The organism is Pseudomonas sp. FH1 (assembly GCF_000510895.2).
GTDB classification, from domain to species: domain Bacteria; phylum Pseudomonadota; class Gammaproteobacteria; order Pseudomonadales; family Pseudomonadaceae; genus Aquipseudomonas; species Aquipseudomonas azotoformans_A.
On sequence record NZ_AOHM01000007.1, the window covers coordinates 1 to 54,857 of the forward strand.

General features: G+C 60.6%; 51 protein-coding genes and 2 tRNA genes. 28 read left to right on the forward strand and 25 right to left on the reverse strand.

Going from position 1 to position 54,857, the window contains the following annotated elements; all coding sequences use genetic code 11:
* Nucleotides 1-87 precede the first annotated feature (87 nt).
* The 3 genes from H096_RS03805 to H096_RS03815 all read right to left on the reverse strand — a co-directional run bounded on the left by H096_RS03805 (nucleotide 88) and on the right by H096_RS03815 (nucleotide 3,536).
* Complete coding sequence (locus H096_RS03805) at nucleotides 88-1,065, reverse strand: integrase domain-containing protein (RefSeq protein ID WP_033896879.1); 978 nt, start codon at nucleotides 1,063-1,065, stop codon at nucleotides 88-90.
* A gap of 902 nt (nucleotides 1,066-1,967) precedes the next feature.
* Nucleotides 1,968-3,296, reverse strand: coding sequence for an integrase arm-type DNA-binding domain-containing protein (locus tag H096_RS03810; RefSeq protein ID WP_033896880.1), 1,329 nt, complete (start codon nucleotides 3,294-3,296; stop codon nucleotides 1,968-1,970).
* 164 nt (nucleotides 3,297-3,460) lie between these two features.
* Nucleotides 3,461-3,536: transfer RNA gene (locus tag H096_RS03815), tRNA-Thr, on the reverse strand.
* 183 nt (nucleotides 3,537-3,719) lie between these two features.
* Between H096_RS03815 and H096_RS03820 the strand changes: the two genes are divergently transcribed.
* Nucleotides 3,720-4,130, forward strand: a complete 411-nt coding sequence (locus tag H096_RS03820; RefSeq protein ID WP_033896881.1) for a lipoprotein — start codon at nucleotides 3,720-3,722, stop codon at nucleotides 4,128-4,130.
* A 181-nt stretch (nucleotides 4,131-4,311) separates the two neighbouring features.
* On the opposite strand, the gene H096_RS33825 is transcribed toward H096_RS03820, so the two are convergent.
* Nucleotides 4,312-4,593 (reverse strand): hypothetical protein, encoded by a 282-nt coding sequence (locus H096_RS33825; protein WP_156487788.1) that lies wholly within the window; start codon nucleotides 4,591-4,593, stop codon nucleotides 4,312-4,314.
* A 368-nt stretch (nucleotides 4,594-4,961) separates the two neighbouring features.
* Here H096_RS33825 and bcsQ (H096_RS03825) point away from each other — a divergent pair, with 368 nt between their 5' ends.
* The 10 genes from bcsQ (H096_RS03825) to bcsQ (H096_RS03870) all read left to right on the forward strand — a co-directional run bounded on the left by bcsQ (H096_RS03825) (nucleotide 4,962) and on the right by bcsQ (H096_RS03870) (nucleotide 20,372).
* Nucleotides 4,962-5,885, forward strand: coding sequence for a cellulose biosynthesis protein BcsQ (gene bcsQ, locus H096_RS03825; RefSeq protein ID WP_051421943.1), 924 nt, complete (start codon nucleotides 4,962-4,964; stop codon nucleotides 5,883-5,885).
* Nucleotides 5,882-8,101 carry a UDP-forming cellulose synthase catalytic subunit gene (gene bcsA / locus H096_RS03830; RefSeq protein ID WP_033896884.1) on the forward strand — a complete coding sequence of 740 codons (2,220 nt, stop codon included), beginning with the start codon at nucleotides 5,882-5,884 and terminating at the stop codon, nucleotides 8,099-8,101. The genes bcsQ (H096_RS03825) and bcsA overlap by 4 nt, the downstream gene beginning before the upstream one ends.
* Nucleotides 8,098-10,365 carry a cellulose biosynthesis cyclic di-GMP-binding regulatory protein BcsB gene (bcsB, locus tag H096_RS03835; RefSeq protein ID WP_033896885.1) on the forward strand — a complete coding sequence of 756 codons (2,268 nt, stop codon included), beginning with the start codon at nucleotides 8,098-8,100 and terminating at the stop codon, nucleotides 10,363-10,365. The genes bcsA and bcsB overlap by 4 nt, the downstream gene beginning before the upstream one ends.
* A complete protein-coding gene (gene bcsZ, locus H096_RS03840; RefSeq protein ID WP_033896886.1) occupies nucleotides 10,362-11,558 on the forward strand; it encodes a cellulose synthase complex periplasmic endoglucanase BcsZ in 1,197 nt (398 codons plus the stop codon). Before bcsB ends, bcsZ begins: the two co-directional genes overlap by 4 nt.
* Nucleotides 11,540-15,367, forward strand: a complete 3,828-nt coding sequence (locus H096_RS03845) for a cellulose biosynthesis protein BcsC (RefSeq protein ID WP_033896887.1) — start codon at nucleotides 11,540-11,542, stop codon at nucleotides 15,365-15,367. Before bcsZ ends, H096_RS03845 begins: the two co-directional genes overlap by 19 nt.
* Nucleotides 15,368-15,383: 16 nt before the next feature.
* The gene (locus tag H096_RS03850) at nucleotides 15,384-16,049 is read left to right on the forward strand and encodes an SGNH/GDSL hydrolase family protein (RefSeq protein WP_028615346.1); all 666 of its coding nucleotides are present in this window, start codon (nucleotides 15,384-15,386) and stop codon (nucleotides 16,047-16,049) included.
* Nucleotides 16,049-16,714: a cell division protein FtsQ gene (locus H096_RS03855; protein ID WP_033896888.1), complete on the forward strand. Its 666-nt coding sequence runs from the start codon at nucleotides 16,049-16,051 to the stop codon at nucleotides 16,712-16,714. The genes H096_RS03850 and H096_RS03855 overlap by 1 nt, the downstream gene beginning before the upstream one ends.
* A 17-nt stretch (nucleotides 16,715-16,731) precedes the next feature.
* On the forward strand, nucleotides 16,732-18,147 hold the full coding sequence (locus tag H096_RS03860; protein ID WP_033896889.1) for an MBOAT family O-acyltransferase: 1,416 nt from the start codon (nucleotides 16,732-16,734) through the stop codon (nucleotides 18,145-18,147).
* Nucleotides 18,148-18,159: 12 nt separating this feature from the next.
* A complete protein-coding gene (locus H096_RS03865) occupies nucleotides 18,160-19,284 on the forward strand; it encodes a cell division protein FtsQ (protein WP_033896891.1) in 1,125 nt (374 codons plus the stop codon).
* A gap of 176 nt (nucleotides 19,285-19,460) precedes the next feature.
* Complete coding sequence (bcsQ, locus tag H096_RS03870) at nucleotides 19,461-20,372, forward strand: cellulose biosynthesis protein BcsQ (protein WP_033896892.1); 912 nt, start codon at nucleotides 19,461-19,463, stop codon at nucleotides 20,370-20,372.
* A gap of 241 nt (nucleotides 20,373-20,613) precedes the next feature.
* Here the strand turns inward: bcsQ (H096_RS03870) and H096_RS03875 are convergent, their stop codons facing one another.
* The 5 genes from H096_RS03875 to H096_RS03895 form a co-directional block, all read right to left on the reverse strand.
* The gene (locus tag H096_RS03875) at nucleotides 20,614-21,801 is read right to left on the reverse strand and encodes a methyltransferase (protein WP_033896893.1); all 1,188 of its coding nucleotides are present in this window, start codon (nucleotides 21,799-21,801) and stop codon (nucleotides 20,614-20,616) included.
* A complete protein-coding gene (locus H096_RS03880) occupies nucleotides 21,782-22,471 on the reverse strand; it encodes an ABC transporter permease (protein WP_033896924.1) in 690 nt (229 codons plus the stop codon). The genes H096_RS03875 and H096_RS03880 overlap by 20 nt, the downstream gene beginning before the upstream one ends.
* A gap of 38 nt (nucleotides 22,472-22,509) precedes the next feature.
* Nucleotides 22,510-23,205: an ABC transporter permease gene (locus H096_RS03885; protein ID WP_033896894.1), complete on the reverse strand. Its 696-nt coding sequence runs from the start codon at nucleotides 23,203-23,205 to the stop codon at nucleotides 22,510-22,512.
* 74 nt (nucleotides 23,206-23,279) lie between these two features.
* Nucleotides 23,280-24,032 carry an ABC transporter substrate-binding protein gene (locus tag H096_RS03890; protein WP_016979104.1) on the reverse strand — a complete coding sequence of 251 codons (753 nt, stop codon included), beginning with the start codon at nucleotides 24,030-24,032 and terminating at the stop codon, nucleotides 23,280-23,282.
* 13 nt (nucleotides 24,033-24,045) lie between these two features.
* Nucleotides 24,046-24,819 carry an ABC transporter ATP-binding protein gene (locus H096_RS03895; protein WP_010213906.1) on the reverse strand — a complete coding sequence of 258 codons (774 nt, stop codon included), beginning with the start codon at nucleotides 24,817-24,819 and terminating at the stop codon, nucleotides 24,046-24,048.
* Between the two features lie 554 nt (nucleotides 24,820-25,373).
* Between H096_RS03895 and gabP the strand changes: the two genes are divergently transcribed.
* On the forward strand, nucleotides 25,374-26,765 hold the full coding sequence (gene gabP, locus H096_RS03900; RefSeq protein WP_033896896.1) for a GABA permease: 1,392 nt from the start codon (nucleotides 25,374-25,376) through the stop codon (nucleotides 26,763-26,765).
* Between the two features lie 54 nt (nucleotides 26,766-26,819).
* Here the strand turns inward: gabP and H096_RS03905 are convergent, their stop codons facing one another.
* Entirely contained in the window at nucleotides 26,820-27,233 is a 414-nt protein-coding gene (locus H096_RS03905; protein WP_033896897.1) for a hypothetical protein, read from the reverse strand.
* A gap of 4 nt (nucleotides 27,234-27,237) precedes the next feature.
* Entirely contained in the window at nucleotides 27,238-28,224 is a 987-nt protein-coding gene (locus tag H096_RS03910) for an alpha/beta fold hydrolase (protein WP_033896898.1), read from the reverse strand.
* Between the two features lie 183 nt (nucleotides 28,225-28,407).
* Here H096_RS03910 and H096_RS03915 point away from each other — a divergent pair, with 183 nt between their 5' ends.
* From H096_RS03915 to H096_RS03930, 5 genes are all read left to right on the forward strand, one after another.
* Nucleotides 28,408-28,602 carry a hypothetical protein gene (locus H096_RS03915; protein ID WP_033896900.1) on the forward strand — a complete coding sequence of 65 codons (195 nt, stop codon included), beginning with the start codon at nucleotides 28,408-28,410 and terminating at the stop codon, nucleotides 28,600-28,602.
* Nucleotides 28,592-28,900: a type II toxin-antitoxin system RelE/ParE family toxin gene (locus tag H096_RS32890; RefSeq protein WP_082461401.1), complete on the forward strand. Its 309-nt coding sequence runs from the start codon at nucleotides 28,592-28,594 to the stop codon at nucleotides 28,898-28,900. Before H096_RS03915 ends, H096_RS32890 begins: the two co-directional genes overlap by 11 nt.
* A 41-nt stretch (nucleotides 28,901-28,941) precedes the next feature.
* Complete coding sequence (locus H096_RS03920) at nucleotides 28,942-29,907, forward strand: arsenic resistance protein (RefSeq protein WP_033896901.1); 966 nt, start codon at nucleotides 28,942-28,944, stop codon at nucleotides 29,905-29,907.
* Nucleotides 29,908-29,994: 87 nt separating this feature from the next.
* Nucleotides 29,995-31,587, forward strand: a complete 1,593-nt coding sequence (locus tag H096_RS03925; RefSeq protein WP_033896902.1) for a membrane protein — start codon at nucleotides 29,995-29,997, stop codon at nucleotides 31,585-31,587.
* An 88-nt stretch (nucleotides 31,588-31,675) separates the two neighbouring features.
* Complete coding sequence (locus H096_RS03930; RefSeq protein ID WP_028615360.1) at nucleotides 31,676-31,951, forward strand: hypothetical protein; 276 nt, start codon at nucleotides 31,676-31,678, stop codon at nucleotides 31,949-31,951.
* A 125-nt stretch (nucleotides 31,952-32,076) separates the two neighbouring features.
* Here the strand turns inward: H096_RS03930 and H096_RS03935 are convergent.
* The 4 genes from H096_RS03935 to H096_RS03950 all read right to left on the reverse strand — a co-directional run bounded on the left by H096_RS03935 (nucleotide 32,077) and on the right by H096_RS03950 (nucleotide 35,799).
* Nucleotides 32,077-32,152 (reverse strand) — tRNA-Phe (locus H096_RS03935).
* A 103-nt stretch (nucleotides 32,153-32,255) separates the two neighbouring features.
* Nucleotides 32,256-32,528, reverse strand: a complete 273-nt coding sequence (locus H096_RS03940; protein ID WP_010213895.1) for an oxidative damage protection protein — start codon at nucleotides 32,526-32,528, stop codon at nucleotides 32,256-32,258.
* Entirely contained in the window at nucleotides 32,525-33,592 is a 1,068-nt protein-coding gene (mutY, locus tag H096_RS03945; RefSeq protein WP_033896903.1) for an A/G-specific adenine glycosylase, read from the reverse strand. The genes H096_RS03940 and mutY overlap by 4 nt, the downstream gene beginning before the upstream one ends.
* On the reverse strand, nucleotides 33,589-35,799 hold the full coding sequence (locus H096_RS03950) for an AsmA family protein (RefSeq protein WP_033896904.1): 2,211 nt from the start codon (nucleotides 35,797-35,799) through the stop codon (nucleotides 33,589-33,591). The genes mutY and H096_RS03950 overlap by 4 nt, the downstream gene beginning before the upstream one ends.
* 326 nt (nucleotides 35,800-36,125) lie before the next feature.
* On the opposite strand from H096_RS03950, the gene H096_RS03955 reads away from it, so the two are divergent.
* The 7 genes from H096_RS03955 to H096_RS03985 all read left to right on the forward strand — a co-directional run bounded on the left by H096_RS03955 (nucleotide 36,126) and on the right by H096_RS03985 (nucleotide 41,871).
* Nucleotides 36,126-37,787, forward strand: coding sequence for an OFA family MFS transporter (locus tag H096_RS03955; protein ID WP_033896905.1), 1,662 nt, complete (start codon nucleotides 36,126-36,128; stop codon nucleotides 37,785-37,787).
* A gap of 214 nt (nucleotides 37,788-38,001) precedes the next feature.
* Complete coding sequence (gene hisB / locus H096_RS03960; RefSeq protein WP_003218037.1) at nucleotides 38,002-38,595, forward strand: imidazoleglycerol-phosphate dehydratase HisB; 594 nt, start codon at nucleotides 38,002-38,004, stop codon at nucleotides 38,593-38,595.
* Nucleotides 38,595-39,233 carry an imidazole glycerol phosphate synthase subunit HisH gene (gene hisH / locus H096_RS03965; RefSeq protein WP_033896906.1) on the forward strand — a complete coding sequence of 213 codons (639 nt, stop codon included), beginning with the start codon at nucleotides 38,595-38,597 and terminating at the stop codon, nucleotides 39,231-39,233. Before hisB ends, hisH begins: the two co-directional genes overlap by 1 nt.
* On the forward strand, nucleotides 39,234-39,491 hold the full coding sequence (locus tag H096_RS03970; RefSeq protein ID WP_033896907.1) for a DUF2164 domain-containing protein: 258 nt from the start codon (nucleotides 39,234-39,236) through the stop codon (nucleotides 39,489-39,491).
* 39 nt (nucleotides 39,492-39,530) lie between these two features.
* Entirely contained in the window at nucleotides 39,531-40,268 is a 738-nt protein-coding gene (hisA, locus tag H096_RS03975; protein ID WP_003187784.1) for a 1-(5-phosphoribosyl)-5-[(5-phosphoribosylamino)methylideneamino]imidazole-4-carboxamide isomerase, read from the forward strand.
* A 9-nt stretch (nucleotides 40,269-40,277) separates the two neighbouring features.
* Nucleotides 40,278-41,048, forward strand: coding sequence for an imidazole glycerol phosphate synthase subunit HisF (hisF, locus tag H096_RS03980; protein WP_003171107.1), 771 nt, complete (start codon nucleotides 40,278-40,280; stop codon nucleotides 41,046-41,048).
* A 67-nt stretch (nucleotides 41,049-41,115) separates the two neighbouring features.
* Nucleotides 41,116-41,871, forward strand: coding sequence for an ABC transporter substrate-binding protein (locus H096_RS03985; protein WP_033896910.1), 756 nt, complete (start codon nucleotides 41,116-41,118; stop codon nucleotides 41,869-41,871).
* Here H096_RS03985 and H096_RS03990 read toward each other — a convergent pair.
* From H096_RS03990 to gpmI, 5 genes are all read right to left on the reverse strand, one after another.
* The gene (locus H096_RS03990) at nucleotides 41,824-43,116 is read right to left on the reverse strand and encodes a Vps62-related protein (RefSeq protein ID WP_033896912.1); all 1,293 of its coding nucleotides are present in this window, start codon (nucleotides 43,114-43,116) and stop codon (nucleotides 41,824-41,826) included. The two genes, H096_RS03985 and H096_RS03990, sit on opposite strands and share 48 nt — an antisense overlap.
* A 64-nt stretch (nucleotides 43,117-43,180) precedes the next feature.
* Nucleotides 43,181-43,966, reverse strand: coding sequence for a divergent polysaccharide deacetylase family protein (locus tag H096_RS03995; protein WP_033896913.1), 786 nt, complete (start codon nucleotides 43,964-43,966; stop codon nucleotides 43,181-43,183).
* A gap of 1 nt (nucleotide 43,967) precedes the next feature.
* Nucleotides 43,968-45,284: a S41 family peptidase gene (locus H096_RS04000; protein ID WP_033896914.1), complete on the reverse strand. Its 1,317-nt coding sequence runs from the start codon at nucleotides 45,282-45,284 to the stop codon at nucleotides 43,968-43,970.
* A gap of 30 nt (nucleotides 45,285-45,314) precedes the next feature.
* Nucleotides 45,315-46,610 carry a murein hydrolase activator EnvC gene (locus H096_RS04005; RefSeq protein ID WP_033896915.1) on the reverse strand — a complete coding sequence of 432 codons (1,296 nt, stop codon included), beginning with the start codon at nucleotides 46,608-46,610 and terminating at the stop codon, nucleotides 45,315-45,317.
* Nucleotides 46,611-46,748: 138 nt separating this feature from the next.
* Nucleotides 46,749-48,275 (reverse strand): 2,3-bisphosphoglycerate-independent phosphoglycerate mutase, encoded by a 1,527-nt coding sequence (gpmI, locus tag H096_RS04010; protein ID WP_033896916.1) that lies wholly within the window; start codon nucleotides 48,273-48,275, stop codon nucleotides 46,749-46,751.
* A 151-nt stretch (nucleotides 48,276-48,426) separates the two neighbouring features.
* Between gpmI and H096_RS04015 the strand changes: the two genes are divergently transcribed.
* The 3 genes from H096_RS04015 to secB are packed head-to-tail and all read left to right on the forward strand — an operon-like array spanning nucleotide 48,427 to nucleotide 49,617.
* Nucleotides 48,427-48,840: a rhodanese-like domain-containing protein gene (locus tag H096_RS04015; protein WP_010213877.1), complete on the forward strand. Its 414-nt coding sequence runs from the start codon at nucleotides 48,427-48,429 to the stop codon at nucleotides 48,838-48,840.
* A 1-nt stretch (nucleotide 48,841) separates the two neighbouring features.
* On the forward strand, nucleotides 48,842-49,096 hold the full coding sequence (grxC, locus tag H096_RS04020) for a glutaredoxin 3 (protein ID WP_033896917.1): 255 nt from the start codon (nucleotides 48,842-48,844) through the stop codon (nucleotides 49,094-49,096).
* A gap of 41 nt (nucleotides 49,097-49,137) precedes the next feature.
* Nucleotides 49,138-49,617, forward strand: a complete 480-nt coding sequence (gene secB, locus H096_RS04025) for a protein-export chaperone SecB (protein ID WP_010213875.1) — start codon at nucleotides 49,138-49,140, stop codon at nucleotides 49,615-49,617.
* Nucleotides 49,618-49,662: 45 nt separating this feature from the next.
* On the opposite strand, the gene H096_RS04030 is transcribed toward secB, so the two are convergent.
* On the reverse strand, nucleotides 49,663-50,118 hold the full coding sequence (locus tag H096_RS04030; protein ID WP_016979127.1) for a tRNA (cytidine(34)-2'-O)-methyltransferase: 456 nt from the start codon (nucleotides 50,116-50,118) through the stop codon (nucleotides 49,663-49,665).
* Between H096_RS04030 and H096_RS04035 the strand changes: the two genes are divergently transcribed.
* Nucleotides 50,117-50,557 (forward strand): hypothetical protein, encoded by a 441-nt coding sequence (locus tag H096_RS04035; RefSeq protein ID WP_033896918.1) that lies wholly within the window; start codon nucleotides 50,117-50,119, stop codon nucleotides 50,555-50,557. The genes H096_RS04030 and H096_RS04035 overlap by 2 nt on opposite strands.
* Nucleotides 50,558-50,952: 395 nt before the next feature.
* Here H096_RS04035 and ntrC read toward each other — a convergent pair whose 3' ends face one another.
* The 4 genes from ntrC to H096_RS04055 all read right to left on the reverse strand — a co-directional run bounded on the left by ntrC (nucleotide 50,953) and on the right by H096_RS04055 (nucleotide 54,798).
* Complete coding sequence (gene ntrC / locus H096_RS04040) at nucleotides 50,953-52,389, reverse strand: nitrogen regulation protein NR(I) (RefSeq protein WP_016979129.1); 1,437 nt, start codon at nucleotides 52,387-52,389, stop codon at nucleotides 50,953-50,955.
* Nucleotides 52,386-53,471 carry a nitrogen regulation protein NR(II) gene (gene glnL, locus H096_RS04045; RefSeq protein WP_016979130.1) on the reverse strand — a complete coding sequence of 362 codons (1,086 nt, stop codon included), beginning with the start codon at nucleotides 53,469-53,471 and terminating at the stop codon, nucleotides 52,386-52,388. Before glnL ends, ntrC begins: the two co-directional genes overlap by 4 nt.
* 287 nt (nucleotides 53,472-53,758) lie before the next feature.
* Entirely contained in the window at nucleotides 53,759-54,184 is a 426-nt protein-coding gene (locus tag H096_RS04050; RefSeq protein WP_033896920.1) for a cupin domain-containing protein, read from the reverse strand.
* Nucleotides 54,185-54,261: 77 nt separating this feature from the next.
* A complete protein-coding gene (locus H096_RS04055) occupies nucleotides 54,262-54,798 on the reverse strand; it encodes a chorismate mutase (RefSeq protein ID WP_033896923.1) in 537 nt (178 codons plus the stop codon).
* Between the last annotated feature and the right edge of the window lie 59 nt (nucleotides 54,799-54,857).

Consider the following 54,857-nt stretch of genomic DNA (forward strand, 5'->3'; position numbering starts at 1 on the left):
CCTCATTTTAAGGCTTGGAGGTGTCTACGAAACTAGGGGCGATTCAGAGTATGCCCGCCAGGAACAGCTCCATATCGAGTGGCTTGCTCATGCTCGACCACCAATGTAAGCCGATAGCACGTCGATGCGACCGTGCCCGAGTTCATAGCTGATTTGAACTCGTGCCTCCTGATCGAGGTGCTGGTCGAGCTGGTAACACCTGCCACCGTTGATGGGCGCGGGATGATGGGTGATTTGTTCATAGCGTTCGCATGCATAGGCCGCCCGCAACTCGTGGAAGCCTTTGAGGCTGTGCTGATGGAGCATGTTCCGTGCAGGGCGGACGATTCCCCGTTGGAAATCGAGGTAGCTTTCGTTCGGTGCAAGTAGGTTGCGGCTACCGTCGGGCGAGACATGTTGGGCGAATGCCAGTGCACCGCGGATGTGATCGTTCACCGTGATCCAGCGAGGTGCTGACGCACCTGAGCGGCCACCTTTGGTGCCATCCTGGATATTGATCTTGCCGTAGTGTTCAGCATCACGCTTCAGGCGGGGTAGGTCGGCCAAAATGGTTTCGCGTAAGCGCATGCCGGTGGCGCGCGCCAACAGCACGATAGCGGCGGCACGTGGATGCTGTTCACGGAGGAGCTCGACGATCCGCTTCACGTGTTCGCGGTCTTGGCCTTGTGGCACCGAGCGACGAATACTGCTGCGCTGCATCCCCAGCGCCTTACTCGGACTCGGCACTTTCACATACTGATCACCACGAAGCGCCGCCATGGTTCGGTTCACGCTGGACAACCGATTTTGTGCGGTGGCGATGCAGATAGCTCCTTGCTCAACCTGCTGACGTAGATGTCCCGCGTAATCCAGTAAGGTCTGCCGATCAATCTGCCGCGAATCGTTAAAGCCCGGCCCATCATCCGAACGACACCAGCGCACGAACGCCTGCCAGCGGTCACCGTGCGCCTTGACCGTGCCGTAGTGTCCGCCACCGAACACGTCTTTCAATGCCTGAGGTCCGGCATAGCTCAATTGCCGACCCCATCCAAAATTGCGCCCGTCCCGTCTACCTACCAATGCCATGATCAAACTCCTCTCGAAGCCAAACCCTTGAAATTTCCCCCACTTCATCCCGCCATGGGTGTTGAGTGTTATCAGGGATCAAGGCCCCTGCGACCTGTGAGGGTTGTCCACTAACGCGGGACTGGCGGCTCTTTACGACCGGGAGCTTGGGCATCTCATGATCTGGCCTCCTGAGCACTTCCGAAGAAGTGGGCGGGTGGAGGCTGCACTGGCTGACGAGACCAATGCCGCGAGAACCTGAGTCGGGTGAAGGCAGTGATGCTATGACCGGGGCATGCCTGACTGTCAGTCAGGTGCAGTCCATTCCGTGGGCTGCGGCACCATCATCTGCATCGCTGTTGCGGGTGGCTTCGGTGTTTGTCACGCCGATTGTCACGAGGGGGAATGCCGCAAAGCCTTGTACGAGTTGGGCTGCAGCAACGGTAGGAGCGCCCGTCTCTTTCCGGGAGAAAGAGACGGGCGCAGGTTGGCGCAATGAAATGGCCAAGCGGATAGGTTGCTGCAAGGCAGCTATGAAAGGGGGAAGTTGCCGCAGTGGGCACACTGGTAGAAGTAGGCATCCATCACATCGCTGTGACCGTGCGAGCTGCCGGACGCTAATCGCACTTTGGGAGAACCACCACGGTGTGGCGTAGCCTTAAAGGTTCTGGCTACCTGGGTTGCTGTCAACGACAGCGCTTGCCGGATCTTTTCTACGCCTGTGGATAATTTGGGTCAAGGCTCGAATTTTCGGGAATTCTGCGGCTGTGGATGAAATTATCCACCGGTGGAAATCCGTGGTTTTCCACAGACAGTTACGTGGGCTTTAGATTTTTTAAGTGAGGTCCATCCAAGCAGGGCGGCTTTGCAGCCCCGCTTGGATGGACCCGCGTTGAAGGGCGGACTGCGGTGATCTCATAGGCTTACCCATGTTTGGATGCGCCACGGCTATTTTGTAGGGCGGTAATGTTGTCACCGACCGGGTGAGCGAATTCGTGGGGCGTCACATGCCCATGGCGGTTGGCGTCGATGTAGTTGCTCCACCACGCCATGATCAGCCTGCGCTGCTCCAGAAATTCAGCTTTGTGGATATACGCGGCGCGCACACGGTTGCGTTCCTTGTGGCTCATTTGTCTTTCGATGGCTGCGTCGGTCCATAACCCGGACTCAAGCAGGGCGCTACAGGCCATGGTCCTGAAGCCATGGCCGCACACGTCCTTGCTGGTGTCATAGCCGACGTTGCGGAGCATGGTGTTCACCGTATTCTCGGACATGGGCTTCCAGTACTTGTGGTCGCCCGGTAGCACCAACTCTGAAAAGCGACTGAGGCTGCGCAGGCGCTCCAGTATTTCGATGACCTGCGGCGATAGCGGAACCATTTGAATGTCGCCGTTCATCTTGGTCCCACGTGTGGAGTTGCGTACCCCTTCAATCGGTGCGCGTGTATCGGGGATTTCCCACATGGCGCGTTGGAGGTCGAACTCACTCCATCGAGCGAAGCGCAGTTCGCTGGAGCGGACGAATACATGCAACGTCAGCAGGACGGCGAGGCGCGTAAGCTCGCGGCCGTTGTAGTTGTCGATACGGTGTAGCAGTTCGGGTAGGCGGTTGAGGGAGAGGGCCGGGCGATGGACTGTGCGCGGCGCGTGAATCGAGCCTGCCAGATCCAGTGCAGGATTCATGGTGATCTGCCGAGCCCTTTTGGCCCCGCGCATGATGGTGGATAAGTAGTTCTGTACCCTTAACGCCACATCCATGGTGCCGCGTTCCTTGATGCGCTGGGTGATCTCTAGCAGGTCATGGGTATCGAGTTCAGCGATGGGGCGTTGGCCGATCAGCGGGAAGACGTGGGTACGCAGTCGGCTCATCACGGTTTTTGCGTGTCCTTCGGTCCAGCGACGGGACATGTCGGCGTGCCACTCCAGAGCAACGGTTTCGAAAAGCAGTGCCGCTCGTTGGGCTACGATCTTGGCCTTCTTCTTTTCTTCCATTGGGTCGAGGTTGTCGAGCAGCAACGCCTTGGCTTCGTCTCGCTTACGCCGTGCGACGGAAAGGGTAACGATGGGGTAATTGCCGATGATGAGCGTGCCTTCCTTGCCGCTGGGCTTGGTGTACTTCAAGCGCCAGGTCTTCACGCCATTGGGTTTGACGAAAAGGTACATGCCTCCGCCGTCGAACAGTTTGTAGGCGCGTTCGCGGGTTTTGGCGTTGCGGCATTGCAGGTCGCTGAGAGGGATCGCTAGACGTGGCATAGGGGTACGCGCTCCTGACCGGGAAATCGCAGTACCCCTAACATACCCTCGGGGAAGGGGGATTTTGTTGGATCCCGACAGAGGGTCCTGGAACGAAAAAACCCGCCAAAGGGCGGGTTTTCGGGGCTTCCAGAGCATTCGGTGGAATGCAATGGAGCCTAATGTGGTGCCGGCACCAGGAGTCGAACCCGGGACCTACTGATTACAAGTCAGTTGCTCTACCAACTGAGCTATACCGGCGTGTTAGGGCGACGATTATAGCGATTGGCAAGGTTCTGTAAACCCCTGAATTCTGACTATTTTTGCAGAACCCAAGGTTTTTTCATCCGCGCCCCTTTTTCCGATCAGCAAGGGTAGGATTCTTCCTTGGTCGCCGAAGGGTCAAACCCGGTGCAATCTCATCCCATCCAAAGGAAGCCCCACGTGAAACGGACTCTCTCCCTGTCCCTCATCCTCCTCACTGCCGCGCTCAGCGCGTGTTCCTCCAATAAGCCCGGTAATGACCCTGCCCTGGTCGGTACTTGGAAAGGCTTGCGTACCGAAACCGGCAAATGCCAGTTCCTGTCGTGGACCAATAATCTCAAGCCTGACGGGCGCTTCGTCATTACCTTCTACCGCGATGCGCAGCAGACCCAGGTGATCCAGACCGAGCAGGGTTCATGGTCAGCGGCCAATGGCAAGAATGAGTTGCGCACGGACGGCGTACGTTCGCCGGATGTGTACACCTACAAGCTGCTCGACGCCGACACCGTTCACTACGTGAGCGTATCGTCGGACCCTACCAGCGATTGCCAGGATGACTACGCGTTCACCGAGCGCCGCGTGCGCCAATAAGGCTGGCGCGCTCCAAAACCGGGCGCTCGGGTGCCCGGTTGTTATAGGTATCAACGCCTCTTCCCATAGTTCTTCCCGAACTTCTTGTAGTCCATTGCCCATTTCTGCCTGCATTTGCAGCAAAAGCCTACAGGCTGATTGCGATCAATTTGGTTTAGTGAATGGACGGTATCCTCCGGGCTTAGCAGATTGAGTGCCCTGGTGGTGTCATGCGGCGCGGGTTTTGCTTCGCTGTCCAGCGGCGGTGCCTGTTACTCACCGACACACGGGCCGTGGCTTCGCGGGCGATTTGGATCAACCGCTCGGCTGGTTTTCCCTTGAATACAGGTGAGGTTTCCGTATTCTGTGGCGCGATATAAACCGTCAGGCTAATCGCGGTTTCATGTAGGCAATTTTTCGAGACAATGTTGGGCAATCGAATATTTGTTGATGGGTGTGTCAGTTTTGCGCCGTTCTTGTCCATCTGGACAACAATTTTCGCGAATTAACCTTGCAAGTTCATGTTCTTACAACGAATGCATTTTTTATCACAATAAAGTCATAAAAATGGCGCCACACCGTTCGTCGGATTAAATTGAACTAAAAGCATCAAAATACTGACACCATCAATGTGATATCACAGAATGCGCCCGACACCACATAACTAGAAAAATACAAGGTCAGCCTATTGCTGACCTTTTTATCGCCTTTAAAGCGCAAACAGGTGGGGAGGGGCAGTGAGTGAGTCGAGCAGATGACATTTCAAAACTATTCAACAAGCTGGGTGCCAACCCGAGTGGCTACCGCGAGATCGACTTTGTCCATGAGTTCATCGAGGACGATGTAGAGGTCTTGGTAGCCCCCGTCGCGACTCCAGCCCTGCCTGAAATTGAAGCGCCGTCAGCTCCCCTGTTGCGTCTGCTGGAAGAGCTGAGCCAAGGCGAAGCCGACCACCTGCAGCCGCCCGAAGTGGTGGAGGGGCGTGACGGCGAAATGTATTCGGAGCAATCGAGCCCCAACGTCGTGGTGGTTGTCTCGGTCAAAGGCGGCGTCGGCCGCAGCACCCTGACCGCTGCGATTGCCAGCGGCTTGCAGCGCCAGGGCCGCCCGGCGCTCGCCCTGGACCTGGACCCGCAGAACGCCTTGCGTCACCACCTGTGCCTGGGCCTCGACATGCCTGGCCTCGGCGCGAACAGTTTGCTCAATGAAAGCTGGGAAACCCTGCCTGAACGCGGCTTTGCCGGTTGCCGCCTGGTGGCGTTTGGTAGCACCGACCACGAGCAGCAGCAGAGTCTGAACCGTTGGCTGGGCCAGGATAGCGAGTGGTTGGGCCAACGCTTGGCCGACCTTAAATTGAATGGCCAGGACACCGTGATCATCGACGTCCCGGCCGGCAATACCGTGTACCTCGGCCAGGCAATGTCGGTGGCCGATGCGGTGCTGGTCGTCGTGCAGCCGGACGTGGCCTCGTTCAGCACCCTCGACCAGATGGACAGTGTGCTTGCGCCGTACTTCAACCGCGAAAAACCGCCACAGCGCTTTTACGTGATCAACCAGTTGGACGCTGCCCACCGCTTCAGCCTGGACATGGTCGAGGTGTTCAAGACCCGTCTGGGTGCTGCCCTGCTGGGCACGGTCCACCGCGATCGCGCGTTCAGTGAAGCCCAAGCCTACGGTCGCGATCCCCTCGACCCCACCGTCAACAGTATCGGCAGCCAGGACGTCCACGCCCTGTGCCGCACCTTGCTCGAACGCATCGACTCGGACCTCCCATGACCGACAATACGTCCTCCACGCCCTTCGTCGAAGGGCGCGCTGAACAGCGCCTAAATGGCGCGATTGCGCGCTTCAATCGGTGGCCTGCGGCGCTGCGTACGGTGCTGGTTGTTGCCAGTTGCGTGCTTGGCGCCCTGCTGTTGCTGGGCATTATCAGTGCACCGCTCGACCTCTACAGCCAATGCCTGTTTGCCGGTGTGTGCTTCCTGGCGGTGCTGGTGCTGCGCAAAATTCCCGGACGCCTGGCGATCCTCGCGCTGGTGGTGTTATCACTGGTGGCGTCGTTGCGCTACATGTTCTGGCGGCTCACCTCCACCCTCGGGTTCGAGACCTGGATCGACATGTTCTTCGGCTACGGCCTGGTCGCGGCCGAGTTCTACGCCTTGATCGTGCTGATCTTCGGCTACGTACAAACCGCCTGGCCATTGCGCCGCACGCCGGTGTGGTTGAAGACCGAGCCCGAAGAGTGGCCGACGGTCGACGTGTTCATCCCCACTTATAACGAAGCGCTGAGCATCGTAAAACTGACCATCTTCGCCGCCCAGGCAATGGACTGGCCCAAGGACAAGCTGCGTGTCCATGTGCTGGACGACGGCCGCCGCGACGACTTCCGCGACTTCTGCCGCAAGGTCGGCGTGAACTACATTCGCCGCGACAACAACTTCCACGCCAAGGCCGGTAACCTCAACGAAGCGTTGAAGGTCACCGACGGTGAATACATCGCCTTGTTCGATGCCGACCACGTGCCGACGCGCTCCTTCCTGCAAGTAAGCCTGGGCTGGTTCCTCAAAGACCCGAAGCTGGCGATGCTGCAAACGCCGCACTTCTTCTTCTCGCCGGATCCATTCGAAAAGAACCTCGATACCTTTCGCGCCGTGCCCAACGAGGGCGAGCTGTTCTACGGCCTGGTGCAGGACGGCAACGACCTGTGGAACGCCACCTTCTTCTGCGGCTCCTGTGCGGTCATCCGCCGTAAGCCGCTGCTGGAAATCGGCGGTGTAGCCGTCGAGACCGTGACCGAAGACGCCCACACCGCGCTCAAGCTCAACCGCCTGGGCTACAACACCGCTTACCTGGCCATCCCGCAAGCTGCGGGCCTGGCCACCGAAAGCCTGTCGCGCCACATCAACCAGCGGATTCGCTGGGCGCGAGGCATGGCGCAGATCTTCCGCACCGACAACCCGCTGCTGGGCAAAGGCCTCAAGTGGGGCCAGCGCATCTGCTACGCCAACGCCATGCTGCACTTCTTCTATGGTTTGCCGCGCCTGGTGTTCCTGACCGCGCCGCTGGCTTATCTGGTGTTCGGGGCGGAGATTTTCCACGCGTCGGCGCTGATGATCGTTGCCTACGTGTTGCCGCACTTGGTGCACTCGAGCCTGACCAACTCGCGGATCCAGGGGCGTTTCCGTCACTCGTTCTGGAACGAGGTGTACGAGACGGTACTGGCCTGGTACATCCTGCCGCCGGTGCTGGTGGCGTTGGTCAACCCCAAGGCCGGTGGCTTCAACGTGACCGACAAGGGCGGCATCATCGACAAGCAGTTCTTCGACTGGAAACTCGCGCGCCCGTACCTGGTGTTGCTGGCGGTGAATCTGGTCGGCCTGGGCTTCGGTATCCATCAGTTGATTTGGGGCGATGCGTCCACTGCCGTGACGGTAGCGATCAACCTGACCTGGACCCTCTACAACCTGATCATCACCAGCGCCGCCGTGGCCGTGGCTTCGGAAGCGCGCCAAGTGCGTTCCGAGCCGCGTGTCAGCGCCAAGCTGCCGGTGAGCATCATTTGTGCTGACGGCCGTGTGCTTGAAGGCACGACTCAAGATTTCTCGCAAAACGGCTTCGGCTTGATGCTCTCCGATGGTCACTCGATCACCCAGGGTGAGCGCGTGCAATTGGTGCTGTCACGCAACGGCCAGGACAGCCTGTTCGATGCCCGCGTGGTGTTCAGCAAGGGCGCGCAGATCGGTGCCCAGTTCGAGCCCCTCAGCCTGCGCCAGCAAAGCGAGTTGGTTCGCCTGACCTTCTCCCGCGCCGATACCTGGGCCGCGAGCTGGGGCGCCGGCCAGCCGGATACACCGCTGGCGGCCCTGCGTGAAGTGGGCTCCATCGGCATTGGCGGCTTGTTCACCCTGGGCCGCGCCACCCTACACGAACTGCGTCTGGCCTTGAGCCGCACCCCCACAAAACCGCTAGATACGCTGATGGACAAGCCATGACCTCGAAGATATTCGCTCGCCCTCATCCGCGCCGTGCACTCGCGCTGATGATCGCCTCGCTGATGGGCCTCAACACCCTGGCGCAAGCTGCCGAGCAAGCGGTTGCCACCGTGCCGGTGCAAAGCACCGATAACGGCTACAGCCTGACCCTCAAGCAGCTGGGCCGCCGCGACACCATGAACCTGCAAGGCGTGGAGTCGTCCGACAGTGTCAACTTCGATATCCGTGCCGATGAAGTGGTGAAGGGTGCGCAACTGCTGCTCAAGTACAGCTACTCGCCGGCGCTGCTGGCCGACCTGTCGCAGATCAACGTGTTGGTCAACGGCGAAGTCGCCGCCAGCCTGGCGCTGCCCAAAGAAGGCGCGGGCATCCAGCAAGAGCAACTGGTGCAGCTTCCGCCGAAGCTGATCACCGAGTTCAACCGCTTGAGCCTGCAGTTCATCGGCCACTACACCATGTCCTGCGAAGACCCGCTGCACAGCAGCCTGTGGGCCAAGATCAGCAACAGCAGCGAGCTGAAAGTGCAGGTTGAGCCGATCGTGCTCAAGGACGACCTGGCCGTGCTGCCGCTGCCGTTCTTCGACAAGCGTGACGCGCGCCAGGTCAGCCTGCCGTTCGTGTTCGCCACTGCACCCGACAGTGCCGCGCTGGAAGCGGCCGGTGCCTTGTCTTCATGGATCGGCGGCCTCGCCAGCTACCGGGGCGCGACGTTCCCGACCACCCTCGGCGAGCTGCCGGCCAAAGGCAACGCCATCGTACTGGTGCAAACCGCCGATGCGCTGGACGTGCACGGTGTTGCGGTCGCCAAGCCGACCGGCCCGACCCTGACCCTCATCGCCAACCCCAATGACGCCAACGGCAAACTGCTGATCGTCACCGGGCGTGACGGCGAAGAACTCAAGCGCGCCGCCAACGCGGTCGTGCTGGGCAACCCGGTATTGGCCGGCAACAGCGTGGTCATCACCAAGCTCGACACCCTGGCACCGCGCCGTCCGTACGACGCGCCAAACTGGCTGCCAAGCAACCGCCCGGTGCGCCTGGGCGAGTTGATCGAACAGCAGAAACTCAGCGTGTCGGGTTACAACCCAGGCGCGATCAGCGTCGACATGCGCCTGCCGCCGGACCTGTTCAACTGGCGTGAAGAGGGCGTGCCGCTCAAGCTCAAGTACCGCTACACGCCGCAGCAGGTGTCGACCAACTCGTCGTTGCTGATCGGCCTGAATGATCAATTCATGAAGTCCGTGGCCTTGCCGTCGGTGACCAACCTGGGCGGCGGCCAGACCCTGCTCGACCAGTTGAAGAAAGACGAAAGCCTGCCGCGCGAAGTGACGACCCTGCTGCCGATCAGCTCGGCATCGCCCAAGTCCAAGCTGCAACTGCGCTTCATGTACGACTACATCAAAGAAGGCGAATGCCGCGACATTATCGTCGACAACATGCGCGGTTCAGTCGACCCGGATTCGACCCTCGACGTCACCGGCTACCAGCATTACATCGCCATGCCGAACCTGGGCGTGTTCAACGACTCCGGCTTCCCGTTCACCCGCCTGGCTGACCTGTCGGAATCCGCCGTGGTCATGCCCGACAACTTCGGCACCGACGAGTTGACCGCCTACTTGACCGTGATGGGCCGCTTCGGCGAAGCCACCGGCTACCCGGCCACCGCCGTCAAAGTGGTGCAGGCCAAAGACGTGCAAAGCGTTGCCGACAAAGACCTGCTGGTGCTCGCCACCGCCGCCAACCAACCGCTGCTCAAGCAGTGGCAGCAATACCTGCCGGCCACCAGCGATGGTGAGCAGCACCAGTTCCTGCTGTCTGACCTGCCACGTTATGTCCGTAGCTGGGTCAGCCCGGACCCGGCGGGCAATCAGCACCCGGCCAATGCCGGCATTACCTTCAAGGGCCTGAGCAACAGTACTTGGCTGGCGGGCTTCCAATCGCCACTCAAGAGCGGTCGCAGCGTGGTGCTGATCGCCAGCAACCAGCCGCAGGGCCTGCTGGAAGCCACCTCGGCGCTGATCGGCGGTGACGACTACAAAGACTCGATCCAGGGCAGCCTGGCCGTAGTGCAGGGCACCACGATCAGTTCGCTGGTAGGTGACGAGCAGTACTACGTCGGCAAGCTCAACTACTTCAAATTCATGCAGTGGCAACTGTCGCAGAATCTGGGCTGGATGCTGTTGATCACCTTCCTCGGCCTGGCGGTGGTGACCAGCCTGATCTACCTGTCGCTGCGTGCACGTGCAAAACGGCGGTTGGCATGAGCCCGCTCAAGAGCGTGGCCCTGGCTGCACTGGGCGCGGTGATGTTTGCCGGTAGCGCGCAGGCGCAAACCTGTGACTGGCCGCTGTGGCAGAACTACGCCAAGCGCTTTGTGCAGGACGATGGGCGGGTGTTGAACTCGTCGATGAAACCCACCGAGAGCAGTTCGGAAGGGCAGTCCTACGCGATGTTCTTTGCGCTGGTCGGTAATGACCGTGCGAGCTTCGACAAGCTGTGGACCTGGACCAAGGCCAACATGTCGGGCTCCGACATCGGCCAGAACCTGCCGGGTTGGCTGTGGGGCAAAAAAGCCGATAACACCTGGGGCGTGATCGACCCGAACTCTGCGAGCGACGCTGATTTGTGGATGGCTTACGCCTTGCTCGAAGCGGCTCGCGTGTGGAATGCACCGCAGTACCGCGCCGACGCACAATTGTTGTTGGCCAACGTCGAACACAACCTGATCGTGCGCGTGCCCGGCCTGGGCAAGATGCTGTTGCCGGGGCCGGTGGGCTACGTGCATCCGGGCGGTTTGTGGCGTTTCAATCCGAGCTACCAGGTGCTTGCACAACTGCGTCGCTTCCAGAAAGAACGCCCGAACGCCGGTTGGAACGAAGTGGCTGAAAGCAACGCGCGCATGCTCGCCGACACCGCCAACAACCCCCACGGCCTCGCGGCCAACTGGGTCGGTTATCGCGCGACCAGCGCCAACGCCGGGCTGTTTGTAGTCGACCCGTTCTCCGATGACCTGGGCAGTTACGACGCGATCCGCACCTACATGTGGGCCGGCATGACCGCCAAAGGCGATCCATTGGCGGCGGCGATGCTCAAGTCGCTGGGCGGTATGTCCCGCGCCACGGCTGCATCGGTCACCGGCTTCCCGCCGGAAAAAATCCACGTGCTGACCGGCGAAGCCGAGAAAAACAACGGCTACACGCCGATGGGTTTCTCCGCATCGACCATTGCCTTCTTCCAGGCCCGCGGCGAAACCGCCCTGGCGCTGCTGCAAAAGGCCAAGGTCGACGACGCACTCGCCAAGGCCCTGGCGCCTTCGGCACCGGAGAGCGCGCAGCCGATCTACTACGACTACATGCTCAGCCTGTTCAGCCAGGGCTTTGCCGATCAGAAGTACCGTTTTGAACAAGACGGTACGGTCAAATTATCCTGGGAGGCCGCATGCGCCGTCACACGCTAGCCATTGCGATTCTCGCCGCCCTGGTCTCGACGGCCAGCGTCGCTGAAACCAGCGACCCGCAGGCCCTGCTGATCGAGCAGGGTTACTACTGGCAGTCGAAAAAGAACCCTGAACGCGCGCTGGAAACCTGGCAGAAACTCTTGAGCCTGAGCCCCGAGCAACCGGATGCGCTGTACGGCATCGGCTTGATCCAGGTGCAACAGAACCGTCCGGCCGAAGCGCAAAAGTACCTGGCCCGCTTGCAGGCGCTGAGCCCGGTGCCGCGCCAGGCGTTGCAGCTGGAGCAGGACATTACCGTGGCCGTGCCGGACAACGCCAAGTTGCTGGAGCAGGCCCGTGAGTTGGGTGAACCCGACGACGAGCGCGAAAAGGCCGTGGCCTTGTACCGCCAGGTTTTCCAGGGCCGCCAGCCCCAGGGCCTGATCGCCCGTGAGTACTACAACACCTTGGGCTTCACGGCCAAGGGCACCAGCGAAGCCATCGCCGGCTTGCAGCGTTTGTCCCGTGAACGGCCGAACGACCCGATCGTTGCGTTGTTCCTCGCCAAGCACCTGGCGCGCAACCCGGCCACCCGGCCTGACGGCATTCGTGCCCTGGCCAAACTGGCACCGAACAATGACGTGGGCGGCAACGCCGATGAAACCTGGCGCTTCGCACTGATCTGGCTCGGCCCGCCGAAGCCGGACCAGGTGTCGCTGTTCCAGCAGTTCCTCACCGTGCACCCGGATGACGCTGAGATTCGCGCGCTGATGAACAAGGGCATTGCCCAAGGCAAAGGCGGCGGCACCTGGCAGCGTGACCCGCAGATGACCAAGGCCTTCAAGGCGCTGGATGACGGCGACCTGAAAACCGCCGAGCCACTGCTGGCCGCGCGTCTTGCGCAAAAATCCAATGACGTCGATGCCCTCGGTGGCATGGGCGTATTGCGTCAACAGCAGGAACGTTACAGCGAAGCCGAAAACTACCTCGTCCAGGCTACCCGTTTGCCCGGTGGTGCCGCGTGGCAGTCGGCCCTGAACGACGTGCGCTACTGGAACCTGATCAGCCAGAGCCGCGACGCCCAACGCGCCGGCCGCAGCGCCCAGGCCCGTGACCTGGTGGCCCAGGCCGAACGTTTGAATCCAGGCCAGCCAGGCGCAGCGGTCGCGTTGGCGGGTTTCCAGTCTCAGGACAACCAGTTCGAAGAAGCCGAAGCCGGCTACCGTAAGGTGTTGGCGCGTCATCCCGGTGCCCCGGATGCCTTGAGTGGCTTGATCAACGTGTTGTCCCAGTCGGGTCAACCGGATGAGGCCTTGAAGCTGATCGACTCGGTGTCACCGGCGCAGCGCGCCAAGTTCGCGCCGAGCGTGAAAATCAACGCATTGCGCGCGACCCAGGTCGGCAAACTGGCGGAGCAACGCGGTGACGTGAAAGGCGCACAAGCGGCCTACCGCCAGGCTCTCGACGCTGACCCTGAAAACCCGTGGACCCGTTTCGCCCTGGCGCGCATGTACCTGCGCGACGGCCAGATCCGCAATGCCCGTGCGTTGATCGACGGCTTGCTCAAGACCCAGCCCAACCAGCCGGACGCGCTGTACACCAGCACCCTGTTGTCGGCGCAGCTGAGCGAGTGGAAACAGGCCGAGACGACCCTGGGGCGTATCCCCACGGCGCAGCGCACGGCCGACATGAACGAGCTGGCGATCGATATCGCGCTGCACCAGCAGACCGACGTGGCCATCGAAACCGCCCGCCGTGGCCAGCGCCCGGAAGCCTTGGCATTGCTGGGGCGCTCTGAACCTCTGACCCGTCAGAAGCCTGAGCGTGTGGCTGTGTTGGCCGCCGCCTATGTGGAAGTCGGCGCCGCGCAGTACGGCCTGGACATGATGCAGAAGGTGGTGGAGAACAACCCCAACCCGACGGTCGACCAGAAACTGCTGTACGCCAACGTGTTGCTCAAGGCCAACAAGTACAGTGAGGCGGGCGAAATCCTGCGTGAAGTGCAGGGCCAGCCTTTGAGCGAAATCGGTCGCCAGCGCTATGACGACCTGATTTACCTGTACCGGGTCAAACAGGCGGATGCCCTGCGCGAGAAGAACGACCTGGTGGCCGCCTATGACATGCTGTCTCCGGCGTTGGCCCAGCGTCCCAATGACGCGCTGGGCGTCGGCGCGCTGGCGCGGATGTACGCCGCCAGTGGCAACGGCAAGAAGGCGATGGAGTTGTACGCGCCGCTGATCCAGCAGAACCCGAACAACGCACGCCTGCAACTGGGCCTGGCGGACATCGCCCTGAAAGGCAATGACCGCAGCTTGGCGCAGAGCGCCAGTGACAAGGCGCTGGCCCTGGAGCCGGGTAACCCGGAGACGCTCACCTCGGCCGCGCGTATTTACCAGGGGCTGGGCAAGAACAGCGAAGCCGCTGAGTTACTGCGCAAGGCCCTGGCGATTGAAAACGCCATGAAGGCCAAGACCCAAGTGGCCCAGGCTGGCGCCCCAGGTACATCGTATAACCCGTTCGTAGGCTTGCCGGGCCAGCGTCGCCAGGTCACCGACCTGACCGTTGCTGGCGCCGTACCGCCGCCGATCGATGCGCCAACCAAGTCCGTGACGTCCAGCGCCTTTGCGAGTGCGACGTCCAACGACTTGAGCGATCCGTTTGTGCCGCCGTCGAGCATTGCCTCCGTCGACAGCCCCGAGCTGAGCCCGGCGCGACGTGCGCTGGATAACATCCTGCGTGACCGTACCGGTTATGTGGTGCAAGGCTTGAGCGTGCGCAGCAACAACGGCGAGAAAGGCTTGAGCAAACTCACCGATGTGGAAGCGCCGTTTGAAGCGCGTATGCCAGTGGGCGATAACACGGTGGCGCTGCGGGTGACGCCGGTGCATTTGAGCGCTGGTAGCGTTGGCGATGATGCTGCATCACGCTTCGGCGGCGGCAAGGTCACCTCACCACGGACCCAGAATGCTACCGGTGTTGGCTTGGCCGTGGCTTTTGATAACCCTGATGAAGGCCTCAAGGCCGACGTCGGCGTAAGCCCGTTGGGCTTCCTCTACAACACCATCGTCGGCGGCGTGAGCGTGTCGCGTCCGTTCGAGGCCAATTCGAACTTCCGCTATGGTGCAAATATCTCTCGGCGTCCAGTCACCGACAGCGTCACTTCCTTCGCAGGCTCCAAAGACGGCGACGGTTACAAGTGGGGCGGCGTGACCGCCAACGGCGGGCGTGGCGAGTTGAGCTACGACAACCAGAAACTGGGTGTTTACGGCTACGCCTCCTTGCATCAACTGATGGGCAACCACGTTGACGACAATACGCGCATGGAGTTGGGCAGCGGTATCTACTGGTACCTGCGTAATAACCCACGTGACACCCTGACCTTGGGTATCAGCGGTTCGGCGCTGAGCTTCAAGGAGAACCAGGACTTCTACACCTACGGCAACGGCGGCTACTTCAGCCCGCAGCGCTTCTTCTCCCTGGGCGTGCCGATTCGGTGGGCGCAGAGCTTTGATCGCTTCAGCTACCAGGTAAAAAGTTCGGTGGGCGTGCAGTATATCGGCCAAGATAGCGCGGATTTTTTCCCGGGCCGCAAAAACCTCGGTACCCAGGAATACAAAAGCTCGGACAAAACCGGCGTCGGCTACAGCTTCAACGCTGCCGCCGAATACCGCCTGAGCTCGCGGTTCTACCTGGGTGGCGAAATCGGTGTCGATAACGCCCAGGACTACCGCCAGTACGCCGGTAACGCTTATCTGCGCTACTTGTTCGAAGACCTGAGCGGGCCTATGCCATTGCCGGTCAGCCCGTACCGTTCACCTTATTCCAACTGATTAATCGGAGTCATTCATGCCTGTTTCTGCGATTGCCGGCCTAACCATGCTGGTATTGGGCGAAAGTCATATGAGCTTTCCCGATTCGTTGCTCAACCCGTTGCAAGACAACCTCACCAAGCAAGGCGCGGTGGTTCACTCCATCGGTGCGTGCGGTGCCGGTGCGGCGGATTGGGTTGTCCCGAAAAAAGTCGAGTGCGGTGGCGAACGTACACCGACTGGCAAGGCCGTGATCTATGGCAAGAACGCCATGAGCACCACGCCGATCCAGGAGCTGATTGCCAAGGACAAGCCCGACGTGGTCGTGCTGATCATCGGCGATACCATGGGCTCTTACACCAACCCGGTGTTCCCCAAAGCCTGGGCCTGGAAAAGCGTGACCTCGCTGACCAAGGCCATCACCGACACCGGCACCAAATGCGTGTGGGTCGGCCCGCCATGGGGCAAAGTCGGTTCCCAGTACAAGAAGGATGACACCCGCACCAAGCTGATGTCGTCGTTCCTGGCCAGTAACGTGGCGCCGTGCACCTACATCGATTCGCTGACGTTCTCCAAACCGGGCGAGTGGATCACCACCGACGGCCAGCACTTCACCATCGACGGTTACCAGAAGTGGGCCAAGGCGATCGGTACTGCCTTGGGTGACCTGCCGCCATCGGCCTACGGTAAAGGAAGCAAATAATGAAACGGATGACCCTGGGCCTGGCGACCTTGCTCGCCAGCGTCAGCGCCTACAGCGCCGACATCCCGTTGTACCCGACCGGCCCGGAGCAAGACGCAGCGTTCCTGCGTTTTGCCAACGGCACCCCCGGCGAATTGAAGCTGGTGGCCGACGGTTCCAAGGCCAGCCTGGTGTTGAATGGCGACAAAGCCGTGTCGGCCTTTTTGCCAGTGGTCGGCGGTGACAAGCCGATCAAAGGCGTGTTGAGCAGCACCGGCAAAAACACCGATTTCTCCGTGAAAGTGGCGCCGGGCGAATTCGCCACGGTGGTTGCGCTGGTCGATGCCAAGGGCGCCACGCGCCAACTGGTGGTGCGCGAAGTGCCGGACGACTTCAACGCACTCAAAGCCTCCCTGGCCTTTATCAACGCCGACGCCACCTGCGCCGACGCCAGCCTGGAAGCCGTGACGCAAAAGGCCGAGTTGTTCAAGAAGGTCGCGGAAGGCGCGGTGCAGCGTCGCATGATCAACCCGGTGGAACTCTCGGTGCAGCTCAAATGCGCCGGCGCGCCGGTTGGCCAGCCGCTGACGTTTACCCTCAAGGCGGGCGAGCGCTACAGCGTCTTGGCCGTTCCTTCAGACAAAGGCTCGAAGTTGCTGTTCGCCTCTGACGCACTCGCTAACTGATCGGGCCCGACACCACCATGGTCTTTGCCTCACTCGAATTCCTCACGCTGTTTCTGCCGGCCTTCCTGTTGATCTATGCCCTGGCTCGTCCGAGCTGGCGCAACGTCATCCTGTTGATCGGTAGCTGGTTGTTCTACGGCTGGTTGAGCCCGTTGTTCCTGTTCCTGCACATGGTGTTGACCGTGGTGGCCTGGATCGGCGGCCTGCTGGTGGACCGCTCCCGTGAGGATGGCAAAGGCCGGGTGCGCCTGTTGATTGCGTTGATCGTGTTCAACACGGCGGTGCTGTGTTGGTACAAATACGCCAACATCGTCGCTGGCACCGTGAGTGAGGTGATCACCTGGTACGGCTATATGCCGCTCGATTGGCAGCGCGTGGCCTTGCCGGCCGGCCTGTCGTTCATCGTGTTGCAGGCGATTTCCTATCTGGTGGATGTGCACCGTCATACGGTGCCGGTGGAGCGCAGCTTCATCAACTACGCCACTTATATCTCGATGTTCGGGCATTCGATTGCCGGTCCGATCATCCGTTACGACTGGGTCCGCCGTGAGCTGAACCAGCGTTATTTCAATTGGCCGAATTTCTCCCTGGGCGCGCGCCGCTTCATGATCGGCATGGGCATGAAAGTGCTGGTGGCTGACACCTTGTCGCCGCTGGTGGACATTGCCTTCCACCTGGAAAACCCAAGCCTGGTGGACGCGTGGATCGGTTGCCTGGCGTACTCGCTGCAACTGTTCTTCGACTTTGCTGGTTATAGCGCCATGGCCATCGGCCTGGGCCTGATGCTGGGCTTCCATTTCCCGGAAAACTTCAACCGGCCGTACCTGGCCAGCAGCATCCAGGACTTCTGGCGGCGCTGGCACCTGTCGTTGTCCAGCTGGTTGCGCGACTACCTGTACATCGCCCTGGGCGGTAACCGTGACGGCGTGTGGCGTACCTATCGCAACCTGTTCCTGACCATGGCGATTGCCGGGTTGTGGCACGGCGGTGACAGCTGGAACTACCTGTTGTGGGGTTCGGCCCATGGCGTGGCGTTGTGTGTTGACCGCGCTTGGTCGCGTTCGAGCCTGCCGAGCATTCCGCCGGTGCTGTCGCACGTCCTCACGTTGCTGTTTGTGTGCCTGGCCTGGACCTTGTTCCGTGCGCCGGACTTCCACTCGGCGCTGACCATGTATGCCGGCCAGTTCGGGATGCATGGCATGGGCCTGGGTGACGCGATGGCTGTGGCCATGCGCCCGGCCCATGGCATGGCGGCTTTGCTGGGCCTGGTGTGCATCATCGCGCCGATCTGGCAGGTGCGTTGCGAACAGCGTTTCGGCACCCAGCCGTGGTTCGTGGTGGCGGCTTCGCTGTGGCCGGTGGCCGGGTTTGTGTTGTCGTTTGCGCTGATTGCCAGCCGCGACGCCGTACCGTTTCTGTACTTTCAGTTCTAAGGACGCCCGACCATGCCTGCTCCTACCGCGCCGACTCCACCGAGCGACCTGGCCGTTCGCACCAGCCCCCTGGCGGCCTGGGTGTTGGTGCCCTTTTTGGCGGCAGGGTTGTTGTCCTGCGCCTGGCTGATGGTAAAGGGACCGATCAGTTACGTGCCGGCCAAGGTCGACAGCGACATGCTGCTGCACGGCGACCTTACTCACCGTTTTGCCAAGGAACTGGCCAAGGCGCCGATGGCGATCCAGGCCGCGAACCTGGAGCGTGGTGGTAGCTGGCTGGCGTTTGGCGACACTGGGCCACGCGTGCGTCCGGGGTGCCCCGGCTGGTTGTTTATCAGCGATGAGCTGCGCATCAACCGTCACGCCGAAGCCAATGCCCAGACCAAGGCCCAGGCGGTGATCGACCTGCAAAAACAACTGGGTCAAAAAGGTATCGATCTGCAAGTGGTGGTGGTGCCGGACAAGAGTCGCATTGCCGCTGCCCAACGCTGTGGCCTGTACCGCCCCGCGGTGCTCGATAGCCGGATCCAGGACTGGACCCAGTTGTTGCAGGCGTCCGGCGTTTCCGCGCTGGACCTGACCGATACGCTCAAGCCGTTGGGCGCCGAGGCTTACCTGCGCACGGATACTCACTGGAGCGAAATCGGTTCAAACGCCGGTGCCCAGGCCCTCGCGCAGCGTATCCAGCAGCGCGGCATCAAGGCCACGCCGGAGCAAACCTTCGACATCACCCAGGCGCCGCTCGCCGTGCGTCCCGGTGACCTGGTGCGCCTGGCAGGTCTTGATTGGTTACCGCCCAAGTTGCAGCCGCCAGGGGAGTCGGTCGCGGCCAGCACCGCCCATGAAACCGGTGGCGCGACCAGCAATGCCGATGACCTGTTTGGCGACGCCGGCTTGCCCAATGTGGCGCTGATCGGCACCTCGTTTTCGCGTAATTCCAACTTTGTTGGCTTCCTGCAGAAGGCCCTGAATGCGCCGGTCGGCAATTTCAGCAAAGACGGTGGCGAATTCTCCGGCGCGGCCAAGGCCTATTTTGAAAGCCCGGCGTTCAAGCAAACGCCGCCTAAGTTGTTGATTTGGGAGATTCCGGAGCGGGATCTGCAAACGCCCTACGATGCGATCAGTATTGGTCAGTAATTTGACTTTTTGCCGTTTGTCTAAAAAATAGACAACTATCTCATCAAAATAATGACACTTTTACGCGCCTGAAGCAGACTGCTTGCACTAGGGCGACCACAAAAAGACCTGCGGTAAGCAGTCGTATCAGCTGACCTTTTCACGTCTTTGAGCTTCGCCGTGATGAGAGGTTTGTGATGGGCATTACTGAGGGTCTTTTAGCCTTGCTCGGCAAGGATGTCTGCCAGGATGAACGCGGCATGGCATCGCGTTTGCATTTCTTCGGCAGCATTCCCGGCCAAGACGAGCGCGCCGCCAACGAAAGCGCCACGCCTGCGCCCGCCATGACCTTGCGCCCGAAAGTGGTGGCGCTGGTGTCGATCAATGGCGGTGTTGGCCGAAGCACCCTGGCCACTGCTTTGAGCAGCGGCCTGCAACGCCAGGGCGAGTCCGTCGTGGCGCTGGACCTGGACCCGCAGAACGCCTTGCAACATCACTTCGGGGTCAGCTCTGCATTGCCGGGCATTGGGCGCACCAGCCTGGAGCATGGGCAGTGGAGCCAACTCCAACAGCTCAGCTTTGCCGGTTGCCAGGTCATCACCTTTGGCGAAGTCGATATCCCCCAGCAGGAAAGCCTGGAGCGCTGGCTCAAGCACGAGCCGCACTGGCTGGCTCAACACCTCGCGTCTCTGGACTTGAGCGCACGGCATACGGTGATCATCGATACCCCCGCCGGTAACAACGTCTACTTCCATCAAGCATTGAGCGTTGCCGACGTGGTGCTGGTCATCGTGCAGGCCGATGCTGCGTGCCTGGGCACCCTTGACCATCTGGATGTACTGCTTGCCCCGCATCTTGAGGCTCAGCACCCGCCGCGCGTGCACGTGGTTATCAACCAAGTGGATGAAAGGAGTGCCTTCAGCCTGGACATGGTCGAGGCCTTCACACAGAGGCTTGGGAAAGCGGCGTTGCAAGTGCACCGCGACATAGCGATCAATGAAGCGCTGGCTTTTGGTGTCGACCCGTTGGATAGCGTGGAGAAGGGGCTGGCAGCTGACGATATCAACGATATTTGTCGGCTGTTGAAGGCGCCTAAAACAAGCGTCTGAAGCGCTGGTTATACGCTGAACGCCAGATGCTTATGCACAATCGGTTGGATGCACCTGTCACTAAACAGCCATTTTGTGGAGCGGTTCTCATCACGCCGCAACTGCCTGTTTTGCGTGCGTTTTATTTTGTGAACAAAAAATGACCAGCTCGGTTTATGACCTGTAGTGCAGATATCTACAGGCTCCGTAAAGATTTCATCAACAGAGTTATCCACAGGCTCTGCTGCAACCATTTTGCCCCTTAATCGCGCTCGGCAAGCACCATCAAGTTGCGCGGCGTCAGTGCGGGTTCGCAGAACGTGCCTACCTGGACCCTGTAGCCGTTTTCGCTAAGAAACAATGCTCGATCCAGCACCAGCCACATTTCCAGTGGGCGCCGAAACAGACCACGTACCAACTCCAGATTCCTCACCTGCGCCAAGCGGCGCCAGCCGTGTGCCTCCAGCGCCGCCCAATCCTGATCGCCTGTGGATAACCCTTTGAGGTTGGCCAGTTCCTGGCAGTAGTCGGCAAAGGGTTTGTCCAGCCAGCTCGCGGCCAGGGAGGGCGTGGGCAGGTACTCGTCGACGCCACGAAGTTCGCGTTGCAACTGATCGAAGCCCAAGCGTCGCGCCATGGATGTGTCCCTTTGCAGGCGTACCCGTTTGCCTGCAGTGACGGTTTCGCTCAGCGGCAAGCCGAGGTCATCAATCGATAACTGCAGGCGTGACGCGCGGCCTGCGTTGGAGAGTGGCAGGTAGGTTTGAGCGTTTATTCGGTTGTAGCAACAAGGCGCCAGCGCGAGCTGTTTGCAGCCGGCTTTGCTGGCCAGTTGCAGCAGGCGCATATGCAGGTCGCCACAGGCATGCAGGGCAACGGGTGTGTGTTCGGGACTGATTGCCACGTCGGCCATCACGTCTTGCAGACGATGGGTGACTGCCAAGCGGTGATGGTCGCTCAAGGCTTGGCCTGCGGCGATCAGCGCCGGGTCGTATTCCAGGCAGGTCAGTGCTTGATCGGCTTCTAGCAGGCGGCGGCCCAGGTGGCCTTTGCCTGCACACCAGTCCAGCCAGTGTGTGGGCACTTGCTTGAAATGCAGTGCGGCGCCGAAGGCTTCGATCTGGTCCCACTTGCGGCCCGGAACATCGACGTTCAGGCGATGGCGAGCGGGTGTGAGGGGTTGCGCCGGTAACTTATCCACAGCGCTGAGCTGGCGAGCTTGCGCAGCGAGTTGTGGAAAAGGTGCCGGTGCCAGCAGGTCATGGGGTTGGTTGTGACTGGCTTCGGCATCGGCCAGCGAGCGCTGGCGCAGCCACTGGGCGAGGTCCGGATGCTGGGTTTCCCAAGGGAGCTGGCGATGCGTAAAGGGCCGTGGTTTCCACAGCCCTTGGTGCTCGATCAGGAACGCATCCAGTGCCTGGAAGCGTGCCTCAGCGTCCCTGGCAGGCATCGACGCGCAGCCAGCGTTCCAGCAGTTTGAAGGCCCGTACCAGGATGTAAGCCATCAACAGATAGAACAGGCCGGCGGCGAAGAAGATCTCCACCGGTAAATAGGTACGGGCGATGATGGTCCGTGCCATGCCGGTCAACTCCAGAAGGGTGACGGTACTTGCCAGGGCGCTGGCCTTGAGCATCAGGATCACTTCGTTGCTGTAAGCCGGCAGGCCGATGCGCGAGGCGCGTGGCAGGATGATGTAGAACAGCGTCTTCGGCTTGGACATGCCCAGGGCGCGCGCCGCTTCAATCTCGCCGGGCGGGATAGCCTGGATCGCGCCGCGCAGGATCTCGGCGATGTAGGCGGCCGTGTGCAGGGTCATGGTGGCGGTGGCACACCAGAACGGATCGCGCAGGTAGGGCCACATGAAGCTCTCGCGCACCGTGTCGAACTGCGCCAGGCCGTAGTAGACCAGGAACAACTGCACCAGCAAGGGTGTGCCACGGAAGAAGAAAATGTAGGCGTAGGGCAGGGCGCTCACATACCAACGGCGTGAGGAGCGAGCGATACCCAGCGGGATCGCCAACAGCAGACCAGCGATCACCGCAATGGCCACTAGCTCCAGCGTGAGGGTTGCGCCTTGGGCCAATCTTGGCAGCCACTTGATGATCACGGCCCAGTTCAAGCCCAGGTCAAAATGCGCCAGCCAGCTGTAGTCGCCGCTCATTGGGTGCTCCTCGCAAAGCCGCGGGCGGCGCGTTTTTCCAGGAAGTACATGCCGGTCATAGCCAGGACCGTGAGGCCCAGGTACATGAACGCGGCCACCATGAAGAAGGTGAATGGCTGCTTGGTGACGGTTACGCCGATCTGCGCATGGCGCATGATTTCTTCCAGGCCGATCACCGACACCAGTGCGGTGTCCTTCATCAGGATCATGAACAGGTTGCCCAGGCCCGGCAGGGCGATGCGCCACATCTGCGGCATGATCAACCGGGTGAAAATCCTGAACTTCGACAGTCCCAGCGCCACACCGGCTTCGCGGTGGCCCTTGGGAATCGCCAGAATCGCGCCACGGAACACTTCCGTCGCGTAGGCGCCAAAGCACAGGCCCAGGGCGATCACCCCGGCGGCAAAGGCGCTGAGGGAAAGGTCGGGGTTACCGAAGAACTCGCCAAGGGCACGCATCAGATTGACCGTGCCGAAATAAATCAGCAGTACCCACAACAGTTCGGGAATGCCGCGAACAATGGTCGAATACGCACCGCCCACCCACTGCAGTGGCTTGTACGGCGAAGTCTTGGCCAAGGCCCCGGCAAGGCCGAGCACCAGCCCAAGGCACAGGGCCGTGAGCGCCAGTTTGACGGTCATCAGCGCGCCAGCGGCGAGCGCCGGGCCGAATCCGTAGAGATCGAAATTCATGGTGTTTTCATATCGCGGCAGGCATTGCAAAAAGCCGACGCGCTCAAGTGAGCGCGTCGGGCATACCGTTCAGATCATTCGATGCTGAAAGGGAAGTACTTGTCGTTGATCTTCTTGTAGGTGCCGTCTGCCTTGATCTCTGCCAGGGCTTTGTTCAGGCGCTCGCGCAGTGGGTCGCCCTTGCGTACGGCGATACCGATCTTGTCGCTTTCTACAACCGGGTCGCCTTTGAATTCATAGGCTGAACCGTCTTTGCTCTTGAGCCATTCGTACTGCACGTACTTGTCGGCGAGGATGCCGTCCAGGCGACCAGAGGTCAGGTCGAGGTAGGCGTTTTCCTGGGTGTCGTACAGCTTGGCGGTGGTGTCCGGCAGCTTGTCTTCCAGGTAGGTGCCGGCCAGCGTCGCGCGTTGGGCGCCGATGGTCTTGCCCTTCAGGTAAGTCGCGTCGGTCTTGAAGTCCGCAGTGGCTTTAGGCGCGATGAACTGCAGCTTGTTGGAGTAGTACGGGTCGGTGAAGTCGACGGCTTGCTTGCGCTCGTCGGTGATCGACAACGAGGACACCAGGAAGTCGAACTTCTTGGCGTTCAGGGCCGGGATGATGCCGTCCCAGTCGGACACATACACTTCGCACTTCTCGACTTTCATCTTGGCGCACAGGGCGTCGCCGATGTCTTTGTCGAAGCCGACGACGTTGCCGCTGGCGTCTTTATTGTTGAACGGCGGGTAGGCCGCTTCGATCCCCATTTTCAAGGTTTCTGCCATGGCCGTGGCGCTGAACGCCATCGAGACGGCCGCGGCCAGAAGGAATTTTTTATAGTTCTGCATGCATGTTGCTCCGTTAGCGGTTGCTGGACATGAATTGTTTGCAGCGCGCCGAAAGCGGGTTTTCAAACACCTGCTGTGGCGATCCTTGCTCTTCGACCAGGCCCTGGTGCAGGAACACCACTTCACTGGACACCTGGCGGGCGAAGCCCATTTCATGGGTGACCAGCAGCATGGTGCGGCCTTCTTCGGCCAGCGCGCGGATCACATTAAGTACTTCCTGAACCATTTCCGGGTCAAGCGCCGAAGTGGGCTCATCGAACAGGATGACTTTAGGCTGCATCGCCAGGGTGCGTGCAATGGCCGCCCGTTGCTGCTGGCCGCCGGACAATTGCGCGGGGTAAGCGTGGCGTTTGTCAGCAATGCCGACCTTGGCCAGCAAGGCTTCGGCCACTTCGATGGCTTCGGCCTTGCTTTGGCCAAGCACGCGACGAGGGGCCTCGATGATGTTGTCGAGGATGCTCATGTGCGGCCACAGGTTAAAGTTTTGAAACACAAAACCGATTTCGCTGCGCAGGCGGTTGATCTGCTTACCGTCGGCGGCCATCAGCTCGCCGTTTTTTGCGGCCTTGAGCTTGAGTTCTTCGCCGGCGACCAGGATCTGGCCCTGGTGCGGGTTTTCCAGCAGGTTGATGCAGCGCAGGAAGGTGGACTTGCCGGAACCGGAGGAACCCAGGATCGAGATCACATCGCCGTCGCGAGCGGTCAGCGAGATACCTTTAAGTACCTCCAGCTCACCATAGCGTTTATGCAAGTTGCGGATTTCAAGCGCGGGCGTGGCCTCGGCCATGTGGGGTCCTCATTGTGTTCGTTGCGATCCTGCTGTTGGGCCGCCTTCCTGGCGAGGCGCCAAGCTAGCATAGCGTCTTGATGGCAGCCAACAGCATGGCCGGCGGTAAACAGGTGGTGTGCGGCAGGGTGTCGCATCGGCACAGCAGCGTGTCGCGCCATCAACAACCGAACATCCGTTTGAACCCGAAAAACCGCAGGCTTCGCGTAAAAAAGGGCGCGATGGTGCCAGCTTTGGCCGGGTGTTGGAAGGGTTAACCGGGCAAACGGTGCATATCAGCCCTTTTGTAGGGCGTCACGTACTTTTTGTGTGTGTTTATGGTGCGTTTATTCGTCTTGAATGTGAGTCGCACGGTAACGCTATAGCGGAATGCCATTGTTCTCAATGACTTGCGAGTCGTGTTGAAACGTCCTACAGCCCGCGTCAATCGCGGCTCTGTAACATTTTGGCGCAAATCTTGCGTAAAAAATAAAGAACGCCCTGTTGGTTTCTTTTCACGAGAAAGATCCCGGGCCGGGCGGACCGTTTTCGCAATTCCTCGTAAAGGTGTGTCAATGAGTAGTACGCAAAGCTCCAATGACCTCGAACAGGGGCTCAAACCGCGTCACGTCACCATGCTGTCGATTGCCGGCGTTATTGGTGCCGGTTTGTTTGTTGGCTCCGGCCACGCGATTGCAGCTGCCGGCCCGGCCGTACTGCTGGCCTATGCCGCAGCGGGCACGCTGGTGGTATTGGTGATGCGCATGCTGGCCGAAATGGCCGTGGCGTCGCCGGACACCGGTTCGTTCTCCACTTACGCCGACCGGGCGATTGGCCATTGGGCCGGTTTCACCATCGGCTGGTTGTACTGGTGGTTCTGGGTATTGGTGATTCCATTGGAAGCCAACGCGGCGGCGACCATTCTGCATGCCTGGTTCCCGGACGTGGCCATTTGGGCCTTTACGCTGATCATCACTTTGCTGTTGACCGCGACCAACCTGTTCAGCGTGAAGAACTACGGCGAGTTCGAGTTCTGGTTTGCGTTGATCAAGGTTGTGGCCATCGTCGGCTTCGTGATCCTCGGCCTGGCCGCGATCTTCGGCTTCCTGCCGACCAGCCAGGTCAGCGGCGTTTCGCATCTGTTCGACACCCAAGGCTTCATGCCCAACGGCATGGGCGCCGTGTTGGCGGCAATCCTGACCACCATGTTCTCCTTCATGGGCACCGAGATTGTCACTATCGCGGCAGCTGAGTCGAAGAACCCAGGCCAGCAGATCACCAAGGCCACCAACTCGGTGATCTGGCGCATTGGTTTGTTCTACCTGCTGTCGATCTTCATCGTGGTGTCCCTGGTGCCATGGAACGATCCGACCCTGGCGGCCGTTGGTTCCTACCAGACCGTGCTGGAGCGCATGGGCATTCCGAATGCCAAGCTGATCGTCGATCTGGTGGTACTGGTTGCGGTGACCAGCTGCTTGAACTCGGCGCTGTACACCGCCTCGCGCATGCTGTTCTCCCTGGGTCGTCGCGGTGATGCGCCGGCGGTGGCCAAGCGCACCAACAAGAGTGGCACGCCTTACTGGGCGGTGTTGCTGTCGACTGGCGCGGCGTTCCTGGCGGTATTCGCCAACTACGTGGCCCCTGCGGCAGTGTTCGAGTTCCTGCTGGCCAGCTCCGGCGCCATTGCGTTGCTGGTGTACCTGGTGATCGCGGTGTCGCAACTGCGCATGCGCCAGAAGCGCACGGCGGCGGGCGAGAAGATTGTTTTCAAAATGTGGCTGTTCCCAGGCCTGACCTACGCAGTAATGGTGTTCATCGTGGGCACGCTGACCATCATGCTGTTCCAGGAAGCGCACCGGGTCGAGATCATTGCGACCGGCGTGTTGAGCTTGCTGGTAGTGGCGGCGGGGCTGATTGTGGCGAGCCGTCGCAAGGCGCAGAGAGTGGGTGCTGCGGTGCTGAATTGATCTGTTGAAGAAAACAATAAGGGAGCCATTGGGCTCCCTTATTTATGTGTGCAATCAGTCAGCCGAGCTGGTCAGCGCTTGTGAGGCCGCCACGTAATCCGCCTGGAATTCCGGCGACTCGATCCACGCCAGTGCCGCGGCTTCATCATCGGTATCCGTAACCCACTGGCGATATTCGATCAGCGCCGCGAGGATAAAGTCGGTGGCTTCTTCCTCGCCTTCCTGCTCCAGCACCAGTGCCAGCAACGGGTGGGCCAGGAACACCGCGCACAGGGTCTGCTGGCTGGTTTCGCCAGCGGTGCGCATCTCTACGAATAGTTCGGTCAGATCCACTGACTCAAGGTCAATGCGGCTGTCATCGCCGGCAAACGCATCCGGCTTGGTCGCGACGGCGCGCTGGGTGCGGTTCTGCTTGGCCTTGGCCTTGGCCCGGTGGGCACGTTTTTGCTGCTTGTTTGGCGAGGCCATGGGCTCAGCGTCCTAGGGTTTTGGGTCTGGGTGGGGTATTGAAGCGCAGGTTGGGGGAAATCCCAAGGGTATCTGCAGTCAATTGGCCGTTTTGAAGCCACGCCAGTGCAATCGGCCACAACCGATCCTGATACTCGCTGCGAAAAAATGCGAAATGTCCGACTGTTTTTTCGCCTATATCCTCAGGCGCTATCCGTAAATGAGTGCACTCACTGCCGTCGAAATAACCCAATAACCGTTCGATGGCGGCGACGGTCCCGAACGGATCGTCGGTAATGCTGATTGCCAGTATCTGCGCCTTCACGCGACTGAACGGCAACTCATCCAGGGCTCTTCCGCTGGGGCGTGTTTCATATCTGGGCGTCGGGGTGCTCCAATCCCGCACCACGCCCGCCGGTGTATCTTCCAGCCAGCCCAGGCGCTTACCGGGAAAGTGTCCGCACAGCTCGGTCAGTAGCGGCATCATCACATGCCACTTGGCAAACATCTGCCAGCGCACACTTGCTGCGTAATCGCGCCAGTACGCAAATTGCGCGCCCACGGTCACCATTCGCCGAATGACCGCACCCGACGCCCCGAGCCCTGCCGCGCAGCCACCGAAGCTGTGGCCGACCACATCAATCGGCTGCCCCGGGAACTCCCGTTGCGCACGTTGCAACATGGCCTCGAAATCCAGCACGCCCCAGTCCGACCATGAAGCCTTGAAGCCGCGCAATGAGCCGCTGCGGGATTCGCCGATGCCACGGTAGTCGTAGGTGATGACGTCAAAGCCGTTGGTGAACAGGTAGTCGGCGAAGCGGGCGTAGTGGCGGCAGCGCACGGAGGTGGCAGCGTTGATGATGACCACGGGGCGTGTGGGATCGGTTCTGATGTGGCGCCAGGTGAAGCCGCCTAGCAGGTGGCCGTCGGCGGCGGGCTCCTTGAAGGATTCGCCGTGGTCGCGCGCAGGTGAGGCCGAGGGCAATCGCAAAGAGGCGTCGTTCAAATTCATTGGGTTCTCGGCCTTTATAGGTTTCTTATTTTTTTAGTAACAGTTCACCAGTTTGCCAGTAGTTGCACCGCGTCTGGCAGGGTCATTAACCTTCGATACCCGCTGATAAAGCCATACATCCGAGAGGAACGACAGCAAACCATGGACCGATTAGACTGGCAGGCATCCATTAAGGAGGTCTCTATGAGCATCCCACTTTCTCCCATCGTTTCTGAGTTTGAAACTGAAGAGCAGGCTGCCAGCTATGACCGTTGGTTCCGTGCCAAGGTGCAGGCTTCGATTGATGATCCTCGACCTAGTATTCCGCATGATGAGGCTCTGGCTGAGGTTGAGAGGATGTTAGAAGAGAGGCGCAAGGCTCGCCGTGCTGCTCGTTAAGTGGCGACCCGAGGCTATTGTGGCCTTGACTGAAATTATTGATTTCATTGAGCAGTACAACCCCGTTGCAGCGGCTTCGCTGCACCGTATCATTGTTGCTGCTACTGAACATTTGTCTTCAATGCCGTATGGATTCAAGCAAGGCCGCTTGTCAGGCACTCGGGAAATGGTCGTTCATCCAAACTATTTAGTTGTGTATCGAGTGATGGAGCAGGTTGAAATTCTGACCGTACTGCACACACGTCAAGAATACCCCTCGGATGCAATCGTTCCGCTCCACTCGACCTTGCGCCAATAGATGCATAGGCTTACACCTTTGCGATCTACCAAGGCGTTTTCATGACCCGCGATACCCTCGAACGCAACCAGATGCCTTTGTACTTCGTAGTCGTGCTGCTGGCTGCCGGTTTCGGCCTGCTCGCCCCCTCATTCGCCCACCACCTCAGCGCACTGATCACACCCACCATCGCGGTGCTGATGTACGCAATGTTCCTGCAAATCCCCTTTCTGGACGTGCGCCAAAGCCTTAGCAACAAACGCTTCCTGTCGGCATTGCTGCTCGCCAACTTCATCCTCATTCCGTCACTGGTATGGGCATTGACCCAAGGCCTGGCAGGACGCCCGGCACTGCTGGTAGGGGCGTTGCTGGTATTGCTGACCCCGTGCATCGACTACGTGGTGGTGTTTACCCATATCGGCAAGGGCGATTCGCGGCTGATGCTGGCGGCGACGCCGGTGTTGTTGTTGCTGCAGTTGGCGTTGTTGCCGATCTATCTGAGCGTAATGCTCGGTACGCAATCTGAGGTGGTGGTGGAGGTGGGGCCGTTTATCGAGGCGTTCTTCCTGCTGATCGTGGTGCCGATGGTTCTGGCGGTGCTCACCACTTCCCTGGCACGGCGATCATCGCTCGTCAGTGCCTGGAACGACGCCTGGGCCTGGATGCCGGTGCCAGCGATGGCGCTGGTGCTGTTTGTGGTGATTGGCTCGCAAATCACCTCGGTGGTGCGGGATATCAACCTGTTGCTGCCGGTGATCCCGGTGTACATCGCTTTCCTGTTGCTGGCGCCGTTGATGGGCGCGCTGGCATCGCGGCTGTTTGCGCTGCCTGCGGTGACGGCCAGGGCGGTGACGTTCAGCGCATCGACGCGCAATTCACTGGTGGTGTTGCCCTTGGCGCTGGCGCTGCCGGAGGATGTGCGCGGGTTGGCGGCGACAGCGGTGATCCTGCAAACCCTGGTCGAACTGCTGGGTGAGTTGATTTACGTTCGATTGATCCCGAAATGGGTGTGGCCCGTGGGTCGGTAAACACCGGAATATTCAGGTCTGTTCAGGCGCTATTCAGCAGGGCAGTCGGCACCATAAGTCGGCGCCCCTTACCTGACAGGTCAACCGATGGATCACCGCAACCGTTTTCGCCTGGAGTCCCTGGGCATTTTCCTGTTCGCCCTGCTGTTGTTCACCCTGGGTATCTGGGATCAGCAGCCCCAAGGGTTTGACGGACGCTGGGCGCTGTTCCTGCAAGAAATGTTTCGCCATGGCGCGAGTCTTTTCCCGACCACCTATGGTCAGCCCTACGCGGATTACCCCGGCACCGCGACGTTCTTCAGCTATGTGTTTGCCCGACTGTTGGGCGCCCCTAACCATTTGGCGAATGTACTGCCCACCGCCCTGGCTTCTGCGGGCGTGGTGGCCGTGGTCTATCGCCTGCTGGTCCCGGCGAATCGCCAGTGGGCGCTGCTCACTGTGTTGTTGACCTTGCTCACGACCCAATTGCTCGAAAAATCCCGCTCAGTCTGCCTGGATCAGATGGTGGCATTGTTGTGTGTGGGAAGTTTCTACCTGCTGCACAGTGGCGGGCGCTGGAGGCGGCTTGCGGTGTTTCCGTTGTTCGTCCTGGGCTTTGCGATACGCGGGCCGCTGGGATTGATCGAAGTCTGTGGCGTGGTGTGCGTGTACTGGGCGTTGGGCAAGCCTGGGGAGCGGGTGAAACAGGTGCTGGTTCACGGCGCTGTTGGCCTGGTGTTGCTGGCAGCCTGTTGGTGGTTGCTGGTGAAGTTGGCGCGCATCAGCGGGGGTGACGCCTTTGCCGACGAGGTGTTCAAGATGCAGGTGGGCGGCCGCCTCGATGAAACCGGCGAGCCGTTCTATTTCTACTTCCAACTGAGCCTGTACCGCTACTTCCCGGTGGTGCCGTTGGCGCTGGCCACCATGATTGCGCTGCGTCATCGCTGGTCCGAGCGGCTCGAAGGCGATATGCAACTGGTGGTGCGACTCGGCGCCTGCGGCTTGATGATCTTGCTCGGGCTGTCGGTGCCGCACTTCAAGCGTGCCTATTACATCCTGCCCATGGTGCCGATGTTTGCGGCTGTCGCGGCCTATGGGCTGCTCCAGGCGCCGAGTTGGCTCTCGGGCGTGCGCCGATGCTACGAAGGGCTGGTCGTGGCGCTACCGGCGTTGTGCGTGGTTGTAGTCTTTGTCTGTCGGCATGGTTGGCAAAAGCATGGTTACTGGCCCGACGTTTCGCTGCCACTGTTGATGGGTGTGCTGGTGGTGCTGCAAGTGGCAGCGCTGATTGCCTGGCGGCGAGGGGGGCGGTTGGTGCGGCTCAGCCTGATCGCATTGCTGGCGCAATGGTTGTTATTGGTGGCGGTGGTGGAGCCGTCCAAGGATATGCAGTTCGATACCCGCAAGTTTGTCGGTCAGGTAGAAGCGTTGCGTGTCGAGACGCCTGGGCCGCTGGTGTTTATCAATCTGGGGCGAGACACCTGGGCGGTGCGCTACATGATGAACCTGGATCATGATGAGCAACCGCTGTTTATCGGCGGTCAACAGCTTGAGGGCTTGGAGGGCTTGCCTCGACCTGCCTGGGTAATCGTGTCGCGCAAGGAGACCGCGCTGCTGCAAAGGACGCCGCTTGAGCGCCAGGCGCCGACTTTTGAGGGGCGGTTGAACGACAATCCGCTGATGGTGTTTTTGCTGAAATGAATCAGCAAGTTGCTGTATGTTCGCTGGCTGAGTGACTGATCGGTCACTCAGTCGAACTGTTTTTTGGAATTGCCGTACTGGAAGCATCATGGACATGACGAAAAAGGACTTTAAGCGGCCTGACTGTGGCCACGTGATCGGCCGTTCGCGAATTGGCTGGTTGAGCATCTGCTTTGACGGCGGCTGCAGCTACCCGGCGATGATCAATGTGCTCAGAGCGGTCTTCAAGCGCTATGGGCGCCTGGTGCGTTTTGGCGAGAAGCTGTCGGCCCAGGGTTGGATTGATCGGGTCGAGGAGCGGGGCTTTCAGATCTCCGATCAGGAGCGGGTCGCGGTGTTTACGTTGATGTGGGATGGCAAGTGAAAGATCGTCTGGGGCGATGCTGAATCGCCTCAGACTAATCGATAAATCCGAGGCAACAAAAAACCCGCACTAGGCGGGTTTCTTGTGTGTTTCAGATGACGTTTGCACCACCTGAAACTGAATAGTGGTGCCCAGAGACGGAATCGAACCGCCGACACGGGGATTTTCAATCCCCTGCTCTACCGACTGAGCTATCTGGGCAACGGGGCGCATTAAACGGGTTTTTCAGGGGGTCGTCAAGCAAGTTTTCAAAAAATATTTAATTATTACCGTCGCTTACGTGCAGACCCCGGTTTTTGATCAATTATTGAGCAGGCGGCACGTAGCCGTCGGCCTTGGCGTAATCTTCGCCGGAAAAGAACTTGTCCATTTCGCCCGCCAGGTATTTACGGTCTTCGGCGTTCATCATGTTCAGGCGTTTTTCGTTGATCAGCAGGGTCTGGTGTTTCAGCCAGTCGCCCCAGGCTTTGGCGGAGACGTGCTCGAAAATGTCCTGGCCCTTGGCGCCTGGGTACGGAGGGCGTTCGAGGCCTGGCAATTCTTCTTTGTACTTGCGGCACATGATGGTGCGGGTCATGACGGAACTCCTGCATTCAATACATCGGCCGCGCGCTTCAGCAGTTTTTTTACCGGGGCGGCAAGGCCCAGGCGCGGCGGGGTGGCGAGGTTATACCAGAGCCAGTCGGCCTCGGCCACGTGATGGGCGGTTTCCTCGACCTGGACCAGCCAGGGTTCGATGGCGAGTTGGAAGTGGCTGAAGGTGTGGATCAGCCCCGGCAGTGCCTGTTGCTTGCCCAGCTCCAGCGCGTGCTGGTTGGCCAGGTGTTCGAGGTCTTGCAGGTCATCCAGCTCCGGCAAACTCCACAGGCCGCCCCACAGGCCCGTGGAAGGGCGGCGGTAAAGCAGGATCGCGCCCTCGGCATTGGCCAGCAACGGCATCAGCGTGCGCTTCTGCGGGATGGTCTTGCGTGGCTTGGGGATCGGGTAGCGCGTTTCCAGGCCAAGCATATGGGCTTCGCAGCCTTTTTCCAGCGGGCACAACAGGCAGCTGGGTTTGCTGCGGGTACAGAGCGTGGCGCCCATGTCCATCATCGCCTGGGTGTAGGCGTTGACGCGGTCATGGGGCGTGAAGCGTTCTGCGGTGGCCCACAGCTGCTTGGCCACCTTGGGCTCGCCCGGGTAGCCCTCTTGCGCGGTAAAGCGCGCCAGCACGCGTTTGACGTTGCCGTCGAGGATCGGCGCCCGCAGGCCCATGCTCAGGCTGGCGATTGCGCCGGCGGTGGACAAGCCGATGCCAGGCAGCTCGGTGAGCTTATCGACATCCCTGGGAAACTCGCCGCCGTACTCGGCCACGACAATCTTCGCGGTTTTTTGCAGGTTGCGCGCCCGGGTGTAGTAACCCAGGCCGGTCCACAGGTGCAGCACTTCATCTTCTGGCGCAGCAGCCAGGGCCTCGACCGTTGGCAGCGAGGCCATGAAACGGTCGAAGTAATTGAGCACGGTGCTTACCTGGGTCTGCTGCAACATGATCTCCGAGACCCACACCCGGTAAGGCGTGATGCCCTGTTGCCAGGGCAGGTCGTGGCGACCGTGGCGGTCGTACCAGTCCAGCACCGCCGTTGAAAACTGCTCGTTTCTCATCGTTTGAACAGGCCTTTCAAAGCATCTTTGAGCTGTGGGTTCACCTTGTCGAGCTTCTCTTCCAGCTTTTCGTTCAGGCGGTTGCCGGCGGCCTTGATGGCGACCTGGCCGAGGCCGTCCTTGTCCAGGCGGCAGGCCTTGGCGCCCAGTTCCAGCGGGCCACGGCAGCGCAGCGGCACTTCGATGCCCTGGAAGTTCGAGCCCACCTGGCAGGCTGGGTCCGGGGTTTCGCGCTGGTCGCCTTCGACGATGATGCCGACGCGGTAGTCCATGCCCAGCACGCGCAGGTCGACGTCGCCGTTGCCGTTGACGGTCAGGCCTGGGATGCGCACTTTCAGGTCAGGGTTGCTGGCCACGCCGTTACGGAAGGTCAGGTTGCCCTTCAACTCCTGGAACGGTGTGTCCTTGCCTTGCGGCGTGCTGCTCAAGGTCTTGCTCTTGAGCAGGGCAATGCCGGTGCACAGTTGCTGTTCGAGGTTGGCGTTGAGCAACACACCGTTGTTGATCACAAAGCTGGCGGTGCCGTTGAGGCTGTCGATCAGGGCTTTCTGGCTATTGCCGCGACCCGTGAGATTGCTGTCGAGGGTGATCTGGCCCTTCACCGGCGGGTTTTGCCCTTGGGCTTGCAGGATGCGTTCGACCGGCACTTGCTTGATATGGCTTTGCAGCGCCAGCACCGGAATATCCTGGCGCACGTCAAGCGTACCGTTGGCCTGGAAAGTGCCGTTGTAGAGGCCGCCGCTCAAGGTGTCGAGCTTGAGCTGGCCATCGATGCCGGACGCTTTGAGCGCCGCATTCTGGATCGGCAGCTTGCTCAGGGTCAGTTGACCGAAGGCCAGGTCGGCATTCACATCCAGCGTGCGCAGTCGCGCCAGCGGCAGCAGTTTGTCGGTGCTCCAGGCGCCTTTGGTCGGCGCGTCAGGCAGCGGCGTGGTGCCGCCGGCGGCCATGGCACCGGCTTCGCTGTTCTGTACTTCGGCCTGGCGGGCTGCGGCTGCGCCCTTGGCGGATTCAGACTTGGCCGGCAGATAGTTGTCGGCGTTGAACGTATCGCCCTTGAGCTGGACGCGCAGGGATTGCTTGGCAAAGTCTTCCACGGCCAGACGACCGGTGAAGGTGCTGCCATCGAGTTTCAGGTTCAGGTCTTCCAGGGCGAGGCTGCTCGGCGTGCCCTTGAGGCGGCTGACCAGTTCGACCTTGCTCAGGCTGCCCTCGGCCATGGGCGGCAGCGGGTGGCCAATGCCGTCGAGGAACTTGGCCAGGTCAAACTGGGCAATGGACAGTGCGCCGCTGAGCTGCGCAGTCTTGTCCAGGTCGTTGACCTTCAGCTCGCCCAGTGCGCGCAGTTGATTGGCCGACAACTTCATATTGGTCCATTCGGCGATATTGGCCGCCTGGTCCACCAGCAATTGGCCTTGGGTGGAGAACGTCACGGTCTTGCCTTGCAGCGGCTCGCCCGTGGCTTCGCCGCTGATCTTCATGTCTTCAAGCTGGTAGCGCTTGAGCGCACGCTGGATACGCAGGTTGCCGTTGAGCTCGGTCTTGACGCGCATTACCGGTTGGTTGCTGCCGAAGAAGGCGGTGAGCTTCACCGGAATGCTGGCACCTTCGTGCACGGCGCCGGCGCTCAGTTGGATGCTTTCGGCGCTGAACTGCTTGCCGGTCTGCTCGTCGTTGTATTCAACGCGGGCGTTGTTGACCGTCAGGCTGTCGATGTCCAGGCGGATGGGCTTCGAGGGTTTTTCCGGTTCGGTCTCGGCAGGTTGCTCGGTCGAGCCAGGGCTGCCGACGGTCGCCTCGCTGACGTTCTTGCCGATGTCTTCCCAGTTGCCGTGGCCTTGCTTGTCACGGTTGAGGCGCAGGTTCAGGCCTTCGACGCGTACATCGCTCATCTGCACTTCGCGGCGCAACAGCGGCAACACGCGTACAGAGAGGCCGAGCATCTGCAGGTCGGCGAACGGTTGGGTCGGCGCGGTCAGGGTCGCCACGCTGGCTTCGTGCAGTTCCAGGCCAAGCCAGGGGAACAGGCTCCAGCCGATATCGCCATTGAGCGTCAGCTCGATGTGGGCCTTGTCGCGGGCAATCTGGCGAATCTCGTCTTTATAGTCGTTGGGATCGAAGAGATGGGTCAGGGCAAAGCCTAGAGCCACAATGATCAGCAACAGCCCGAGAAGTACCAGACCCAGGATTTTGCCGAACGCTTTCATGGGCGAGTCCTTGTATGTCGATTTCAAAATTTAGCCGCAGAGTATAACGCCCGACGGCCTGCGTCAGTGCCCCGATCGTTACATTGTATCCAGGGGCGGGGAAACGGGTTTCTGGCGTCAAACAAAACAGATTTCCCGAAAAAGGTGATATCAGTTTGGTTTTTCTGTCATCCACAGGTGCTAATCTGCGCAGGTTCGTCTGCCTTCTGCGACATAGCGTCGCGCTTAAATGGAGCTTTACTCAACAACAACGGCCAACGCTTTGCGTGCAAGGCCGAGGGAGAGAGCGCCTGACGGACACATACTAACAACTGGGGGAAACACCAATGAGCACTAGCACTGCGGCGGGTTCAACTGCCGCACAGCCTGCGTTCCTGTCCAAGGAACGCATTATCGCCAAGCCCGGCTTCAACCGCTGGCTGGTTCCACCGGCCGCCTTGGCCATCCACCTGTGCATCGGCATGGCCTACGGGTTCTCGGTGTTCTGGCTGCCACTGTCCAAGGCGCTGGGTATCACCAAACCGGTCGCCTGCGCGCCGGACATGAGCTTCATCAGCCAAGTCTTCTCGTCCCAATGCGACTGGCCCATCTCCATGCTGGGCTGGATCTACACCCTGTTCTTCATCTTCCTGGGCTGCTCGGCAGCGATCTGGGGCGGCTGGCTGGAACACGCCGGACCACGTAAAGCCGGTGTGGTATCGGCATTGTGCTGGTGCGGTGGCCTGTTGATCTCGGCGTTGGGTATCTATACCCACCAGATCTGGCTGATGTGGATCGGCTCCGGGGTCATCGGTGGTATCGGCCTGGGCCTGGGCTATATCTCGCCTGTGTCGACCCTGATCAAGTGGTTCCCGGACAAGCGTGGCATGGCCACCGGCATGGCGATCATGGGCTTCGGCGGTGGCGCGATGGTCGGTGCCCCGTTGGCTGCGGCACTGATGGGCCATTTCGCCACCCCAGACAGCGTGGGCGTATGGCAGAGCTTCCTGGTGATGGCTGCGATCTACTTCGTGTTCATGATCGGCGGCGCCTTGTCCTACCGCGTTCCGCCGACCGGCTGGAAGCCTGAGGGCTGGACCGCGCCGGCGAAAAAAGCCAGCAACGCGATGATCACTCACCGTCACGTACACGTGAACGTAGCGTGGAAAACCCCGCAATTCCGCCTGGTCTGGCTGGTGCTGTGCCTGAACGTCTCCGCCGGTATCGGCATCCTCGGCATGGCTTCGCCACTGCTGCAGGAAGTGTTCGGCGGCAAGCTGCTGGGTGTGGATGTGCCGTTTGGCCAACTGGATGCGGGCCAATTGGCTTCCATCGCTGCCATCGCCGCAGGTTTCACCGGTCTGTTGAGCCTGTTCAACATCGGTGGCCGGTTCTTCTGGGCGTCGTTCTCCGACTACCTGGGCCGTAAAAACACCTACTTCGTGTTCTTCGCTCTGGGCTTTGCCCTGTACGCGCTGATCCCGAACCTGGGTCATCTGGGCAACGTGGCGCTGTTCGTGGCCGCGTTCTGCATCATCCTGTCGATGTACGGCGGTGGTTTTGCGACCGTTCCGGCCTACCTGGCTGACCTGTTCGGTACACAGATGGTCGGTGCGATCCACGGTCGTCTGCTGACAGCCTGGGCTGCGGCGGGTGTGCTGGGCCCGGTACTGGTGAACTACCTGCGTGAGTATCAACTGAGCATCGGCGTAGAGCGCGCCGCTGCCTATGACATCACCTTGTACATCCTCGCCGGCCTGCTGGTGCTGGGTTTCATCTGCAACCTGCTGGTTCGTCCAGTGGCCGACAAGTACTTCATGACCGACGCCGAACTGGCCGCCGAACAGGCGCTGGGCCACGACAAAGGCGCGGACGCGACCACTTCCCTGGAGTGGAAAGCCGCCCCTGGCACCGTGCCGTTGGCAATCGCTGCGTGGCTGGTGGTGGGTATTCCGTTGGCGTGGGGTGTGTGGGTGACCCTGCAGAAGACGGCGGTACTGTTCCACTAAGTTGCAGTAATCAGATAGGCCTGGCTCCTGTGGGAGCCGGGCTTGTTGTGGCAAGCCCGCTCGCCACATAAGCGGGTACCCACATGTATGCACATGTCTATCCCCGACATTCCTCGCTTCAACTCGTCAGTCTTATCCCCTCCGATGTTTCTGTTTAGCGCCCGCGCCCCTATAATGGCTGCCTTTTTCGCCCAATGATTTTGCGGAGCTGGTGATGGCCGAACGTAAGGCGTCCGTCGAGCGCGACACTCTGGAAACCCAGATCAAAGCCTCGATCAACCTGGATGGCACCGGAAAGGCCCGATTTGATATCGGTGTACCTTTTCTTGAGCACATGCTGGACCAGATCGCCCGTCACGGGCTGATCGACCTGGATATCGTCAGCAAAGGCGACCTGCACATCGACGACCACCACACGGTGGAAGACGTGGGCATCACCCTCGGCCAGGCGTTTGCCAAGGCCATCGGCGACAAAAAAGGCATCCGTCGCTACGGCCACGCCTATGTCCCGCTGGACGAAGCGCTGTCGCGCGTAGTCATCGACTTCTCCGGCCGCCCAGGCCTGCAGATGCACGTGCCCTACACCCGCGCCACCGTGGGCGGCTTTGACGTCGACCTGTTCCAGGAATTCTTCCAGGGTTTCGTCAACCACGCACTCGTCAGCCTGCACATCGACAACCTGCGCGGCACCAACACCCACCACCAGATCGAAACCGTGTTCAAGGCTTTCGGCCGCGCGCTGCGCATGGCTGTCGAGCTGGATGACCGCATGGCCGGGCAAATGCCCTCGACCAAGGGCGTCCTGTAATGCAGACGGTCGCGGTTATCGATTACGGCATGGGTAACCTGCACTCGGTGGCCAAGGCCCTCGAACACGTAGGGGCCGGCAAGGTGCTGATCACCAGCGATGCCAGCGTGATTCGCGAAGCCGACCGGGTGGTGTTTCCCGGCGTCGGCGCGATTCGTGATTGCATGGCCGAGATCCGCCGCCTGGGCTTTGACAGCCTGGTGCGCGAAGTCAGCCAGGACCGTCCGTTCCTCGGTATCTGCGTGGGCATGCAAGCCTTGCTCGACCGCAGTGAAGAGAACGACGGCGTCGACTGCATCGGCCTGTTCCCAGGCCAGGTGAAGTTCTTCGGCAAGGACCTGCACGAAGACGGCGCTCACTTGAAAGTCCCACACATGGGCTGGAACGAAGTCAGCCAGACCGTCGACCACCCACTGTGGCACGACATTCCGGACCTGGCGCGTTTCTACTTCGTGCACAGCTACTACATCGCCGCCGGTCAGCCCGGCCAGGTGGTGGGTGGCGGTCACTACGGCGTCGATTTCGCCGCCGCGCTGGCCGAGGGTTCGCGCTTTGCCGTGCAGTTCCACCCGGAGAAGAGCCATACCCATGGCCTGCAATTGCTGCAGAACTTCGCCACCTGGAACGGGCGCTGGTAAATGACCAGGAAGCCGAAGCAGCCGGTCTTGAACCTCACACCTGAGCAGGAGAGTGAGGCTACCCTCAAGATCAAGCGCTTCATGGAGGATCGCTTCGAGCTCAAGTTGGGTTCGTTCGAGGTTGCCGAGATTCTTGAGCTGTTCACCACTGAAGTGGCTCCGCATTATTACAACAGGGCGATTTTCGATACGCAGACGCTCCTTAAAGAAAGGTTCGAAAGCATCGAAAGCGACCTGTGGTCGCTTGAGAAACCCTGATTTCCCAAGCATTGCTGAATATCGAATAAGGTTTGCCAGATGCTGATTATCCCCGCTATCGATCTCAAGGACGGCGCTTGCGTCCGTCTGCGCCAAGGCCGCATGGAAGACTCCACCGTGTTCTCCGATGACCCGGTGAGCATGGCTGCCAAATGGGTGGAAGGGGGCTGCCGTCGTCTGCATCTGGTGGACTTGAACGGCGCCTTCGAAGGCCAGCCAGTCAACGGCGAAGTAGTGACCGCGATTGCCAAGCGCTACCCGAACCTGCCGATCCAGATCGGCGGCGGTATCCGCTCCCTGGAAACCATCGAGCACTACGTCAAGGCCGGCGTGAGCTACGTGATCATCGGCACCAAGGCCGTGAAGGACCCTGCGTTCGTTGCCGAAGCTTGCCGCGCGTTCCCTGGCAAAGTGATCGTGGGCCTGGACGCCAAGGATGGCTTTGTCGCCACTGATGGCTGGGCTGAAATCAGCACCGTGCAAGTGATCGACCTGGCCAAGCAGTTCGAAGCCGACGGCGTGTCCGCCATCGTTTATACCGACATCGCCAAAGACGGCATGATGCAGGGCTGCAACGTACCGTTTACCGCCGCGCTGGCCGCTGCGACCAAGATCCCGGTGATCGCTTCCGGTGGTATCCACAACCTGGGTGACATCAAGTCGCTGCTGGACGCCAAGGCGCCGGGCATCATCGGCGCCATTACCGGCCGGGCGATCTACGAAGGTACTTTGGACGTCGCCGAAGCCCAGGCTTACTGCGACGCCTACAACGGCTGAGGACTGACCATGGCGCTGGCCAAACGCATCATCCCTTGCCTGGACGTCGACAACGGTCGCGTGGTCAAGGGCGTCAAGTTCGAGAACATCCGCGACGCCGGCGACCCGGTGGAAATCGCCCGTCGTTACGATGAGCAAGGTGCCGACGAGATTACCTTTCTCGACATCACCGCCAGCGTCGACGGCCGCGACACCACATTGCATACCGTGGAGCGCATGGCCAGCCAGGTGTTCATCCCGCTGACCGTGGGCGGTGGTGTGCGCACTGTGCAAGACATCCGCAACCTGCTCAATGCCGGTGCGGACAAGGTCTCGATCAACACCGCCGCGGTGTTCAACCCGGAGTTTGTCGGCGAAGCCGCGCAGCACTTCGGCTCGCAGTGCATCGTGGTCGCCATCGACGCCAAAAAGGTTTCCGGCCCGGGCGAAACCCCGCGCTGGGAGATCTTCACCCATGGCGGGCGCAAGCCGACCGGCCTGGACGCGGTGGAGTGGGCGATGAAGATGGAAGGCCTGGGCGCGGGTGAAATCCTGCTGACCAGCATGGACCAGGACGGCATGAAAAACGGCTTCGACCTGGGCGTGACGCGTGCCATCAGTGATGCGCTGGGTATTCCGGTGATCGCTTCCGGCGGCGTCGGCAACCTGCAACACTTGGCCGACGGCGTCATCGAAGGCCACGCCAGTGCAGTGCTGGCGGCGAGTATTTTCCACTTTGGCGAATACACCGTTCCCGAGGCTAAAGCCTACATGGCTGCGCGCGGTATCGTCGTTCGCTGAATGCTGCTGGACACCATGGCAAGTGCGCGGCACTCTCTGCGCTTGCCATGGATTCCGGTAGCCCTTCATGTTCAAACATCTTCTGCTTGCCCTCGCCAGTACGTCCATCCTTTTGGCGGGCCCGGCCCACGCCGAGGAGCCGTCTGACACCGCCCTGGTGTTGCTGACGGAAAACTTCCCGCCGTACAACATGGCGAAAAACGGCAAGAACTTCGCCAAGGAAGACAACATCGAAGGCATCGCCGTGGACATCGTGCGCGAAACCTTCAAGCGTGCCGGCATTTCCTACAACCTGACCTTGCGTTTTCCTTGGGAGCGCATCTACAAACTCGCCCTGGAAAAGCCCGGTTACGGCGTATTCGTGATGGCGCGCCTGCCGGACCGTGAAGCCCTGTTCAAATGGGTCGGCCCCATCGGCCCGGACGACTGGGTGTTGCTGGCCAAGGCTGACAGCAAAATCCAACTGACGGACCTTGAGCACGCACGGCGCTACAAGATTGGCGCGTACAAAGGCGATGCCATCGCCGAGACCCTGGAGAAGCAGGGACTCAATCCGGTCGTTGCGCTGCGCGACCAGGACAACGCGCAAAAGCTGATGGATGGCCAGATCGACCTGTGGGCCACCGGTGATCCGGCGGGCCGTTATCTGGCCCGCCAGGTCGGGGTGACTCAACTCAAAACCGTCTTGCGTTTCAACAGCGCCCAGTTGTATCTGGCGCTGAACAAAGACGTGCCGGATGAGGTGGTTGCCAAGCTTCAGGCGGCACTCGATCAGTTACGGGGTGAGGGTGTCGTCGAACAAATTGTAGCTCGTTACCTCTAGCTCAGGCTGAGCTAACGGCGGGATCGAGGGCGCAAGTGTCTCTTCGGGTTGCGGCTCGGACTCTCGGGATTCGCTCAGGTAAACGTGATCGCCATTGGTATAGCTGACCGTGCCTGACACTTGGCTGCCGTCCTGGCGTAACAGCCGGTATTCACTGTGCAGAAGGTAGGCCGCAACGGCTTTGTTCGGCGCAATGTAGGTGACGATTTCCAGTGGCGACGATTGGCTCCAGCCTTTCGCCGAGCGTTGCATATGGGTGAACTCGCGCTGCAGATGCGCTGAGAAGGCCGGATCAAAGGCGGGTGCGTACACGGGCCACTCTTGGCTCAGGTCGACATTTGTATTGAAGGCCAAGGCTTTGGCATTGCCTCCTTGCTCGCCTTTGGTGGCGGTCCACATGAATGGCTGGCTGGTTGCCTCAGTGTTGTGCCCGAAGCCTGCGAGCATGTGGCGATCGGTGCGCTCCAGCCGGTAAACCGGTGACGACTGAAACTGTTCGACTGCTGTCAATTCCGGGTCTTTTACACAGAACCATGGAATCTCGCATACCTGGAGAGTCGGCGTGGTTTCTTCAAGGGTAGGGCTTTCAGTGCCGACGAGAACGGGTGTTGGCGGCAGGTCGTTGAGCGGCGCGGTCAGTGCCAGGCGTAGCGAATAGGTTGCAAGGCCTGGCCTGGCATAGCTGTTATTGGCGACGAACGTGCCGGGAGCCAAGTAGATTTCTCCCGCTGATGCATCGGGAGGCATGATCGACCATGTGCTCAAATCGCTGGCGGAACCGCTGCCTTTGTCATTCCAGATCAGCTCGCCCACGTTGGACGCCACCACCAGATCTTCGCGTACACAGCGCACGGCATGGCGCGAGGGTTTGTCGTAGTTCACGCCGTACACCAGTCCCATCGCCACATAGCCCTGTGGTGGTATGGGGCGCCAGATAGATGCGTTGCTGAGTGCACCGGTGCCTTCGTCGTGCCACACCAATTGGTAATCCACTGGCGGGCGCAGCGCTGTGCCATCGACTTTGTTGGCGTCGCTGACCACGGCGACGACGTTGCTTTGATTGATGTTGCGATAGTGATTGACCGCAATGTCGCCCAAGGAAAAAAACGGGTTCAGTGCGTCGGACGCTGTGCTGGGGCGCCACAAGCCGATGGCGCTGTGCGCGCCCGATCCCTTGTCGTTCCACAGGGGCAGGAATTCGTTGGTGAAGCTGATGAGCAGATCATTGAATTGCAGAGGGTTCATGGGTGAATTCTCCAGTTGATGGACGCCTCAACTATCGGAGAATGAACGCGGTGCCGAGCGGTATCTATCTACGGGCTGGAAGGTAGATGCCGTTTTTTCCATGGCCTGCCATCGCCTGGTTGCTGCGCACGCTGATCATCAACTTGATATCGATCCAGTCGACGCCCCGGGCCTTGAGCTTGGGCAGTTCGCGCTCAAGCACCGCGAGGGTCTGTGGGTAGGGGTGACCGATCATTACCGCCGAGCCCTGCTTATGGGCCAGTTTGATCGCCGTTTGCAGTTGCGTGGTGATCGCCGCTTCGGTGCGCTCGTCATCGAGGAATACATCCCGTGAAACATGGGCCAGGCCAATCTTCTGGGCCTCGGCCGCCGCCACGGTTTGCGCGCTGGTGCGGCTGTCGACAAAGAACTTGTTGCACCGTTGCAGTTCAGCCATCAACCAGGCCATGGCGGCGGGTTGCGCAGTCATGCGGCTGCCCATGTGGTTGTTGATCCCGGCGGTGTAGGGCACGGCCTTGAAGGCAGCGTCCAAGCGCTTGCCGAGTTCTTCGATGGGCAGCTCGGGGTGCCAGGCAAACGGACCGGTGGCCGGATCCATGGGCATATGCAGGATCACGATCTTGCCGGCCCTGTGCGCTTCGCGGGCGAATTCGGCTGCGTGGGGCGTGTCGGGCATGATTGCCGTGGTCACCGGCCCAGGCAAGGCCAGCACACGCCGATCCCTGGGCAGGTTTTGCCCAAGGTCGTCGATGATGAGGGTCAGGTAGGCTTTGGGCGGCTCGTTGGCCGGGGTCGCGTGGGCGAATCCAGCCAGGCTGCACAGCACAGCGATGATCAGGGCAAAACGCATATCAACGGCTGCGCGTGATGCTCAGGCCCTTGAGCAGGCTCAGCGCCTGGGCCAACTGGTAATCGTCGTCCTGCGGCATCGGCTTGGCTTTCTTGCTGCTGCCGGTTGGCTGGTCGGCACCGCCGTTGCCATTGCCCAGGTGACCTTGCAGATCGGCCTCTTTGTAGTACTCGCTGTCGATCTCGTTGGTGATCTTGGCCTTGCGCACCTCGATGTCCGGCACGATACCTTGGGCCTGGATCGAACGGCCATTCGGCGTGTAGTACAACGCGGTGGTGATCTTCAGCGCACGGTCGTTGTTCAGCGGCAGCACGGTTTGCACCGAGCCTTTGCCAAAGCTGGTGGTGCCCATCAATACACCGCGTTTCTGGTCTTGCAGGGCGCCGGCGACGATCTCCGAGGCCGAGGCGCTGCCGCCGTTGATCAGCACGGCCAGGGGCACGTTTTCGCTGAGGTCGTTGCCGGTGGCCGAGAAGCGCAGCTCGGAGTTGGCGATACGGCCCTTGGTGTAGACGATCAGGCCCTTGGTGATGAAGTGGTCGACCACTTCCACCGCCGACTGCAGCACGCCGCCTGGGTTGTTGCGCAGGTCGAGCACGATGCCGTTGAGCTTCTTGCCATTGTCCTTGCGCAGCTTGGCCAGGGCCTTGGCCACTTCGTCGCCGGTCTTGACCTGGAACTGGGTGATGCGGATGTAGCCGTAGCCCGACTCCAGCAGCTGGCTCTTCACGCTCTTGACCACAATGGTCGCGCGGGTCAGCGTCACATCGAACGGGTTGCCGCCGTCGCGCACCAGGGTCAGGGTGATTTTCTGGCCGATCTTGCCGCGCATCTTGTCTACGGCTTCGGTCATGGTCTGGCCACGGGTCGGCTGGCCGTTGATCTTCACGATGAAGTCGCCAGCCTGGATGCCGGCCTTGGATGCCGGGGTGTCATCAATCGGCGATACTACCTTGACGTTGCCGTCTTCGGAGCCGACTTCAATGCCCAGCCCGCCGAATTCACCGCTGGTGCTTTCCTGCAGCTCGGCAAAATCTTCCGGGCCCAGGTAGGCGGAGTGCGGGTCGAGGTTGCTGAGCATGCCCTTGATGGCATTTTCCAGCAGGGTCTTGTCATCTACGGGTTCGACATACGCGGCTTTGATCCGGTCCATGACCTCGGCAAAGGTGCGCAGCTCGTCCAGCGGCAACGGCGCCTTGGTGGTCGCGGCCGAGGCAGCAGGTGCCGCCGGAGCGGCCTGGTCGGCAAATGCCAGAGGCGCGCCGATCACCAGGGCGATCGTCAGGGCCAGCGAAGTGAGGCGGGACAAATGCAGCATGTCGAACGAACTCCTAATGTAGATGCAGCCCTATCCTTGGGAACGGCACCATTGTGCAGGATCGCTCGGGCGACCCTGCTGACGAATAGCGAAGTACAGCGCCGGGGTGTCCTGGCCACCACTGTTACCGACAGTGGAGATGGATTCACCGGCTTTTACAACATCACCTGCTGACTTGAGTAAAGTCTGATTGTGGCCGTAAAGGCTCAAATAGCCATTACCGTGGTCAAGAATCACCAACAAGCCGGCGCCGCGCAGCCAATCGGCAAACACCACGCGCCCACCGTGGACGGCGTGCACCTGGCTGCCGGCGGAGGCGCTGATCATCACGCCATCCCACTTCGCGCGGGTGTCATCGCCACGGGTTTCCCCAAAGCGTGCCAGTAATCGACCATCAACGGGCCATGGAAGTTTGCCGCGGGCTGAAGCAAAAGGGCCGCCGAAGTTTTCACCGGCGCTGGAAACCAGCGGGCCAGGCGCTGCACGCGCCGGTTTACGCGGTGCTGGCGCGTCCGAGGTGGCAGCCAGCTCGGCCTCACGCTGGCGCTTTTTTTCGGCTTCCTGCTGGGCGATCAGCGCTTTCTGCCGCGCTTCTTCGGCCTCACGTGCCTGGCGGGCCAGGGTTTCTTCGATGGTCTTGAGCACTTTGGCCAGGTCAGCCTGGTCCTGCTCGCGGGCCTGCAGCTTGGCGTCACGGGCCTTTACGTCATCATTGAGTTTGGCCAAGGCCAGTTGGCGTTCCTTGCGGACCTTGTCCAATTCGTTGCGCTGAGTGTCGAGGGCGACTTTCTGGTCTTGCAGCTGCGATTGCTGGTTGCCGATTTCCTGCTCGACGTTGACCAACTGGCGCAGGGTCTCATTGAAGCTTTTGAGTTGCTCCAGGCGGGCCTTGCTCAGGTAGTCGTAGTAGGTCAGGGTGCGCGCGAATTTCTCGGGGTTCTGCTGGTTGAGCAGCAACTTTAGGTATTCCTGGCGGCCGTTCTGGTAGGCGGCACGGGCCTGGATCGCGATCAGGCGTTGCTGTTCAACGCGTGCGCTCTGGAGTTTTTTTTTCTCAGCGTCGAGTCGCTCCAGTTCCGACTCGCTCTTCTTTAATTCTTTCTGCAGCTCCTGGACCTGCTTCTCCAGCTTGCCCATCTCGGTTTCCGTGCCGCGCAGGTCTTTCTGCACCCCGGATTTCTCTTCCTGGAGCTTGCCGAGCAGTTTTTTCAGCTCGATAATATCCTGACGCGTAGCGTCCAACTGTTGTTGGGTTTGTGCGCGCTCATCGGCAAACGCCGGTTGGAGCAGGCAGACAAGAGCAAGGGTAATCAAGGCGCGAAGCATAGAGGCGGGCGACACCAGGGAAATGGACGGCCTAGTATGCCCGCCAAGCGCAGCAAAAAAAACGCCTCAAAGCCAACTGCTTTGAGGCGTTCGTCATAAAAAGCCGTTTAGGGCGATTTAATCGGTTGGTTTAAGGGGTTAAACCAATATCGAAGTACCGGTCATCTCCACCGGCTTCTCCAACCCCATCAGCATCAGCATAGTCGGCGCCACATCCGCTAGCACGCCGCCATCACGCACCTTGAAATCACGCTTGCCGACATAGATGAACGGCACTGGCTCGGTGGTGTGGGCGGTGTGGGCCTGGCCGGTGGATTCGTCGGACATCTGCTCGCAGTTGCCGTGGTCGGCGGTGATCAGCGCTTCGCCGCCGACCTTTTCAAGGGCATCGACGATACGGCCGACGCACAGGTCCAGGCATTCCACGGCCTTGGTCGCGGCTTCCAGGTTGCCGCTGTGACCGACCATGTCGCCGTTGGCATAGTTAACCACGATCACGTCGTAACGCTGGTGTTCAATGGCGTCGACGATCTTGTCGGTGACTTCCGGTGCGCTCATTTCCGGCTGCAGGTCGTAGGTGGCGACCTTTGGCGATGGGATCAGGATGCGTTCTTCGCCTGGGAACGGCTCTTCGCGGCCGCCGGAGAAGAAGAAGGTCACGTGGGCGTACTTTTCGGTTTCGGCAATGCGCAGCTGGGTCTTGCCGTTTTTCGCCAGGTAGTCGCCCAGCACGTTGTCCAGGCTGCCCGGAGCAAAGGCGGCAGGGGCCGGGATGCTGGCGGCGTACTGGGTCAGGCCCACGTACTGCACTTTCGGCTGGCGGGCGCGTTCGAATTCCTTGAAACCGTCTTCGACAAACACACGGCTCAGCTCGCGGGCGCGGTCGGCGCGGAAGTTCATGAACACCACGGCGTCGCCGTCTTCTACCTTCACCGGCTCACCAATAGTGGTGGCCTTGACGAATTCATCGCTCTCGCCACGGGCGTAGGCGGCTTCCAGGCCTTCCTGGGCGGTGGCGGCGTGGAATTCGGCCTGGCCGTCGACGATCAGGTTGTAGGCCTGGGAGACGCGGTCCCAGCGGTTGTCACGGTCCATGGCGAAGTAACGGCCCACCAGGCTGGCGATACGGCCTTTGCCCAGCGCTGCGAACGTGGCGTCGAGCAGTTCGATGGACGACTGCGCGCTTTTCGGTGGGGTGTCGCGGCCGTCGAGGAAGGCGTGCAGGTAGATTTTGTCGGCGCCGCGCTTGAAGGCCAGTTCGGCCATGGCCACCAGATGGTCCTGGTGGCTGTGGACGCCGCCATCGGACAGCAGGCCCATGAAGTGCACGGCCTTGCCAGCGGCCACTGCTTTATCTACCGCGGCGCAGATGGTCGGGTTCTCGAAGAACTCGCCATCGCGGATCGCTTTGGTCACGCGTGTGAAGTCTTGGTATACCACTCGTCCGGCGCCGAGGTTCATGTGGCCGACTTCCGAGTTGCCCATCTGGCCGTCCGGCAGGCCTACGTCCATGCCGGAACCCGAGATGAGTCCGTTGGGCACGGTGGCGGTCAGGCGGTCGAGTACCGGCTTCTTGGCCGCGTATACCGCGTTGTCGTGGTGGCTTTCACTGTGTCCGAAGCCATCGAGAATTATCAGGACCAAAGGTTTAGGCGTAGTAGTCATAGATCCTCTCGCGGCGGTAATAAAGGAAGACAATTGAAAAGGGAGTGGCAGTTTAAAGCGAAGTTCCGACCACGTCACCGCTTTACGGGGGTTGGCCCCCCCTGACGGCTGTGTATACTTACCGCCATTTTAACGCCCTGGAACCTCCTTGATGGTTGATCACCTGATTGCATTTGCCACTGCCCACTATCTGCTTGTGGGTGCCTTCGTCATCCTGCTGGCGCTGCTGATCGCTCACGAATTGAGCCGCGGTGGCCGCAGCCTGAGCACGGCGGAGCTGACCGCGCTGGTCAACAAGGACGAGGCCGTTGTCGTGGACATCCGCCCAGCCAAGGATTTCGCCACCGGCCACATCGTCGGTGCCCTGAACATTCCGCAGGACAAGCTGATCGCGCGCCTGGCCGAGCTGGAAAAGCACAAGGCCAAGACCATCATCCTGGTCGACGCCCAAGGCCAGCACGCCGGCACCCACGCCCGTGAAATGCTCAAGACCGGTTTCACCGCGGCCAAGCTGTCCGGTGGCATCAGCAGCTGGCGCGCCGATAACCTGCCGCTGGTGAAGTGATATGAGCCAGGTTGTCGTGTATTCCAGCGATTGGTGCCCTTACTGCATGCGGGCCAAGGCCCTGCTTGAGAAAAAGGGCGTTGCCTTCGAAGAAATCAAGGTCGACGGCAAACCCCAGGTGCGCGCCGAAATGGCCCAGAAGGCGGGGCGTACGTCCGTGCCGCAGATCTGGATCGGCGCCAGGCACATCGGTGGTTGCGACGACCTGTTCGCCCTTGAGCGCGCCGGTAAACTCGATGCGCTGCTGCTCGTCTGACTCCTAAACCCTAAAAGACCCCAAGATCACAAGGATCTGCGATGACTGACCAACAGAACACCGAAGCTGCAGAAGCCCAAGCGCCACAGTTCTCGCTGCAGCGCATCTACGTGCGTGACCTGTCGTTCGAAGCGCCGAAAAGCCCGGCCATCTTCCGCCAGGAATGGACCCCAAGCGTTGCGCTGGACCTGAACACCCGCCAGAAAGCTCTGGAAGGTGACTTCCACGAAGTGGTGCTGACCCTCTCCGTGACCGTCAAGAACGGCGAAGAAGTGGCCTTCATCGCTGAAGTGCAACAGGCCGGTATCTTCCTGATCCAGGGCCTGGACGAAGCGTCCATGAGCCACACCCTGGGCGCGTTCTGCCCGAACATTCTGTTCCCGTATGCCCGCGAGACCCTGGACAGCCTGGTCACCCGTGGCTCGTTCCCAGCGCTGATGCTGGCTCCGGTGAACTTCGATGCCCTGTACGCTCAAGAGCTGCAGCGCATGCAACAGGAAGGTTCGTCGACGGTTCAGTAAACCGCCGATGCAACCCATAAAAAAGCGCCGTGACCGGCGCTTTTTTTATTTGAACCCGAGCTGGCGCCAACCTTCATAGACAGCAACCGCCACGGTATTGGACAGGTTCAGGCTGCGGCAGCCCTCGCGCATCGGCAAACGCAGGCGATGACCGTCGGGCAGCGCGTCAAGCACTTCCGCCGGCAGGCCCCGGCTTTCCGGGCCGAACAGGAAGGCGTCACCTTCGGCAAAGCTGACATCATGGAACGGCTGCGAACCCTTGGTGGTGAACGCGAACAACCGTGGGTGGCCCAGGCTTTCCAGGCAACTCGCCAGGTCTGCGTGGCGCTGGAGCGTGGCGTACTCGTGGTAGTCCAGCCCGGCGCGGCGCAGGCGCTTGTCGTCCATGTCGAAGCCCAAAGGCTCTATCAAATGCAGGTGGCAGCCACTGTTGGCGCACAGCCTGATAACGTTGCCGGTATTCGGCGGAATTTCTGGTTGAAAAAGGATGACGTGAAACATGCACGGCTCCGAAGGTAAAGATGCGCTGCATTCTACCCCCGAAGAGGACCCAAGACCGAAGCTAATGCCACGGGTCATGGGCTCTTTGGCAATTGTCGGCTTGATGGTGGGCCTGATGATCGGCCGCCTGACAACGCCAGACCCGGTCGAGCTGCAACAGGTCGAGACCGCAGCGGACGGCGTAGTGGTGTGGTTCAACAGCGAACCCAAGCTGCACGGCGAGCATATCGACGGCACCGTGGCGCTGCTGTTCGACGCGCAAGGCAAGGCTGGCAGTGGGCAACTCAAGCTCAATGACAAGGATGTGAACTGGCGGGTGCGCAAGACCGATGGCGGCCTGCTACTGAACCTGGTGGCGGCTCGGCCGTTGCGCGGGGAATGGAGAGGGAAAAAGACTGACGGCCGCTGGCGGCTGGAGATCCATCTCCAAGAGCAATAAAAGAGGGAGTTCCCGGCCTGCCTGTACCAGGGCTCCCAAAACGGGGTGAAGCTTTTAAAGCTTCGGTGTTAAAGAGGGAATCCCCGGCCTGCCTGTACCGAGGTTCCCCAAAGCGGTGTGGAGCGCGACGCGATTCGCATCAAGCACCCCGGGTGTAAAGAGGGGATTCTCGGCCTGCCTGTACCAAGGTCCCCGAAACTGGGTAGTACAAGGGTTATTGCAGGGCGCGTGCCAGAGTCGCCAAAGTGTGCCAAAAAATTTCTCCAGAAAGCGCAAAGCCCCGGAGTACGGGGCTTTGGTGTTTTCGGCTTATAGGTTTTTATCAGTGAGGCCGAGGTTTCCTGCGTTGGATCCATGCCCAATGCCGGTTCATGGTGCATTGAAGCGGTGCACCTTTAGCCCTCGTCGCCCTCATCATCGTCACCACCGTCGACCTTCATCCCCAATTCTTTGATCTTGCGAGTCAGGGTATTGCGGCCCCAGCCCAGCAACACGGCGGCATCGCGACGGCGACCGGCGGTGTGCTTCAGGGCGGTTTCGATCATGATCCGCTCGAACGCCGGCACGGCGCTGTCCAGCAGGTTCGACTGGCCGCGAGCCAGGGCCTGGTCGGCCCATTGGCGCAGGGCCTGCTCCCAGTTGGTCACAGGGGCCGAATCCTGCGGCAGGCTCAGCAGCTCCGGCGGCAGGTCGCTGATGTGCACTTCGCGCCCGGACGCCATCACCGTGATCCAGCGGCACGTGTTCTCCAGCTGGCGCACGTTGCCGGGCCACGGCAGGTTCTTCAGGTATTCCTCGGTCTCGCTTTTTAGCAGTTTTGGCTCGACGGCCAGCTCCTGGGCGGCGCGGCTGAGGAAATGGCGGGCCAGGGTGGGAATGTCTTCGCGGCGGTCCGACATCCGTGGAATGTGAATGCGGATCACGTTAAGGCGATGGAATAAGTCTTCACGGAATTTACCGGCGTGGACCAGAGTTTCCAGGTTCTGGTGGGTCGCCGCGATGATGCGCACATCCACCTTGACCGGCGTGTGCCCGCCCACGCGATAGAACTCACCGTCCGCCAGCACCCGCAGCAAGCGGGTTTGGGTGTCGGCCGGCATGTCGCCGATTTCGTCGAGGAACAAGGTGCCGCCGTCCGCTTGTTCAAAACGCCCACGACGCAGGTTGGCCGCGCCGGTGAACGCGCCTTTTTCGTGGCCGAACAGCTCGGACTCCATCAAATCCTTCGGGATAGCCGCCATGTTCAGCGCAATGAACGGCGAGGCCGCCCGTGGGCTGTGGCGGTGCAGCGCATGGGCCACCAGTTCTTTACCGGTGCCCGATTCGCCGTTGATCAGCACGGTGATGTTGGAGTGGCTCAAGCGCCCGATGGCGCGAAACACTTCCTGCATCGCCGGCGCTTCGCCGATGATTTCCGGGGTGCGGGTCAGGGCCGGTGGGGCTTCCTGGCTCTGCTGTTCCTGGGCGTGCTGGTTGGCGCGCTTGACCAGCGCCACCGCCTCGTCCACGTCGAACGGCTTGGGCAAATACTCAAAGGCGCCGCCCTGATAGGACGCGACAGCGCTGTCCAGGTCCGAGTGCGCGGTCATGATGATCACCGGCAGGCGTGGATGCTGCTCGCGAATCCGCGCCAGCAGGTCCAGGCCGCTGGCGCCGGGCATGCGGATGTCGGAGATGATCACGTCGGGCTGCTGGCGTGCCAGGCGGCTCATCACCCCGTCGGCGCTGTCGAAGCTCTGGGTGGTCATGCCTTCCTGTTGCAAGGCTTTCTCGAGGACCCAGCGGATAGAACGGTCGTCATCGACGATCCAGACAGTTTCACTACGGCTCATGTCGATGGGGCTCCTTGTTCCAGTGGCAGAAAGATCGAGAAGGTGGTGTGGCCAGGATGGCTCTCACATTCGATCAGGCCCTGATGCTGGCTGATGATGTTCTGGGTAATGGCCAGGCCCAGCCCGGTACCGTCTGGGCGGCCGCTGACCATGGGAAAGAAAATGGTTTCCTGGAGTTCCGCAGGAATGCCCGGACCGTTGTCGATGATCTCGACCTTGGTCACCAGTCGATGGCGCACGTGGCCGATGGTGAACTGGCGCAGGGCGCGGGTGCGCAGGCTGATGCGGCCCAGGCGCAGCTCGTTCTGGCTGCTGATGGCCTGCATGGCGTTGCGCACGATATTGAGTACCGCCTGGATCATCTGTTCGCGGTCGATCAGTACATCCGGAATACTGGGGTCATAGTCGCGCACCAAGGTGATGCAGCCCTGGCTTTCGGCCTCGACCAGTTGGCAGACACGCTCCAGCACTTCGTGCACGTTGGTCATCGCCAGCGACGGCAGCTTGTTGGAGCCGAGCATGCGGTCCACCAGGTTACGCAGGCGGTCGGCCTCTTCGATGATGACGTTGGTGTAGTCCTTGAGGTTCTCGTCCGGCAGCTCGCGGGCCAGCAACTGCGCCGCGCCACGGATGCCGCCGAGTGGGTTCTTGATTTCATGGGCCAGGCCGCGCACCAGCATCTTGCTGGTCTCCTGCTTGGACAGCTGCGCTTCCTCCTTGGTGATGCGCAGCAGGCGGTCACGGGGGTGCACTTCCAGCAACAGCAGGGTGGCACCGTTGCTCAGGATGGGGGTCACGGCGTAGTCGACGGTCAACGTCTGGCCGGTAAGGGCCGTGAGCATCGCCTCGCGCTTGGTGAACGGGTGCGCCTGCTCCACCGCCTGGCGCAGCGAGCTCAAGGCTTCGGCCGACTCGGTGAACAATTCGCTGATGAACTGCCCATGGCTGCGCTGGCCGCTGATAGCCAGGAGCATCTCCGCCGCCGGGTTCATGTACTCAAGGCGCAGGTCGTCATTGAGCAGGATGGTCGCGGTGGTCAGGTTGTCGAGTAGCAAACGGTGCAGTGCATCGCTGATGGTCATCAGGACCTCTTTTGGAGCAAGGCGCGGGCTTGAGGCACACGCTGATACAAGGAAAATGCAAAAACCAAACCAAGGCTCCGAAAAGAAGCGTGCAAGCCCTGAAATGGGGGTTTTAGGCGCGAAACTGTGGCGTTCTGCCAGCTTGCTCGGGAAGTTTCGAACCAAAATGGGCTGGACAGGTGGGAAGGGTGCAGCCTATCGCACCAATATAGTGCGGTTTTGTGAAGGTTGTTCAGGAAGTGGTGAGCGGACCGTTTTCTATATGAGGTGAAAACGATCCGCAGCGGTCAGTGTTGCTCTGACAGCGGCATGCCTGGGGTGCCCGCATAAAACACCAGAAGCTCCACCGGGGTGTCTCCGGTGACGCCGCGATGCTCGGTGCCCACCATCTCGGCCAGGGCTTGGCCTTGCCTCAAGGTGCGCGTAGCCCCGCTGCTGCGGGCTTCAACGGTCAATTCACCCGAAACAATGTAGGCGGCGTTGGGCATGGGGTGGGTGTGCCAGGGCAGTTGCGTGCGCGCAGGGATCTTCAGGCGTATCAGCGTGAGCTGCGGCGGGCCAGCGGGGTAGGCCCTATAGGGCATGCCGTCCCACGACTCGCTGCTTTCAAGCAATACTTCTTTCTCGATTTGCGTAGCGTCCTTTGGTTGGACGCCGCAGCCAAGCAGCGTTAAACCCAGCATTGTTGCGATCAAACACTTGCAGATATCCATGGTTCCATCCTGTTCGGTCAGTGAACAGTCAGGCTATGGCGATTGATCGCAGTGAGGATGCAGGGCGGCGCCTCAAATCAAGTAGGTCGCGTACACAATTCTGCGGTGGCACGGATCATCGCCAGTTGACGCAACGGATCGTTCAGCGGCTCATGCACGGCTTCGGCCAGCCACTGTGGGCACTGTGGGTCAGTGCGCTGTGGGGTGAAGTCCGCCAATTGCTGCAGCAGGCGTTTTTGCAGTTCGTCCAACTGCGGGCGGATCTGTTTCACCAGGTCCGGCCGCGGATCGTCAGGCGCCTTGCCCTGGAACTGCCAGTCGGACAGATGGGTGTACTGCACCAGCTTGTTCGCCTCGATCTGCGCCGCGAAAAACTGCTCGACGGCGGCAGGTGCCAGCTTATATTCCGGTGCTTGGGCGACGACGCTGGCGATCACTTCTTGTTCGCGCTTTTTGTCCTCTACAGGCTTGTGGCTATCCCATTTGCTCAGGGCTACCTGGTCGGCGATCTCCAGGCGTTCGGCGATGCTGTTGAGCAGAGGCTCCAGAGTGGGCGGCGCCGCACTCGCACTGACGCTGACAAATAACAGAGCGAATACAAGTCGATGTTTCAAAGGCGATCTCCTGTGGGAGCAACTGTCTTTGAGGATTTATTTTCAAAATAATCCTTTCG

What these genes read in the sequence shown, in the direction of transcription:
- H096_RS03805 (WP_033896879.1), bottom strand. Translation starts at nt 1,065, where the DNA reads ATGGCATTGGTAGGTAGACGGGACGGGCGCAATTTTGGATGGGGTCGG.
- H096_RS03810 (WP_033896880.1), bottom strand. Translation starts at nt 3,296, where the DNA reads ATGCCACGTCTAGCGATCCCTCTCAGCGACCTGCAATGCCGCAACGCC.
- H096_RS33825 (WP_156487788.1), bottom strand. Translation starts at nt 4,593, where the DNA reads ATGGACAAGAACGGCGCAAAACTGACACACCCATCAACAAATATTCGA.
- bcsA (WP_033896884.1), top strand. Translation starts at nt 5,882, where the DNA reads ATGACCGACAATACGTCCTCCACGCCCTTCGTCGAAGGGCGCGCTGAA.
- bcsB (WP_033896885.1), top strand. Translation starts at nt 8,098, where the DNA reads ATGACCTCGAAGATATTCGCTCGCCCTCATCCGCGCCGTGCACTCGCG.
- bcsZ (WP_033896886.1), top strand. Translation starts at nt 10,362, where the DNA reads ATGAGCCCGCTCAAGAGCGTGGCCCTGGCTGCACTGGGCGCGGTGATG.
- H096_RS03845 (WP_033896887.1), top strand. Translation starts at nt 11,540, where the DNA reads ATGCGCCGTCACACGCTAGCCATTGCGATTCTCGCCGCCCTGGTCTCG.
- H096_RS03850 (WP_028615346.1), top strand. Translation starts at nt 15,384, where the DNA reads ATGCCTGTTTCTGCGATTGCCGGCCTAACCATGCTGGTATTGGGCGAA.
- H096_RS03855 (WP_033896888.1), top strand. Translation starts at nt 16,049, where the DNA reads ATGAAACGGATGACCCTGGGCCTGGCGACCTTGCTCGCCAGCGTCAGC.
- H096_RS03860 (WP_033896889.1), top strand. Translation starts at nt 16,732, where the DNA reads ATGGTCTTTGCCTCACTCGAATTCCTCACGCTGTTTCTGCCGGCCTTC.
- H096_RS03865 (WP_033896891.1), top strand. Translation starts at nt 18,160, where the DNA reads ATGCCTGCTCCTACCGCGCCGACTCCACCGAGCGACCTGGCCGTTCGC.
- bcsQ (WP_033896892.1), top strand. Translation starts at nt 19,461, where the DNA reads ATGGGCATTACTGAGGGTCTTTTAGCCTTGCTCGGCAAGGATGTCTGC.
- H096_RS03875 (WP_033896893.1), bottom strand. Translation starts at nt 21,801, where the DNA reads ATGCCTGCCAGGGACGCTGAGGCACGCTTCCAGGCACTGGATGCGTTC.
- H096_RS03885 (WP_033896894.1), bottom strand. Translation starts at nt 23,205, where the DNA reads ATGAATTTCGATCTCTACGGATTCGGCCCGGCGCTCGCCGCTGGCGCG.
- H096_RS03890 (WP_016979104.1), bottom strand. Translation starts at nt 24,032, where the DNA reads ATGCAGAACTATAAAAAATTCCTTCTGGCCGCGGCCGTCTCGATGGCG.
- H096_RS03895 (WP_010213906.1), bottom strand. Translation starts at nt 24,819, where the DNA reads ATGGCCGAGGCCACGCCCGCGCTTGAAATCCGCAACTTGCATAAACGC.
- gabP (WP_033896896.1), top strand. Translation starts at nt 25,374, where the DNA reads ATGAGTAGTACGCAAAGCTCCAATGACCTCGAACAGGGGCTCAAACCG.
- H096_RS03905 (WP_033896897.1), bottom strand. Translation starts at nt 27,233, where the DNA reads ATGGCCTCGCCAAACAAGCAGCAAAAACGTGCCCACCGGGCCAAGGCC.
- H096_RS03910 (WP_033896898.1), bottom strand. Translation starts at nt 28,224, where the DNA reads ATGAATTTGAACGACGCCTCTTTGCGATTGCCCTCGGCCTCACCTGCG.
- H096_RS03915 (WP_033896900.1), top strand. Translation starts at nt 28,408, where the DNA reads ATGAGCATCCCACTTTCTCCCATCGTTTCTGAGTTTGAAACTGAAGAG.
- H096_RS03920 (WP_033896901.1), top strand. Translation starts at nt 28,942, where the DNA reads ATGACCCGCGATACCCTCGAACGCAACCAGATGCCTTTGTACTTCGTA.
- H096_RS03925 (WP_033896902.1), top strand. Translation starts at nt 29,995, where the DNA reads ATGGATCACCGCAACCGTTTTCGCCTGGAGTCCCTGGGCATTTTCCTG.
- H096_RS03930 (WP_028615360.1), top strand. Translation starts at nt 31,676, where the DNA reads ATGGACATGACGAAAAAGGACTTTAAGCGGCCTGACTGTGGCCACGTG.
- H096_RS03940 (WP_010213895.1), bottom strand. Translation starts at nt 32,528, where the DNA reads ATGACCCGCACCATCATGTGCCGCAAGTACAAAGAAGAATTGCCAGGC.
- mutY (WP_033896903.1), bottom strand. Translation starts at nt 33,592, where the DNA reads ATGAGAAACGAGCAGTTTTCAACGGCGGTGCTGGACTGGTACGACCGC.
- H096_RS03950 (WP_033896904.1), bottom strand. Translation starts at nt 35,799, where the DNA reads ATGAAAGCGTTCGGCAAAATCCTGGGTCTGGTACTTCTCGGGCTGTTG.
- H096_RS03955 (WP_033896905.1), top strand. Translation starts at nt 36,126, where the DNA reads ATGAGCACTAGCACTGCGGCGGGTTCAACTGCCGCACAGCCTGCGTTC.
- hisB (WP_003218037.1), top strand. Translation starts at nt 38,002, where the DNA reads ATGGCCGAACGTAAGGCGTCCGTCGAGCGCGACACTCTGGAAACCCAG.
- hisH (WP_033896906.1), top strand. Translation starts at nt 38,595, where the DNA reads ATGCAGACGGTCGCGGTTATCGATTACGGCATGGGTAACCTGCACTCG.
- H096_RS03970 (WP_033896907.1), top strand. Translation starts at nt 39,234, where the DNA reads ATGACCAGGAAGCCGAAGCAGCCGGTCTTGAACCTCACACCTGAGCAG.
- hisA (WP_003187784.1), top strand. Translation starts at nt 39,531, where the DNA reads ATGCTGATTATCCCCGCTATCGATCTCAAGGACGGCGCTTGCGTCCGT.
- hisF (WP_003171107.1), top strand. Translation starts at nt 40,278, where the DNA reads ATGGCGCTGGCCAAACGCATCATCCCTTGCCTGGACGTCGACAACGGT.
- H096_RS03985 (WP_033896910.1), top strand. Translation starts at nt 41,116, where the DNA reads ATGTTCAAACATCTTCTGCTTGCCCTCGCCAGTACGTCCATCCTTTTG.
- H096_RS03990 (WP_033896912.1), bottom strand. Translation starts at nt 43,116, where the DNA reads ATGAACCCTCTGCAATTCAATGATCTGCTCATCAGCTTCACCAACGAA.
- H096_RS03995 (WP_033896913.1), bottom strand. Translation starts at nt 43,966, where the DNA reads ATGCGTTTTGCCCTGATCATCGCTGTGCTGTGCAGCCTGGCTGGATTC.
- H096_RS04000 (WP_033896914.1), bottom strand. Translation starts at nt 45,284, where the DNA reads ATGCTGCATTTGTCCCGCCTCACTTCGCTGGCCCTGACGATCGCCCTG.
- H096_RS04005 (WP_033896915.1), bottom strand. Translation starts at nt 46,610, where the DNA reads ATGCTTCGCGCCTTGATTACCCTTGCTCTTGTCTGCCTGCTCCAACCG.
- gpmI (WP_033896916.1), bottom strand. Translation starts at nt 48,275, where the DNA reads ATGACTACTACGCCTAAACCTTTGGTCCTGATAATTCTCGATGGCTTC.
- H096_RS04015 (WP_010213877.1), top strand. Translation starts at nt 48,427, where the DNA reads ATGGTTGATCACCTGATTGCATTTGCCACTGCCCACTATCTGCTTGTG.
- grxC (WP_033896917.1), top strand. Translation starts at nt 48,842, where the DNA reads ATGAGCCAGGTTGTCGTGTATTCCAGCGATTGGTGCCCTTACTGCATG.
- secB (WP_010213875.1), top strand. Translation starts at nt 49,138, where the DNA reads ATGACTGACCAACAGAACACCGAAGCTGCAGAAGCCCAAGCGCCACAG.
- H096_RS04035 (WP_033896918.1), top strand. Translation starts at nt 50,117, where the DNA reads ATGCACGGCTCCGAAGGTAAAGATGCGCTGCATTCTACCCCCGAAGAG.
- H096_RS04030 (WP_016979127.1), bottom strand. Translation starts at nt 50,118, where the DNA reads ATGTTTCACGTCATCCTTTTTCAACCAGAAATTCCGCCGAATACCGGC.
- ntrC (WP_016979129.1), bottom strand. Translation starts at nt 52,389, where the DNA reads ATGAGCCGTAGTGAAACTGTCTGGATCGTCGATGACGACCGTTCTATC.
- glnL (WP_016979130.1), bottom strand. Translation starts at nt 53,471, where the DNA reads ATGACCATCAGCGATGCACTGCACCGTTTGCTACTCGACAACCTGACC.
- H096_RS04050 (WP_033896920.1), bottom strand. Translation starts at nt 54,184, where the DNA reads ATGGATATCTGCAAGTGTTTGATCGCAACAATGCTGGGTTTAACGCTG.